We start from the raw sequence: 57,412 nt of genomic DNA on the forward strand, positions 1-57,412 counted from the left end.
TCTCATTAACATAAGAAAATAGTAACGTGCTTTTAACTTCAAAAATAGTCTAAATCCTTAAGTTGATGGATGTGTGGCGGTACCCCATCACCATCAAGCTAAGAAAAGCAAATACCCGAAAATGAGAAAATTGACGTCTCCAGATTAAAACGTACAATTTTCTCGTTTTGGGGGTATTTTAAAATTTCAACTTGATGATGGGGTATGCCCTACTAAACATAAAGTTCGATTCTCTTTTTATCACTTTTTTTAAAAGTACTCGCTGCAATTGTTTTTCCTATTTTTAATTTTTACTAAACAAAGATAACATTATAGCTTTAACTCTTTAAACACTTTGTTACCTGTATACTAATTTTAGTAAGATATTCCTCCTTATTATTAGTTCTTAATGGATTGTAGAAGTAATCTTCATAGGCATTTCCTTCAATAACATAGCCCTCTGATTTGATAAATTCCGTGATATTGTGGTATGCGGATTCAATATCTTTATAAGATCCTTGGTGATAATATATGACATAAATTCCTCCTGGTTTTGATTGACCTGTTTCTAAATCACTATAACAAAATAAGTGATCTACCTCCTCATATCTTTCTTGAATCAGGCTCTCTCTTGTTATCACAGATCCAATAGGAGCAGGAACAAACAAGCCTATTTGCTTGCTAAAATGTTTTACCCAATCGAAATCGGTCATGCTATTTTTCGAATTTACATCGCTTAAGAAAATAGATTTTTTCTGTGTCTTTTGGATATAAACCTTCCCAACTTCAACGTTTTTTCTTTCTTCTTCCATTGAAATAATACCCTTAAAGAAACGACGAATTTGAATTAATTTCTCAATTTCTTCTTCCACCAGAACTGTCTGCTGTTTTGCCATTTCAACAAGTTTGTAAGTGTTGGGAGAATTAAGATATTCTTTTAGTTCCTCAATCGAAACTCCCACTTTCCGAAGAGATTGGAGTGTTGAGAATGTATTAATTTGATCGTAGGTATAATATCGATAACCATTGGGAAGTTTACCGGCAGGTTTAAAAAGATTGATTCTATCATAATAAAACAAGGTGTCTTTTTTCACCCCAAAATAACTAGCAAATTCTCCTGTACTTAAGGTTTTAAGGTTTTTTCTCTCCAAGTTAAAAACTCCTCTTGACTATAGACTAACTCCACACTTCATACTAGCATAAGCAAACGCATGTTAATACAGGAGGTTTTTATTATGGATTATTTTCACCCCCTCGTCTGGCAGCTGCTCGGTGGTACGACCTTCGCCCGCACAGCTAGCTTTATGACGATACCATTTTTAGCACTTTATTTACAAAATGATTTACATGCCTCACCAATTATGATTGGTTTAGCAGTCGGTATTTCACAATTGACTGCGACATTTGGTGGCTTCTTCGGTGGTTTCTTTACTGACCGGTTTGGCCGAAAAAAAATTATCATCATATCGATGTTCTGTTGGAGTATAGTCTTTTATGGCTTTGCATTCGCAAACTCTGTTTGGATATTCGTTCTATGCAATGCTCTCAACGGTATCTGTCGTGCATTTTTTGAACCAGCTTCACAAGCTTTGATGATTGACTATACTGACGAAGATAGGCGTCGTCGCCTATTTTCAATTCGATATACTGCCATCAATTTATCAGCTGTGATCGGCCTTTTGCTCGGTATTGTCATTTCAAAAGCATCATCAATAAGTTTTCCATTCCTTATTACTGCAACGATGTACTTATTGTATGCGATTTTCTTAGTCATCACTTTACGACGTATAGAGGAGCAGAATACGGTCAATGTTACGCAAGATATTGGCGACTTGATGCGTGTTCTTTTACAAGATAGCACACTTATGTTGCTCATTATTGCGAGTGTTATTTGCAATTTCGTATATATGCAAACAGAGGCAACAATGCCACAATTGCTTAATTTAACTATGGCAGACGGAGTAGCATTATATTCAGTTCTAATTGTGATTAATGCTGCAACAATCGTAATTCTTCAATTGCCACTCGGCATTTTAAGCGAAAAAGTAGCAATCAAAACAAGTCTTATTTTCGGGGGCGGACTATTAGCACTTGGTATGTTAATCTTCCACTTCGCTGATAATTGGACACTTTTTATTGTCGGTATGGTTGTGTTCTCACTTGGTGAAATTTTTGTTTTCCCAATGACGAGTGCTATAGTCGAAATGATTGCACCCGCGCATCAAAAAGCAACATATCTTGGTTTTATGCAATTTCAAAACTTAGGTGGCTTCTTAGGCCCAGTGCTTGGTGGCTGGTTGATTATCCATTTTGCACCACAATTGTATTTGGTGATGGTTAGCCTATGCTTAGTAGTTATTATTTGCTACATAGCAGCTTTACGTGGCAAATCATTTCGAATGTCTTAATACAAATAAAAACTGTGACTACATGAGGTACGGTCACATTACCATAAAGCTAAGGTTTCACACTATTCATTAAGCAAAAAAGACGTTATTCTTACTGTAGAATTATAGGAAAGGATGGCGTTTTTTGTATGTCTAATTCTGTATCTGACGACTTACAATTATTTGCACAGGAGATAAAGAGTCTTTTATCCCCAAATACCTTACAGAATCTAGCTAGAGATGTTGGATTTGTACAGCGAACAAGTAAGTATCAAGCACAAGAGTTAGTAGCTTTATGCGTATGGCTAAGCCAAAGTGTAGCAAAAACTTCCTTAACCCAGTTATGTAGTTGTTTAGAAGTATCAACAGAAGTACTCATCAGTCCTGAAGGACTAAATCAAAGATTTAACGCCGCAGCCGTCCAGTTTCTACAACAAGTTTTAGCCAAACTTCTAAACCAAAAGTTATCTTCAGCTAAGCTAATTTCTTCTCCATATACTTCTATTTTCAAGCGTATTCGTATCTTAGATTCAACTGCATTTCAACTCCCGGATGTATTTTCATCGGTTTATCCAGGTGCAGGAGGATGCAGCCATACAGCTGGGATAAAAATTCAGCTTGAGTATGATTTGTTAAGCGGACAGTTCCTACATATTCATACAGGTCCAGGTAAACAACATGATCGCACTTACGGCTCTCTGTGTGCCCCAACTGTGGCAGCGAATGATTTATGTATCCGAGATTTAGGTTATTTTCATTTAAAAGACCTTCAATATATACAAGATCAAGAGGCCTACTATATTTCTCGTATCAAGTCGAATACACGTATTTATCAAAAAAATCCTAACCCTGATTATTTTCAAGATGGAAGAATTAAGAAAGGTACAGAGTATATACAGTTAGATATGGAGACGGTAATGAACTCCCTTCAGCCAGGACAAACATGGGAAATAGCTAATGCTTATGTAGGAATGATTGATAAAGTGTCAGCTCGTGTAATTGTCCATCGATTAACAAAACAACAGCAACAAAAACGATTACAAGATCAAGCTGTAAGAGAAAAAAAGAAAGGAATGAAGTATTCTCCTCGTAGTAAACGACTCAGTGGTATCAATGTATATATGACAAACACTTCTACAGATATTGTCCCGATGGGACAGGTACATGACTGGTATTCTTTGCGTTGGCAAATCGAAATTTTATTTAAAACGTGGAAGTCATTCTTTCAAATCCATCATTGTAAAAAGATAAAATCAGAACGATTGGAGTGCCATTTATATGGCCAATTGATTGCCATTCTACTCTGTTCTTCTATCATGTTTCAAATGCGCCAATTGCTCCTCATGAAGAAAAAACGAGAGCTTAGTGAGTATAAAGCCATATATATGATTAAAGACTATTTTCTTCTTCTATTCCAAACTATACAAAAAAACACCCAAGAGCTATCAAAGGTGTTACTCCGCCTGTTCAATCTCCTACAGCAAAACGGGCGGAAATCTCATCGATATGAGAAAAAAACGGTCTTTGATATATTAGGTGTCGTTTACAATTGTACCATGTCTGATAATCAAGCCGCTTAATTCAAAAAAGTGAAACCCGTTAGGGTTTATTTCGTATGCAAATCTTTCAATCACCTACACTTGCCCTTTAGAAAAAGAAACAATCTCGCCTAAAATTGACTTTGCATAAGCTTAGCTTGATAGCGATGGGGTGCTACCCCTATAATAACTTTTTTCTTAAGAATATATTAAGAAATTTGGTCAGTATTTATTAAGAAATGCTATTTATAATTCAAAATGTCTCTTAAAGAACAAATAAAATTATATGCAAACGATATAATTTTATTATTTTTAGAATTTACATTTTCACCTCAAACATGTGAAATCAAAAAATAATAAAAAAATGGAGGAATATTGATTAATGAAAAAGATGGTGTTTTTTTGTAGTATTTTATTAATAATAGGAGCAGGATATTGTTTCTATCAGGCGTTGCCAAATATATTAATTGTATCTGGGGATCAACAACAAGTTGAAAAAGTAACGGAAGAATACAAATCCAAATTAGTTTCTTCTACACATTATAAAGAAAAAATTTTATGTCAAGGTAATGAAAAGCGATTATGTAATAACTCTACAAATTTAAGAGTATTGAATAAAACTACGGCAGAGAAATTAATAAAAGAAGAGATGTTACAAAAATTAACAGGTCCACGTGTTACAGAATCAATTCATTCTTTACCAACAGTAACAAAAGAAAAAGGTCTAGTGTATGGGCAAGATATTTCTGATGAGGCTATTAAAATTGGAAATCATGTAATTCCAGTAACAAAAGTAGAAGGTGAATTAGGCATTGGTGTAGGACAAGGACAAAAAATACAGTCTAAATTAATAATTGTTGATGATTCTATTTATAAAGATCTATTATTGCAAGAAAATACTTTTAGTGTATTGCGTTTTGATATTAAAAATATTTTGATGGGTAATATTCCTGATATAGGAGCTGTAGAAAAAACATATCCAGAGGTAGAGACAATCAGAGTAAAAGCTAATAAAAAGATTAACTATTAGGGGGGGAATATAAAGTTTTCAGCTCTTTCCAACACCACGCTGTTTACATCCAATAAAAAAGAAAATTGAAGGATTTCAATCTTCTTAAAAATAAAAGAACAGATGACAGATTACTATTCTAAGTCTTAATCAATTATAAGTAATTGTATATCAATATTTAATTTGTTTAAAATTTTCTCGATCTTTTTGTTTTATTTTTAAATTGTAATATAAATAATTCTTTTTAATATTATATATTTGTTTTTTCCTGTTGCAGAATCCTTATTATAAGGATTCCTTTTTTGTATCTAAAATTTACAAATAAAAAAAGATAAGATTGGAGAGGATGATCTTATCTTAAGCATAAGGGAAAAACAAGTGACACAAACCATCTTAATTTTTATGATATTATATTTTTTGTTAATTTTCGATATAAAATCCATATTTAACATCTATATCAATATCGAGAAATTTATTATAAAATTATCTATAAATGATTCAAAATCCAAAAGTTTACTTTCATTTCCCCATAAACATTAACTTTATACCGATCCCCCTGATATCCTCAAAAATAGAAACAAAGGTATACATTGGAAATACTAATAATAAAGAGGTTGTAATACCTGTAAACAAAAAACAAGCTAGAGTTAATCTAACTTGTTTGAATAAATTACATCAGCGTAAGCAGTACTCTCTTAGATACAAAAAAATAATTACAAATCCCTTATATGCTTTCTAATATCCGAAGCTACTTTAGTAGGGTCATTGATTTCAAAATAAACATATTTATATTTTTCATGTCCTTCTAATTCAATCATTACGAGTGGTACTCTATTTTCATAAGAAAGAAAATACCATTCATCAGCATATTTAAAACTACCTTCAAAAATGTTAAGTCCAGAAATTGAGGTTCCAGGCATACGGAGCATCCATTGTGGAGCATCAAAATGATCAACATATACATTCTTAATAGTATTATAAGGAATTTTTAATTTTAATTTTAAAGCAAAAAATCCTGTTACCCCACTTAACTTTAAAATTACACTTTCATTATCAAATAATACTTCTCTTCCCATGAACTCCCTCCTAACTTTGATTAATATATATTTTCTAAATTATACAATACCTACTTAATTACCATAACACCACTTATCAGTAGTCCATGTAATTAAAAGTAGTAAAGACACTAGCAAATAATAGACCTAATAAAAATTAGGTCTATTATTTTTATTTAATTCAAACTCTTCTTCATGTATTACTATACTTGTAATTCTCACTTTTTTTTAGTATGTGACTTAATTTAAGAATTCAAATTATAAATGGGGTGTACAGTGCGAAATTTCTACCCCTGAAAAAACGTTAATTTTCTTGTTTACAAACAAGAGGGCATAGGAGTAATATATTGTACATAAATTCATATCACTATTCGCTGAATCCATATGGAGCGGGGGAACCAAATTTTGTGCGATTGCACTCGGGGTGAATCCTTCTTAAATGAAGGTAGGGCTACTCTCAAGGCCCGAATCCGACAGCTAACCTCGTAAGCGTTTCGAGAGGGGATACTATGGTGACTTTTAAAAACACTGGGTGAACTTTGGTGTCTTTTTTTATACTCTTTTTCTGGAAAATAATTCAAAAAAGGATGAGGCACTTGAAAGAGACACCCATAAAAACGAAAAATCCACTTTTTTCTTTCCCTTCTAATTCCCAACCTTCTAAATTAAGAAGAGAATTAGGGATGAGACATTTAACAATGATTTCTATAGGCGGAAGCATTGGGACTGGGTTATTTATAGCAAGCGGGAATACGATTCATACAGCAGGACCTGGTGGATCAATTATAGCTTATTTGTTGATGGGGTGTATTGTTTACCTGTTGATGACTAGCTTGGGAGAGATGGCAGCGTATATGCCTACATCGGGTTCTTTTAGTACGTATGCTTCTAAATTTGTAGATCCTGCATTTGGTTTTGCAATTGGTTGGAATTACTGGTTTAGCTGGACTATTACTCTTGCAGTTGAAATTTCATCAGGAGCTATTCTTATGAAATATTGGTTTCCATACAGTCCATCTATTCTTTGGAGTGCGTTATTCATACTGTTTATGTTTGGAATTAATATTCTTTCAGTGAAACATTATGGAGAAATGGAGTTTTGGCTTTCACTTGTAAAAGTTATTACTATAGTCGTGTTTATTATGTTAGGAATAGCCACGATATTTGGAATTTTCAAAGGGGATCCTATTGGATTTCACAATCTAACAATTGGAGACGCACCGTTTCATGGAGGTTTTCTTTCTATTCTTAGTGTGTTTATGATTGCTGGATTTTCCTTTCAAGGTACAGAAATGGTCGGAATTGTAGCTGGAGAAAGTAAAGATCCTGAAAAGCATATTCCAAAAGCTGTGCGGCAAATCTTTTGGAGAATTCTTTTATTTTACATACTTACCATTTGCGTAATTGGAGTCATAGTTCCCTACACAGATCCGAATCTAGTTAACAATGACATTAGTAATATTACAATGAGTCCCTTCACACTAGTATTTGAAAAAATTGGCTTCGCATTTGCAGCTTCTATTATGAATGCAGTTATCTTGGTATCTGTTCTATCAGCTGGTAATTCTGGAATGTATGTTGCAACCCGAATGTTATGGATAATGGCAAAAGAAGGGAAAGCTCCAAATTTCTTGAAAAAAGTAAATAAACAAGGTGTTCCTATTAATGCTTTACTTATGACAACGACTGTGGCAATCGTAGCGTTTGCAGCTTCTTTATTTGGAGAAGGGCAAGCATTTATATGGCTTTTGAATGCTTCGGGACTTTGTGGATTTATTGCATGGTTAGGGATTGCTATAAGCCATTATCGTTTTCGTCAGGCTTTTTTACATCAACAAAAGAATTTAAATAAGCTCCCGTATCAAGCAAAGTGGTATCCTATCGGTCCTATTTTGGCATTTGTAATATGTACTATTATTATTTTAGGACAGAATTATTCAGTGTTTATAGGATCACATGTCGATTGGTATGAAGTACTTGCTACTTATATTGGATTACTGCTTTTTCTTGTATTTTGGTTCGGCTATAAAATTATAAAAAAAACAAAGGTGATTCCATTACAACAAGTCAATTTAGAGCATGATGATCATTAAGAATGGAAATTAAGGAGACAGAAATATGGAACTAGACATTCTACTCAGGTTACTTGTAGCAATACTTGTTGGAGCAATAATTGGATTAGAGCGTCAATGGCATAATTGCATTGCTGGATTACGTACAAATGTACTTGTTTCCGTTGGTGCTGCACTTTTTGTACTATTAAGTGTACTCACTCCAACTGATAATACCCCTACAAGAATAGCTTCTCAAATTGTAAGCGGGATTGGTTTTTTAGGTGCTGGAGTTATTATGAAAGATGGATTGACAGTTCGAGGACTGGATACAGCAGCAACCTTATGGTGTTCTGCTGCTGTAGGAACATTAGCAGGTAGTGGCTACTTACTTATAGCTATAACGGGAACCATTCTTATTGTCAGCATAAATAGTTTACTAAGACCTGTTTCAAAATGGGTTTCCGAAAAATCCGAAAAAGGTTTTAAATATTCCCAACAAGTTACCGCTCTCTCTTATAGAGTAAAACATAAACCGTCAGAGAAAAAAGATTGCTAAAGAGAAGCTAATTTTAAGAACGTTATCAATAATAATAAAAGAGACCTATTCTAGATGGCCAAATAGAGAAATAATTAGTGTGCAATTTATTCAATATTTGAACTGATGAAAAATAGTTTCTCCAAAGTAATAAAAGAATACGGAAGTACATTAAAAACAGCCCGGAGCTGTTTTGGTAGTCCAACCTTACAGTAGCTGTTTTATCTTTCTTCCAATATATAAAATAATTACTTAAGGCGTTTAGAAAGGTGGGAGCTTCATATCAAACAAATAGAATGTTTTACAGAACCATATTTTAAAACTGTTGGTGGACGAAAAAAGGCATATAGAGTGTTTGGTTACAAAGATGGGGAAAAAAATTTTTTTCCGATTACATTTAAAACATTGAAACAGGTAAGAACGTTTACCTACAAACATGCTCTCGAAAATCCTGGATGGTTAAATGCCAATGGTGATATTAGTGGAATATAATGTTAAAGTGGATAGAGATGAATATAAAAATGTCTGGCAAGATAATGTTATAGAAAATGTATATAAAAATTACACTGATTTTAATAATTGGTAGCAGTAATTCTTAAACTGCTATGATTCCAAATTAATTTTTTACAAAAAGCTATGAATAAATATAAAAGTATGAGGCAAGGAAATTCACTCATGTAGAGCAACAAGAAATCAAAACTGGAATTGATAAATAGATGACTTAAAATGTTTCAGAAATGAAACTAATTGAGTCATCTATTTTTTATTATGTAGGGAATGTTGTTGTTCGAAGTAACGAATATACGACTACAGATTGGTGACCCCATATCCATCAACTTAAGAATTTTATAACACCCTAGAATGAAAATTTTGTTTATTTTTTCGTTTTGGAGGTAGTTGCTTTTCTTAGCTTGCTGGCGATGGGGTACCGCCAGCATTTTTGAAAAACCCCACGCTAAGCAAAAAATATAATAAGCTGTCCATATGGACAGCTTATTTACATAATTATCGTTATCAAAAGTAAAATTTAACTCGAAAATAGCTAATTTTATCAATTGTTGAATGTCTGAAAAAAATCAAATCAATGATATTGTCGAGATCTTTTGGCAACTTCTTGCTGCGATGACTATCATAGTGACTTTTTCTCCAGCAACCACTATTAGTGGTTAATTACCATAAGGACTTATTTTTGAAATTTGCTATTTTTTAGAAAGTATGTTAATTTAAGAAAGACCTATTTTTGTTCAGTTTGAGATTAAGAATAAATTTTGTTTTTCGTCTAAGGTATTTGAGCAAGGGTAGTAACATATGTGTGGGTATCCACACTAGGAGGCAACAATTATGGAACAAGGTAAAGTAAAATGGTTTAATGCAGACAAAGGTTTTGGATTCATCGAGCGTGAAGGTGGAGAAGACGTATTCGTACATTTCTCAGCTATCCAAATCGACGGTTACAAATCTTTAGACGAAGGACAAAGTGTAACGTTTGAAGTAGAACAAGGACAACGTGGCCTACAAGCTACTAATGTTCAAAAAGCTTAATATTAGCTGATGAAAGACCCTCTTGTAGGGTCTTTTTTTGATTTTGTTACAATATTCTGAATGCAACTTTTTTAAGGGGATTTGGGGTGCTTAACTTTTAAAAAAAGAAGATGTTAGAAATCATAATTTTAGCATTGTGGGCTTTTTTTTAGTTATCTTGCAATTATATTAGGAATACCAAAAAACGGATTATATATAGTCGTAGAATTTCTAATCTTATTTGTTGGTGGACTTTTGATTGTGCATCTATTTCAAAATAAGAATGAAAATGGAAAATAATTTTGTTTGATTGTATATCTTATACAAGTCTAGTTAACATAACGTATCAGTCAAGCTACGCTTTACCGATACATACGAAAAAATAAACTGAAAAAGATGAATTTGCTTATATAAAGAATTACATTATAAAATAGTAAGAAGAATAGAAAGACAGGGAGAGGAAACCCATGTCCACAAAATTAGTAAATTTACGGATTGATTTCGCTTTTAAACAGTTATTCGGAACGAAGAGATTTTAACTGGATTTCTAAACGCGATTCTAGAAGAATCTTTAGATGTACCTATTGCATTTCTACAACTAGAAGATCCACCTCTTCATAAATCTTATGAAGATGATAAGTTATCCATATTAGACTTATTAGCAACGCTAGATAACGGAACACAAGTTAATATCGAAATTCAATTACGTAACACACATGATATGGTGAAGCGATCTTTATATTACTGGAGTAAACTCTATACATCCCAAATGCAAGAAGAGATGCCGTATCGTTCACTTCGAAAAACAATTACCATTAACTTATTAGATTTTATATTATTCCCCCGGGATGATTCATTTCACACCATAGGACAATTATGGAATCCCAAAAAGCAACAGATACTAAATGATGATATTGAAATTCATTTTGTAGAAATTCCAAAATTGGTCAGACAATGGCGTGAAGAAAAAGTAAATCCATGGGAAAATGCATTTGTTCGCTGGATGTTATTACTACCAGCACATGAAGATGAGCATTTAACTCAAACATTGGAGGAGATTGCAATGAATCAAGATCCAATTTTACAAAAGACCATGAATAAGTGGGAAAATATGAGCCATGACTCTTCTTTCCGAACAGCTTATGAAGCTCGTGAAAAGTTACTTCTAGATGAGCAAGCTAAGTTAGCACATGCTCGAGAAGAGGGCTTAGAGGAAGGTATTGAGAAAGGTAAAATTCAATTGATTCGTGGTATGCATAAGAATGGTATGCTATTAGAAGACATTTCAAAATTCATAGGTCTTAGTACAGAAGAGATGCGAAAACTACTACTATAATACGTACGATTACAAAGACTTTAATATAGTTTGTTTTACCTTTTTATAGTATCTAAAAAAGATCTTGTAGGGATTGCTACAAGTTCTTTTGGTTTTATTACTGCTTTATACCCTCGATAACTTAAGAGAGGGTTGAAGTTCTATGTGTACTTTATATCCCACAGGGTTCAGATAAAACGTTTATCAATGTTATTAAAGAGTTAGTAGGTGAATACTGTATATCTCACTACGTCTAGATAAAACCTAAAAATTCATAAAATTAAGCAAGTTGATCTCCGTGATTTAAAACCCATATAGCTCAGATGAAATCTCGAAATCTGTTGATGTGAGTGATGAAACGTTTGCCTTTAAATTTGGTTACATCCTAGCTAACTAAACCAGTACAACACTTTACCATATACCCAAACATATTTTTTATTTAAGAGATTGAAGAGCATGCGGCTGAACCCAAATGATTGTGAGAGTATCAAAATGTCCAAGTTTTATAGATTTCTTGTACTAGAACCACAAAAAGGTCCAATGCTAAGAGCATCGGACCCAAGGTTGCTTTTTCATCGGATATCTTCCAACTTCTTAATAATCATATTTGGTGTTGCCCACTCATCGCGATCGAAATCAGAAATAGATACTTCAATATTTAGACGTTCTTGGAATTCTACTAGTAAAGATACTGTACCAAAAGAATCAAGGATACCTTCTTCAAATAGTTGAACATCAGGATTTTCTTTTACAATATCATTTTCACATACTTCTTCTAAAATATCTAATACTTGATTTTTGAATTCTGTCATTAAAAAATCTCCTTTATATCCGAAATGTACTATTAGTAACTTCTTAGTTACAAGAATAGAAATTACTTATTAAAAATAATGATTTAGGTGACCAGAGAAAATTAGGAAACCGAAACATACGAAATGGAATGTAATCACAATTGCAAGGACATGCATGAACGTATTGTTGGGCCAAAATTTATGCTTCTTGTTTTTTCGTTCGAAAATATCAAATAAAATAAACAGAGCAATATGATATAGAGCATAAATAATATATTGAGCAATATCATGACCAGTAATGTGCCAAATTCCCATGACAAAAAAGTTTAAAAAGACGCCAATATATGAAATCATATAGCGATTTTTAATGAGCTTTTTCTTTGTTGCAAAAAAGACAAAGCGCATGTAAATAAAATCACGGAGCCAAAATGATAAGCTCATGTGCCAACGATTCCAGAAGTCTTTAATATTCCGACTGATAAACGGTTTATTAAAGTTTTCTGGTGTTTTAATACCCATCATATAACTGACACCAATTACGAATGAGCTATAACCTGCGAAGTCAAAGAATAGATATAAACTATAGCTATACATGTAAATCATATTTGACAAAATGGTGTTTTGATGAGCTAATGTTGCATCCATAATATTTTCTTTTATTAGGTAAGCAAGTATAAATTTATACAGAAAACCTTGAAAAATACGGTTAATACCCATGTATAGTAGATTTTGATATTCTTCAGCACTTGGTGGTTTTTGAATATCTTTTTGGAACCTGCGATACCGATCGATAGGTCCGGTTGAAATAGCAGGGAAGAACAAAATGAATTCCCAGAAATTAAAAAATGAACATTCTTTAATTAAGCCATCGCGAATTTCAAATACCATTTGTACCGCCCTGAATGTTACATAAGATATACCAGTAAAAACAATGAATTTTAATTCAGGTACAAATGGTGCAATTTTTGCCAAAATCAGTGGCAAAATCGACAAAATTACAGCCATGTAAAACATGAACGTATTATTATTTTGTTTTCTTAGTAGTAAATAGCCTTTAATAAGGACATATTGCCAAATAATAAATACTGCTAACAGCATTGCTTGATTTGGTTTATCCGAGAAGATAATAGCAAGCATAATTAGCGTTAGGACAGCATTATATTTGCGCAATATTTTACCCCTTAATCCAGCTACGATAGTAGGTATCAATAAAATACCAACTATAGCGAAAAAATAAAATGATCCATATGCGGTCATGCTGTAGCCTCACTTTATAATGTTTTGCAATCCTGTATTCCATATGGTGTTATGAATAATGGATTGGCACATGAATTTTCTTAGAATTATATAGCTTAGTAATCGCTCATTGCATTTTGGGGGGGCAGATGCTAATAAATACTTTTTCTATAATCGCATATGCCGGAGCAATTTGTTCCTCTGAAGCCCCATGCATAACTTGTAACGCTAATCCATTAATCGAAGCCAATAAAGCCCTTGAAAATGCTTCTAAATCTGTGATTTCTACATTGGAAGTTTGAGCATATTCTTGAATTAGATCTATCAATTGGTTCTGTAGAACCCGAATTTCTTCCATAATTTTCGGTGACCAAGCTGCTGCTGCCAATAAACTAAAATACACTTTTCTCCATTCAGAACTTTTGAATTGGTGATGTACTACAAATATAAGTTTTTTCAATTTCTCTGAAAAATCTTGTATATTTGAGAGTTCCTTCTGAATTTCTTTAATTTGTTTTTGCATGACATAAGAGGTAGCGTTAACTAATAACCCCTCCTTTGTTGGAAAATAATAATGAATTAAACTTAAAGTAATTCCCGCTTTTGTAGCAATATCTCGTAATGTAATAGCTGTTGTACCTTTTTCAGCTAAGCATTCAAACGTAGCCATTAGTATTTGATCCCGAGTAGCTGTTTTTTTAGAATTAGACATTGTATTTCACCTTCTTATTTTTTGTTTGGTCAACCGACCAATAAATATAAAATTATACTACCCCATTAGAGCGTTTTTTACAATACTGAGTACCACTCCCATGTCCACCAAGCTAAGGTTTTGAAGTACACCCTAAATAAAAATTCTCTTTCTCTACAGTTAGTTTTTTGAGAATTCAGCTCATTTTTTCTTTTTGGGGTGTTTATTTTTCTAAAGTTGATGGATATAGTGAGACCTCATAGATAAAGATAAGTGATAGCATATATTCTTGTAGTTGTATTTGGCTTATAAAAATTTTCATTTAAATAAACGATGGCATAAAAGCGTCCAAATAGGATGCTTTTTTCTTTGTTGTGTAAAAAATATACAATAAGTATAGGTTTGGACATAGTTATATTGATTGTGTAATTGATTATGAATGTTCAAATAAATGTTTGGTTAGATATTTATAAAAGATCTCAATATGGAGGCAGTACGCCATCGCCATGTGAAGCGCCGGTCTGCTAGATCCTCTAGATTTCAAACACTTTTCCATGCTTTACGTACGATAAGAGGAATCGAAACCATTCATACCCTATACAAACAAAGGCGGAGTCTTCAAATAGATTCCGCCTTTTCAGCCTAAAATGAACTAAAACAATTACTAACCACGGCCTAGATGGTTTGTCGGATTTATATACATAAAATAAAAGTAATAGATGTATGAAAGAATTTTTATACTTACGAAAGACTTTTGTAACACTTTTGAGAGAGAAATGAAAGAGGTATTAGATATGATGAAGTTGTTCTTAATAGTAGGTGTTCTAACTCACCTGAAAATCAAGGAGGAAAAATAACAATGAAGAAATTGAAGCCAGCACTTAGTGTATTAGGTAGTGTATCGATGGCACTGACTTTAGCATCCCCTGCTTTAGCAGATATAAAACAGCCGAATGCAGGAAGCACAATTGAAATGTTTAAAGAGGATGCAAATGCAAAAGAAGGAAAAGATCTTATCTATGGAACTGATGGAAAAAAGGGAAAGATGTCTACTGAAAAAATTGAAATACAAAATGACGATTGGGATCAAGATGGTATTTCTAACGACTTAGAAATAAAAGGTTATAAAATTGAGTTCAATCGACAAACCGGGAAAAATGAAGCACAGGCATGGGATCCAGAGCGAGACAAAGATAAATTAAAATTTATTACAAATCCTATGAGCGCGAATTCGGATGGAGATCCTTTTACAGATGCATATGAAGTTCAGTATTATGGCAGTAACTCTGATACTGAATTTAATCCAATGGTCGCAAATATACCGAATTTGCAAGTTGGTATAAAACGTATTGGGGTTACTCCTCTTGCGGCTATTACGGATTCAAACGGTGGGTCCATTGATAAAGGTTGGGAAAAAAGTGTATCGACACAACATTCGTTTGGTGTAGGAGCAGGTGTAGAAGGTGGTGTCGAAGGTTCCGCAGCCGGTCCTGTTCCTTCTGGGAAGGCCTCATTAAATGTAAGCTATGGATACTCGAAAACATCAACAGATACCGAAAGATATTCTTCTAATATAGATTGGTCTACCGCAAAAACTGTCGATTCAGCAAAAGCAGCAAAAGTGAGCTTACAGTTAGAATATAAAAATACAGGGACGGCATCTGCTCAAAATGTTTCTCCTCATTTTAACATTCGTTTAGGAGACAAGATTATCAGTACAGTAAAGGCAACACAAGATCGTTATAAAGCAAATCAGTTAAGTACAGAAAAAGGTGGAAGAAATACAACAGAAGTATTGATAGATAGTGTAGATAATCAAGCAGATGTAAATATTTACTTATCGTTAGATGAATTGAAAGCTGTTGAACAAGGTGCAATTCTTTCTGTTGAAGTACTACCTACGAGTACAATGGAATTGTATATTGAGAAAGATGGAGAATTTATGAATTTAGGAGATTCAGGAAAATTTGAATCTCGTGTAAATGCTTCGACTACAATACTAGAGACTGATATCGGGAACAAACCGAAGTTTAGAATGTATGCACCAGAAGGTGTTGGTAGTGATACAAATTTAACGTTTAACGAGGTTCTGAAGCATGTTAAAGTAGATTCTAAAAAGATAAATGAATTTATAGATAATAGCAGAGGAGATCAAGTTATCATTGCGAAAGAAAATCTAGAAAATGCTAAAAAATCTTATGTTTCGAAAGGCGCAAAAGTCGGTGTTTTCACAAAAATTCAGCAACCGGAATTGTCATATAGTGCTTATGATCCATTTACGAAAAAGTTTTATGCAGCAGTCGTACCTGGCTTATTCGGAGCGAGTAATGAAATCTCTGTTTCTTTTGAAAATAAAAATTCTAAACAAACACAACAAGTAACATTAGTGAGAAAAGGAAACGTATATGAGTCTAAAGAAGCTGTAAGCTTGAATGATTTCAATCCATCACAAAAAGTTACATTTGAAATCAATGATGCACAAAAGAAACTTCCGACACAAAAAATCTCTACAGTTGTTACGTATAATAAAGAATATGAAAATTATTTGACCCATCGATTCAGCGACGAACTTATTGTAGAAGGAACTCCTTATACTCTGCAGCTTAGTGGAAATCCTGTGCTCAGTTATAAAGGAAATGATAAGTGGCAATACCTTGCGTCTGGTGGGAATTACACTCAACCAGTTAATGTAATTATTGAAAGAAAAGGGCAGCCTAAACCTGGACAACCAATCAAAGCAGGTGAAGAGTTACACATTAAAGTTCAAAATAGTGCTTATTCAGGCTATGAATATTTAAAACTTCAAGATAAGTATATCCATTTTGACCAAAAACAAAATGCAAGTACTTTTAAATTTAATCATGCACATAGCCCTGGCTACCTTGATTACCAGAGAGAATGGCACCTACAATCTGATGGTAACAAGTTAGGGTTTTCTACTTATGACGCTGGTTATATCTCATATGGTAATGATAGACAGACATATGGTGGTAAGTTTGAAGATAAATGGAGTCTCGTCAAAGCTAAGTAAAAAGCAACGATTTTGTTGCAAAGTTTAAAAAAACATCGGTAATGGACTGAACCCAAAAAGTTAGAAACAAGAATGTAGGCTGCTAATAGGGAATGAGTTCGATATTGAACTCATTCCTTTTAATGTATCCTTCATTTGTTTGTACTTGAAATCATGTACGTAAAAAACCATAGCTAAAGCAGTGGTTTTTTACTATAAAGATCTTGGAAAATAGATACACAATAAAATCGATACACAATAAAATCGATTCTGACAAGATAAATAAGTAATCTCTGTAATAAAAAATCTGATTTGAATTTTCGAGTTATATGATTGGGATACTACTATTTTAAGTGTTTATCTAGCCATATAAGTAATTAAATACTAAAATTATCATCTAGATTATATTGGCACTTTTAATCGTTTTTAGTGACCATAAGACCAAAGTGTAGGATTCTGATTTAGATCTAGGATTAGTCGTTACATCTTTATATCTGAATTTTATATCTGTATTAGATGAAAGCAGATAAGAGCACCTTTTGTATTATTGGTAAAAAGAAGAGAGGATTACAGATGAAAAGAAGAGTTTTAATCGTAGAAGATGAAGAAAATATTCGAGAAGTATGCAAACGGTATTTAGAAAGAGAAGAATATGAAGTATATACCGCTGTAAATGGCACAGAAGGTTGGGATTTATTTCTTACTCATCAACCAGATTTAATTATTTTAGATTTGATGATGCCGAAAAAAGATGGATGGGAATTATGCGAGGAAATTCGTCAACAATCAAATGTACCAATTATTATGTTAACTGCTAAGGGAGAGGAAAGGGATCGAATTTTAGGCTTAACAATGGGAGCAGATGATTATGTAACAAAGCCGTTTTCCCCTCGTGAATTAGTATTAAGGGTTCAAATTATACTAAGAAGAGGCAGCCAGGTACCGATACAAGCAAAAGAATCTCTATCGGAAGTGATAGAATTTCCAGATTTAAAAATTTATCCAAAGACGAGATGTGTATTGGTTTGTGAAAATAAAGTGGAATTAACAGCGAAAGAGTTTGAGGTACTTTATCTCATGGCAAAGCATCCAAAACAAGTTTTTTCTCGTTCGCAACTTCTTGAACTCATTTGGGATACTGAACATGAAGTGGCTACAAACATAGTAACTGTTTTAGTCAGTCGTTTACGTGACAAACTGGAGAAGCATACGATAAAGAGTCGTTGGATTCACACGGTTTGGGGGATAGGATATCGTTTTGAGCCAAATGGAGGAAGTGAAACATGAGATTACGTATTCAATTATTACTGATGAATGTATTAAGTACGAGTATCATGGTACTTGCTATATGGTATAGTGAGACGAAAATGTTACTTGAACCAGAACAAACAAAGCTATTAACAATAATTGCGGTTGTGGCATTTATAATTTCTACGTTTATTTACTGGTTAATGACACGCCCTATCATGAGATCTATCAAAAATTTAATGGCATTAACGAAACAATTTAGTGATAGACAATTTGAAACAATGTATATAATTGGAAAAGAACCACAGGAGTTTAAAGAATTAGCAACAGCCTTTCAACAGATGGCAAAAAAATTAGAAGAAGGGTTTACTAGGTTAGAAGAAGGAGAAAATGCACGTAAGGAGCTGATCACGAATATTTCACATGACTTACGAACGCCTATGGCTAGCATACAATTGATGATAGAAGCGTTACAAGATAACCTGATCGAAGATCCTGAAATGAGAAAGCAATACTTAGCGACGATCTTAAAAGAAATAGAAAGATTAAGTGGATTAATCAATGACTTATTTGAACTTTCAAAGCTAGAGTTTGAACAAGTAGATTTTTATCCAAGTTTCACACATATAGATAAAGTTCTATTAGATGTATTAGAGTCACATTCTGTCTTATTAGAAGACAAACAGATTGATTTACAATTGCAGGTTCCTGATAGATTACCCCGACTATTAATTATGCCGTGTAAAATAGCAAGGGTCATAGGTAATTTGTTAGATAATGCTATTCGATATTCCCCTGTCTCTGGAACAATTGAGTTGATTGTAGAGGAGAATAAGCAAAATCAACAAGTCCAGTTCATTTTGCGTGATGAAGGAGAAGGAATTTCTCCAAATGACCAACTACGCGTATTTGAACGCTTTTTTAGGACAGATCAATCAAGAAGTTCACAATCTGGAGGATCTGGTCTTGGACTAGCCATTGCAAAATCATTGATTGAAAGGCACAAAGGAGAAATTGGTGTGAGAGATCGCGCAGATGGAAAACAGGGCAGTGAATTTTGGTTTATTCTTCCCATCACATCAGAAAAAAATAAGAACGCGGAAAGAATTTTGTAATATTTATGAAAGAGAAATGAAAGACCTCCTTGTTAACATACTACTAAACAGTATATTAACGGAGGTCTTTTACTTTATGAAAAGAAAATATATATGGTTTGCAGTTGGATTATTAGAAGAAGGATCCATTGTCTTCCAAGAACAACCTTCGTAGTTAAATTCTGTGCACCCCTTTCAATCCACTGGAATGCGTATGATTTCAGTTTTACGAGACGCACATTTGACAGGCAATTTACGGGCACTCAAAAGAAAAAGACAATCTTTATTTTATTGTGTGCCAACATTACACAATCCGACAGGATATAATTGGTCGGTGAAAGAAAAGAAAAATCTATACAATACATGCAAAAAGCTACAAATCCCGATTATTGAAGATGATGTGTATCACGAACTGTTATTTGAATCATCTTTTCCTGCTATAAAGTCATTTGATACATCAGGGCAAGTTCTTTATATCGGTAGTGTATCCAAAAAGCTAAGTCCTGGATTACGGATTGGTTGGGTTGTTGCACCTTCACCTGTAATTGGGCGACTAGCTGATATTAAAATACAAACAGATTATGGTTCAAGTGCCTTTTCTCAAGAAATCGTCGCACACTGGATATCATCCGGTTTATACGAAAAGCATCTGATTACACTTCGTAAACAATTGAAAAGAAGGGCTACATTTGTAGAATAAATATTAGAACAGCAATTTCAAAAAAACGCTACTTGGAAAAAATCTGAGGATGGTTTATATATATGGATCAGATTTCATGAACCTATTGTAAATATGGCGCTATTTCTAAATTTACTTAAACAAAATGTTTTGATCAATCCAGGTTATATATATGAAACAAGCGATTTACATCATATTCGTCTTTCTTACTCCTATGCATCATTGGAAGAATTAAAAAAAGGATTAAATATTTTACTAGAACTAAGCCGGCAGTAATTCTTATCTTAAATGCATCGAATACTCTATTTGTGTATATCCCTAAAATATATATTACTGTATAAAATCCATGAAAAGACGTTAGTACCCCTTTATCAGACTGTATGGTTATTTCTATGTGTCCAGAAAATTGTATGTTTATGAACAGAGCATAGAATTCAATAATATCAAGGTTTTCTAGCTATAATCACGTTTATATAGTGTGCATATAATTCAATGTCCAATTAATCTCGCGATTGTATCTTTCTAAACATGTACTTATATTTTAAAGATGCTGATAGGATAAGATTTTGTAGTCCTTAGCGTACAATTTCCCCAGAATGATATAGTGACCCCATATAGCTATTTAAGGGGATTCAGCTCATTTTTTCATTTTGGGGGCATTTATTTTTTTTAAGTTGATGGATATGCAGGGTGCCCTATATATACGTAATGCAATTGAGAGCTTATCCTTTTTTAACTTTGGTTCACTTAAAATTTTCTCTTTTTTTCACCTTCTTCTAAACCTTCAACATACCCCTTGTACAATAAAAAGGCATTAGAACTATTCATAATCTTTACAACAGAACCACTCATCCTATTTAAAGTTGATAAAACTTATCAATTATCTTTTTGATTTTACAATACGATTCCAGGCAGGGGAGGGAGACATTCACTTTTCATCCCCTTATATGAACACCGCAACTAAAATCCCTCACTTCTTTATTTTGTCTGCACCTCATCTGCATTTGTGTCCACTAAACTACATAATTGTAAGATGTATTTATGAAAATAGACTCATAAAAAAGAGGGATCTACGAATGAAAATAAACAAAAGTCAATCATATATGTGGAATGTTTTTTCTAATCGCAGCCATCGATCATTGAATAAACTTCAAGATAAAAAAAAATCCCCAATAAAATTTCGGGATTTTATGCAAAAGGATACAAGTATAGCATTATTTTTTCTTCTACCAAGTGCAATTGGTTTTTCGATTTTTTATCTAATTCCATTTGTAATGGGAATGATTTATTCGTTAATGGATGGCACTACTGATGGTTCTTTTGTCGGTTTAGCCAATTATAAAGAACTGTTGGGTAGTGCTTCTTTTCTCAAAGCAGCAACGAATACGTTTTGGTTTACCGCAGTGAGTGTACCGCTCTTAATCATTATCTCTTTATTACTGGCACTTTGTTTGAATCAAAATATATATATTCAAAATTGGTTAAGAAGCGCGTTTGTGGTACCCCTTGTCGTTCCTGTGGCTTCCATTGTCATGCTGTGGCAAATTTTATTCGATTGGAACGGGACATTTAACGTATGGATGCACAATATGGGGTTTGAACGAATTGATTGGATGAAATCAAATTGGGCAATTTTTGTCTTGTCAATCGTATATCTATGGAAAAATATCGGATACAACATTATTTTATTTTTAGCAGCTTTACAGAATATCCCCAAAGAATATTACGAAACTGCAAAAATTGAAGGTGCAGGTCGTATGCATACATTTTTAAATATTACACTCATTTATTTAACACCAACAATGTTTTTTGTCATATTAATGTCGATTATCAATTCGTTTAAAGTGTTTCGGGAAACATACCTGATTGCAGGAAGTTATCCACACGACAGTTTGTACATGATGCAGCATTATATGAACAATATGTTCGTGTCGCTCGATATTCAAAAGTTGACAGCGGCTGCCACGTTGATGGTGGGGGTTATTTCTATCATTGTATTCGTATTGTTTGCAATAGAACGTCGTTTCCGAAAGTTTATGAATTAGGTGGGGAAAGCAGATGAAGAAAGAAAATGTGTTTCGTAAATGGATGTTAACCCTATTTTTGACGATATTAGCGATCATGATACTGTTTCCAATCGTATTTACGTTGACCAATTCATTTATGACTGAGCATGAGATTGGATACAATTATGATTCTATTGGAAAAGTGGAAAAGGATACATCGTTTATTAACTTAAAATTAATCCCAGATTTAGTGTCGTTTGAACAGTATGGAACAGTATTAATGAAAAATCCGACATTTTTAAAAATGTTTTGGAACTCAGCATTCATGGTTGGGCCAATAATAGTAGGTCAAGTAATCGTTGCAGCATTTGCAGCCTATGTCTTTGCTAAGATTCAATTTCGAGGAAGGGACAAGTTGTTTATCGTTTATCTGTTGACAATGCTCATGCCATTTCAGGTTACGTTAGTACCGAATTATATCATGGCGGATAAACTGGGAATCTTGAATAGTATAGCGTCTATTATTCTTCCAGGAATCTTTGGAGCATTCGGTGTATTTATGCTTCGGCAGTTCATGTTGCATATTCCTGATGCGTATATAGAGGCAGCTAAGATGGATGGAGCTGGCCATATTACAATCTTTTTTAAGATTATTCTTCCTCTTATTCGTCCTGGAATTGCAGCTCTTATTGTCTTATTATTTGCAGATTATTGGAATATGGTCGAACAGCCACTTATTTTTCTAAATGATGAAGCCAAACATCCATTATCGCTCTATTTATCAAAAATTAACACAGAGGCACGAGGGGTTGGATTTTCTGCTTCTATCCTGTATATGACCCCAATGGTACTTTTATTTTTATATGCGCAGTCCTATTTTATTAAGGGAATTCAGTTATCAGGTGTGAAGGAATAATGAGGACTTACAATGTAAACTTTCCTTCGGAAAAATTTTAGGAGGGAACACAATGGATCATAGAATTGAACAAGACGTTACAAGAAAAAAACGAAATATTAAAATTATTTCTAGTGTATTTATAGGGCTTTTAATTATTCTTACACTCTTTAGCAATACGCTAGCGAATTGGGATTTGCCAAAGGTCACTACAGAAAAGCCAAGAAATGACCAGCTTACACAAACATTTACAGGTAACGGCGAGTTACAGCCACAGGAAGAAGCAAAGTTAAGTGCTAGTAGCAGCTTAGAGGCAAAAGTGAAGGAAGTGCATGTAAAGGAGGGAGACTTCGTTAAAAAAAATCACTTATTAGTGACATACGATAGTAAACAAAAGGAACAAGATATTCTTGATGCAGAAGCAACTTTTCAAATTAGTAAGTTAGCACTGAATGACGCTCAAGCGAATTATAATGAAGTGAAAAAAAGTCAACAAGAAAACAAAGCAAATAGCCAACCAAGTAATCAACAAGAAAACAAAGCAAATGATCAACCAAATAATCAACAAGAAAACAAAGTAAATGATCAACCAAATAATCAACAAGAAAACAAAGTAAATAATCAACCAAATGTTGGGATAAGTGAGACAAGTAGTATACAGGCTCTCAAAACCATTGTGGAGAGCAAGAAAATTGAGATTAGTACGCAAGAAAGAAAAATTAAAAATTTAAAAGAAGAATTAGAAATGAATAAGAAACTGATTGCTCCCTTTGATGGAGTTGTTACAAAAATAAATGCAAAGAAAGACCAACCTTCTGTGAAAGATGAAGGAGATGTGATTCTTTCTAATGAGAGTAAAGGCTTTAAAGTTGAGTTACAAGTACCATCTGATTTAGCCATGCACTTAAAGGTTGGAGACAAGATAGAGATGAAAAGAAATGCTAAATTTTTAGAAGGTGAACTTATAGAGATTCAAAACATAGCAGGTAATGAAAGTGAGAGACCGAAGGAACAGGGGGAACAAAAAAATGAACAAACACCAGTAACTCCACAACAACAGAAACGCCTTCTTGTAAATGTACATGGAGAAGAACTTAAAAAAGGGGATCTGGTGGAGGTTAAACTGACTAAAAAATTAGCTAAAGGCGTGCTTATACCAAGTAGGGTCATTGAGAAGGGGCCAACGGGGCCATTTGTCTATACAATAGAAGAAAAAAAAGGACCTTTAGGTAATGCCTTTTATATAAAGGAGTCTCGTATTACTGTTGGGGAATCTAATGGGCAAGAAACATTGGTGCTGGAAGGAGTAGTTGAGAAAGATCAAATTGTTTCAAAAAGCAGTGAACCTTTGCAAGAAGGAGAACGAGTAAAAGTAAAATAATCAAAAATAAGGAGAGAATTTAAAATGAAAAAGGTTTGTATGATGTTAGCAGCAAGTTTATCACTTATCTCTGTGGCAGGCTGCGGAGACAGTGATAGCAAAGGTGAAAGAAAAACAAAAGATGGAAAAACGATAATCGAAGTGTCGACTTTAGGTGACACAAAGTCTCTAAAACAGGCTGAGAAACTATATGAACAAAAGAATCCTAAAATAGACATCCAGATAAAAGGGGCTTTTCCGGAAAATGATTCAAAGACAGGAGAATCAAAGACAGAAGGATCACAGAAAGACGAGACCTCTGCTGAGAAAATCATTAGTAAGGTTAATACAGAATTTTTAGCTGGTAGAGGATCTGATGTACTTGTACTAGACGGTTTGCCTGCGGACAAGTATGGGAAAAAAGGCTTGCTTACAGACTTAAGTAAACTGATGGAAGAGGATAAATCTTTTGATAAAAATCAATATTTTAATAAAGTTTTAGATAATTCGAAAACCAACGAAAAACTTTATGGTATTCCATTATATTTTTGGTTGAGTGGACTGCTTGGGGATGATAAAGCGATACAACAATCCGGAGTAAAAGTGAATGACAAAGAGTGGACTTGGAGCGAGTTCACAAGCATTGGAAAAGAATTAGCAAGCAAAGGAACACATACACATGTTATTGGAAATACTCCTCCGGAACAAATGCTGCAATTTCTGGTGCAAGATCATTACAGTGAGCTAGTAGATAAAGCAAGTGGACAAGCAAAGTTCCATTCTGATTTATTTGTACAGATGTTGGAAGACGTAAAGAAGATGTATGAACAGAAAATAGTCACTGCAGATTCTGTGGCTTTAGGAGAAGCATATTTTGTCCCAGCACCAATCATGTCGGTAGAAGAATATTTCAGTTTTGGATATAGCTTGGGTATAACTGAGTCAAAAATGTATCAAAAACCACATATAGCTGGACAGAAAAAAGGAGTTGCTTTTACACCGTATACAACAGTAGGTATAAATGCGAAATCTCCGGTTAAAAAGGAAGCATGGAATTTTCTTAAGTTTTTAATGTCTGATGAGGTTCAAAGTAAAGGGAATGGATTTCCAATTAATAAAGCTGTATATGAACAACAAATCAAAACACTGAAAGAAAAAGGCGGAATTGAGGGTCCAGATGGCTCTATGATTAACGTTACTAATGATAATATACAAGGATTAGAGAAAATGGCTGCTGAAATAAGTGTCCAGAGCCCACAAAGTACTAAAATTGAATCCATTATTGCTGAGGAGTCCAAGTCTTACTTTAGTGATCAAAAATCAGCTAAGGATGTGGCAGCGCTAATTCAAAATCGAGTGACGACATATATAAATGAATAAGCTACATATAATTCACGACAGGTAGTAGCAATTAAAGCAAAAATAACTAGTAAAGTGGGGAGTAGAATTGAAGAGGAATAAAATGATTGTGATGTTATGTAGCGGCATGTTACTAACTGGTATGGTTGCATGTAGCAACAAAGGTGATGAGGATCTTGTAAAATCTGTTGCTCAAAATACGAATGCAGAAAAAGTGGAATCACCTTCCAAAGAATCAACTGTTAAGGAAACCAAACTCTCTGTAGAAGATACACTTTCAAAAGAAGATCAAGAAATTGTCGACGTATTGTTTAACTCCGTCCCTGAGATAAAAAAATATTATCAAAAAGACAAAGAATACACGGTTTCATTAACAGCAGAAGTTACAAAACCAAATCTAAATTCAACGAATAATAAGGAGAAAGAATATTATAAAGTACATTTTGAAGGAAAGGTATTAGGCGGTTGGGAGTTTTATGTGAAACCAGATAATAAAGAGGTTTTATTTAAAGGAATATTTGTAGGAAATAAAGGCTTTTATACTCTTGAAGAGTTCAAAAAAGAAGCAAATGAAATAGATGATCACTATGAAAAACTGAAAGAGAAAGTTCCCGAGTTTAGAAAAAATGTAAAAACAACTGTAGCAAAAAAACTTCAAAATAAAGTAGCAAAAAAGCAAGAAATTAGTGATGAAGAAATCCTAGCGTATCTAGATGAGGTTGCGGAACCGGAGTTTACAGTATGGAACCAAGCTATGGGGCAAAAAGGACTAGACATTAAAAAAGATAGAAAAGTAATCAAACCAGATCCAAGTGCAAAAAATCCACTGAAGAAGGACTTTTATCAAGTTGAAATGTTAAAAGAAACTATTCATATTAAACCAACTTTTGAAGAAAAAGACATATATTTGGCTCTAGATCAACCTATTGAGAAGTCGGGGAAAGAAGTGAATTCAGTACAAGTTTCTCGTTTTATAGCATTTTCTATGGAAGCGATTAGCCAGAATGAAGCTAACAAAAAATAAATGTAACTATTCAGTTACTCAATAAGACGACATATTCAACAAATCATACCATATATGGTTACAATAGGACCATTGTTTCATATAAATCCACGATGAATAAGAGAAACTGCAGAAAATTAGACGGCGGTTTCTCTTATTCTACTTCTGGAGCTTAAGGAACCTTTGCGGTTTCCTATACTTGTCTCATGTCTTGGAATATAGACAGGTCCTCTAAATCTATCCAATAGAGTTTTCAAAGTGTCATTGTTCGTTCGAATAGATAAGCAAAAGCGTTTGAGGTTCAACATGAATACTTGAAAATTTAGGGGAAACAAAAATGATAAAAACATATATAACTTTTTATTGCAGGAGGTAAAAACATGACAGAGGTAGTATTAAAAAATATTTATAAAATATATGACAATAATGTGCCAGCGGTGGAGGATTTTAATCTTCATATTCAAGATAAAGAATTTATAGTGTTTGTTGGTCCTTCTGGATGTGGTAAGTCGACTACTTTACGTATGATTGCTGGATTAGAGGATATTTCACAAGGAGATTTATACATTGATGAAAAATATGTGAATGACATGCCACCAAAGGATCGGGACATCGCAATGGTATTCCAAAATTATGCCCTCTATCCTCATATGACCGTGTATGATAATATGGCATTTGGTTTAAAAATTCGTAAGTTACCAAAAGATGAAATCGAACGTCGTGTTCAAGGCGCAGCAAAAATTCTTGGATTAGAAAAACTTTTAAAACGGAAACCAAACGCGTTATCTGGCGGTCAAAGACAGCGTGTTGCTTTAGGGCGCGCGATTGTACGTGATGCAAAGGTATTTTTAATGGATGAGCCATTATCAAATCTAGATGCAAAACTACGTGTTACCATGCGCTCTGAAATCTCTAAACTACATCATCGCTTACAAACAACAACCATTTATGTTACACATGACCAAACAGAGGCAATGACAATGGCAACGCGCCTTGTGGTTATGAAAGATGGACGGATACAACAAGTTGGTACACCAAAAGAAGTCTATGAATATCCAGAAAACATATTTGTTGGTGGCTTTATTGGTTCACCAGCCATGAATTTCTTTACGGGGAAAGTGGAAAATGGAAAATTTGTTTTAGGTCATATCAAACTAAGCATTCCAGAAAAAAATTTAGCAGTACTACGTGAAAGAGGCTATGAAAATAAAAACATAATTCTTGGCATTCGTCCGGAACATATCTATGATGAGCCAAGTATGTTAGAAACATCGCCTGATAATATGATAAATATAAAAATTGAAGTGGCAGAGTTACTCGGAGCCGAATCGATGATTTATGCTACGTTACACAATCAATCCTTCATTGCACGTTTAGATACACGTAATGATTATCAAACAGGCGAAGCTATGCGACTGGTATTTAACATGGACCAAGTACATTTCTTTGATGCTGAAACACAACTACGCATTAAATAAAATAGTATCTTTTTGCACCAGAACTCACGACAATATTTTGGGGATTTTGTACGTTTAGACACAAATGAACCTATTTTCTTTATGTTAAGGAAAAGGTAAAGATACCATCAAGATAAATGAAAAAAGTGTAGAATCTCCGTTCTACACTTTTTTCTGTAAATAGAAATAAAACAACACGCCATTAACTGTATTATGCACCCCATACTCAGCTCCATGAAGTTCTAAAATATTTTTTGAAATCGCTAGTCCAAGACCTGTTCCACCTTGTGAACGTTGACGTGCTGTATCAACTCGGTAAAAACGATCCCAAATTTTATCTAATTGATCTTCTTCAATATGGGCACCTTTATTTTCAATACAAACTTTTATGCGACTTGGCTCATCTATTGTAGAAATAATAATATTTTCTTTTTCTGGCGTGTAACGAATAGCATTTGTGATAAAGTTTGTGAGTACTTGTTCCATACGATGGTGATTGGCAATGACCTCAATTGCAGCAAGATGTGTATGAACATGTAATTGCTTTTTTGTTATCTCCAAATATAATTGTTCACATATATGCTGAATGGCTTTGTCAATATAAAAAACATCCATCTGCATTTTATACGTACCAGATTCAAATTTTGCTAACTCAAGCATATCTACAATTAACATATCCATCTTATCCACTTCTTTTTCCATTGCCTTAAAGTAATACTCTTTCTTATGATTTGCAACACCATCTTTTAAGATAGAAATACAACTTTTCATAATACTTAGAGGTGTCTTTAATTCATGTGATACTCCTGAAATAAATTCTTTTCTTGTATGTTCTAATTGCTTTTCTTTTTCTATATCTTGCTGTAGCTGCTCAATATGTGAATGTAATGTATTTGAGAGTACATTAATATTTTGAGATAAATCACCAATTTCATCTTTTGACATGACTGGAACCCTTTCTGAGAAATCTAAGTTTGCAATTTTCTTGGTTGTCTTGTTTATTTGTAACAAGGGTCTTGCAATCTTTTTCGAATAGTAAAAAGAAACTAGAAAAATAAGAAGTAACACAAACATAATAATATAGACATAATACTCTTGTATCATTTGTACAGCTTCATCAACTGGCTGCAACGAAGTCATTGAGAAAATGTATGTTATTATACCGCTTTTATCCTTTATCGGTTTTATTATGAGCTTATATTTAATATCATTCTGCTCATAATCGATTTCTTGTAATGAATCATAGTTAGTATTCTTTTCATTTAGCAATAAGTCTGCCTGAAACTCTTGTATCCTTTCCATAAACAAGTTATTTGTATAAATAAAGTTCGATTGTTCCTTCTCACCTACAAGTTGAACCTTTGTAATTTTCCCTTCTAGATATTTTCCAGGTATTTCTTTGTCATATGCTATTTTATATTCAGAATAATCTTCTTTTTTAGAGGGATCTTTAGGTTTATATTTATTTTTAAGTTTTTCTCCAAGTTCATTTATTTTTTTTTCTATTGTTGTATTTATCAAATTTGGAGTTGCTGTTTTGAAGAATACAGAATAAGGAATGAAAGTAGCATTTTTTTCTATACCCGTCAAAGTAACTGTTTCTCCTAAAGGGAATATTTCATTTGAAATATTCCTCGAATGATCGTCCGCAACCTTAAAATTATACAGTGGTATGGTAATTGTAGCATTTGCGAATTGAGTTTCTTTATTTTTAGACTGATCTAGTTTTACTTCTATATAAAAATCATTTACATTCTTTAAAATTCCATTACTATCTAATGTTGTAATCCATGTATTGTGTTCTCGATAAAAATCTTGTTCTAATTTTTGAATGGCTTGTGAATTTCCGTTACTATTTAAATAATCTGTCTCAAAAGATCTCATGTTTGTTTTGATATCATCCACTTTTTTATTCGCATAAAATTGTTTAAAGAATATTGTTTGTCCAACAAAAATGGTCGCCAAGATAAACATACATAGCAGTGTTGTTAACATAAATAATTTTAATACAATACCTGTTTTCATACTTTATCCTCCAATTTACAACTTGCTCGAACGTTGGTTTTAATACTCTCAGATTAATTGCTCGATCTATTTCGCCAATTACTATACAATCATCACTAAAAAATTTATAGACCCATTTTTTTGTAATTAATTGCATTCTCATAATGCATATACTTTAATTTGGTATTAATTATGTATTACTTTTAATTTAGTATGAGTCAAGTTAATGTCTTTTCCTTCTATTATGGCTATAGATAATAGGAGGTGTACATGAATACCAGTACTAGATAATATATAATTGAATAATTCTTTTTTAACAATACGACTATGGAACAGTTGATTTGTTCTTACTAGTAAGAATGGAGGAATATAAGGTTTTGCTGTGTTAGCAATTGCTCATAACTCAAATCCAAGTAACGTATCAGCTTGATCAATGCGGGCCTTCAGCGTTATGATAGGGACATTTGGCATCTTACGAATTCGACGATAAACATACTAACCAAATGTTTTGGGTAACACTGTATCAAAAATAAATAAAGTTTGATTTCTTCATATAAGGACAATGTTTCTTTCCCATCTATCGCTTCTAATACTTCATATCCTGAATTTAATTAAAATGACTATCGAGCACAAAAGCCAAATCGTTCTTGATTAAAAAGAGCGATTTGGCTTTTGTGTTTAAATTATAAAAAGTTCTTAAAGAAATATACTTTGTTTTTTACAATCGGTTTATTTTTTAACTTCTTTAATTTTAATATTTGCTTGCTTATAAAAGGCTAATTTCTTCTGGTTATACTCATTCGTGTATTTGTTAAATCTATCCTTATTTGAAAGAATTTGTTCGTAAGACTGATTGAGCATTTTTACTTTCTCATTAATTGATTTTAGTTTTTCATCTTTCGCTTGTAGCATTTTATACAGTTCTTGTTCTAATTGTAATGATTTTTTATAGTCATCATGCAATTTATTGAAAGATTCAGCACGATTTTTATACATATCCTGAACTTTTTCAGCCTGTTCTTGTAATTTCTTATCTTCTAATTTCTTTATATATTTATCAACAGACTTCACTTCATTTTGTGCATTTTCTAAGGTAGCTTTCTCTTTCTCTAATACTTTTTTACGATCATTTATGTTTGCTATAGCTTGATCTAACTTTTCTTTCACTACTTGATTGTTCTCTTTTCCTTCAATTGTAATTTGCGTATATAACTCTTGTCCTTGCTTTTCTAATTCTGCTAACTTTTTCGTATCTTCAAACATTGTCTTTTCTTGTTTTGTAGCACTTTCAAATGCTACATATAATTTTTCTTCGGGTATTTGTCCTAAACAACCTGACAACAAGGTTACTGATAAGACTGTTATAAATGCCAGCTTTCTATATAACATCTGCAATTCCTCCTACTTAGATGCGATTATCTTTCCAAAAATTTAATGGGAAATGAGATGCTTCATCATACACTTCAAATTCATAACCTTTATTACGAAGGTCATCAATAATTCTTTGTAATGCCTGCACTGTCTGTGATTTTTCATGCATTAAAATGACTTCGCGATTTTCACGAACCTGAGAAATCGTTTTTTGAACAACAGCATCTGGATTTCCCGGGAACGTATAATCCAATGAATCTACTGTCCAGTCCCATTCCTTCATTCCGACATTTACCATTTTATCTCGTAACTCCTGTTTAAGTCCGGGCATACTCCCATATGGACAACGAACAAGATTTGGATGAATTCCAGTTACTTCTTTCATGATATTCTGGGCTTGTTGCATTTCCTCAACAAATTTTCCTTGCGTATACAGTTTCCCAAAATTGTGTGTCATACTATGAACACCGGGATAGTGCCCTTCATTTACTAAGCGTTTTACGCTTTCTTTATGAGCTGGAATATTTCCACCAATCATAAAGAAAGTTCCTTTTATATTATTGCTCTTTAAAATATCTAAAATTTCTTTTTGAAATTGACTTGGTCCATCATCAAATGTTAAATATGCTACTTTCCGAACCTGACCATTATATTTATCGGGTGCTGTTTTTTTCATTTCTCCTTTTGTTTGCTCACTTGCCAGTTGAACAGTATATTCTTGGTTCATTACCCCTTTGGCAGGTGATGTGAAGAATTGAAACATAAAAATTCCTAGTGTGATACAAGCAACTATTGATATAATCATCGTTGTTTTTAGTCCTTTTGCAAACATTCTAGTATGTCCTTTCTAGTAACCTTTAGTTATATATTTGTTACTGTATAAATTTATTCAGTAACATTAAAATCTTTAATTATATAAATTATATTTTGGGTTTAGTAGTCTGATTTCATTAGACTACTATTTTTTAAAATATTCTATAACACCACTAACAACTCCAGAGGCTACATCTGCTTGGAATTTTTGTGAATTCATTCGTTCCTCATCTTCTGGGTTTGTAATATAACCTAGCTCAAGTAAAATTGATGGTTTTTGATTTTCTCGTAATACATGGTAATCCCCAGATTTTACACCTCTATTTTTTGCCTGTATATGTTTGAATAAATGTTCATGTATCGTTTTTGCCAATGCTTTTTCTTTTAATCCCTTATAGTAGTAGGTTGTTACTCCTTTTACATCATTTGTTGTGAAACCATCATAATGAATACTAAGAAAGAGGTCAGCTGATTTATTTTGAGAAATAGCTACGCGTTTTTTTAATGGAACAAACGTATCATCTTCACGCGTTAAAATTACAGTCATTCCTTTTTCCTCGAGTTTGTTTTGAATGTTTTTAGCTGTTTTGAGAGTTATATCTTTTTCTCTCGTTCCATTTGGTCCAATAGATCCAGGATCATTTCCTCCGTGTCCTGGATCTATGATTATAACTTTTTCTGAATTTCGATCTTCATTAATGGTTCCTTTCGCCTTTGAACTTAATAAAAAATAAACTGATACAAAACCTATAAATATCAGTATAGGATATATAATTTTTTTTTTTTCATAAAAAAAACCTTCCTTGGTCAATTTATTTTTGGTTAATATTTTTACAATTAATAGACTGGGTTAAAGTAAAAATAATACCGTGAGTGTTATAAAACCCCTACAAATATAAAAATGCATACGGTATATTGATAAAATTCTCTTTGGTTAACCGTCTGAAATTCTGTCATACCTTTTGGGTATGCTTATATGATAAAAGTTTTATGTAAAGATAAAGTGCAGATAACATGCATTTTTTTTAAAAGATTGTTATCTGAAAAAGAGGGCATCAGACATACACATCAACTTAAAGTATATGTGTATAGAAAGGTAGGTTTTTCTATGTGATTTTTTATAGGGGGATCGACAGAGAAACGGGTTATGTTGCAAGGAATCTATAAGACTGGGAGGTTCTGCTGCAAAGTTTCTTTACACACAAAACGATTGAGATGGTTGCTGCTAAATGTTATGTAGTTCTTTTTAATTTTTGTGTTTATAAATGGCATGAATGGTATTTTTATAAAATCCGTTCTTCTTTAGCTTTTTCCATGCAAAAAGAAAAGAGGGACCTTTATCGATTGTCAGAACTGTTGGTTCTTCAAAATTCTTTATAAATGGCATGGTACAGATAACACTACATTATTTTAACTTTTAGATACGTTATATCCATCTTTAAGATAATCATACGTTTTTATTTTAGACTTTTTATATTCTAGTATATAACTCAACTACAAATTCATCTTTTCTTTGCCATTTTCTTTTTTTCAAATATGTTACCTTTTCAAGTACTGACTTGAGAAGGTGATTTTTCTTTTCTATATCTTCAGCCGCATAGTATACCAATTAATTGAATATTATTTATAGGTATTTTTTCTTAGAGTGTTTAGAAAGAATAACGTTTTTTGTACTTAGGGGTATTGAAAATTCGTAAGTTAATAGATATAGATTATTAACTTAAAACATCATAATTTCAATTGTTTAGAGACAACAGTCTTTCATTAATATAATAAATGGGAGGTTATTTGATTCCCTATTTTTGGATATGTAAAATTACATAAAAAAACATGTTTAAATAAGACGCGCTTTTATATATAACTAGAGGTAGAGAAGGAAAATTATTGTTTAGGGTTAATTTAAAATTTTTAATTTAATCGATGTGTGGTTGTATTCCTTTAAGAGAGAAATTAATCAGTTAGCCTTTGCTAATCGCTCTTTTATTAGAGCTATTTAAATGTCGTTATTAAGATGGATATCCGCATAAGGATCTTTATATTTAGAAAGGAATAAAAAATGAAAAAAATCGTATCAACACTATGTATAGCTGGAGTGACTTTAACTATTTTAGGAGTATGTCCTCAAAGTAGTTATGCTCATCTCGATCAAATTGATTTAACTGAGAATGATCCTATTACTGCAAGATGGTCTGCAGAAGCACCATATCATTCTGATAAAAGTACACATTTATGGATTGCAAAACAAGCTATTGAAATTATGAAAACAGAATCTAATATTAAAGCAAATAAGCAGGCTGTGGACTTTTTAAATTATCCACAATATAAAGATCTATTTTCTAAAGGATTATATGATGCAGATTATAATGCAGAGTTTAACGATGGTGGAACAGGAATAGGCGGCGTTTTTAAAGGCGGATGGAAATCTCATTTTTATGATCCTGATACTAAAGAAAATTATAGAGGAGAAACAAATCCAACAGCTCTTACACAAGGTAAGAAATACTTTTATGAATCTGGAGAACACTTACGAAATAAGGACTATGAAAAAGCTTTCTATTACTTAGGAGTAGCTACGCACTACTTTACAGATGCTACTCAACCTATGCATGCAGCGAATTTTACCGCAATTGACACAAGAGCTATAAAATATCATAGCTACTTTGAAAATTATGTTACAACCATTCAAAATCAATTTGCAGTCAATACTGGAGGGAACTATAACAATTCTCTATCCACACCTGAAGAATGGATTGATTATGCAGCTCGAGTAGCTAAACCTGAAATCCAAAATATTACTAATGATAAAACATTTAAGTATTATAATAGTGGTAAGGCACAATTGTGGCAAGAAATGGTTACCCCAGCTGTGCAGCGGAGCTTAGGAGAAGCTCAGCGTAATACAGCAGGTTTCTTAAATCTGTGGTTTAAAACTTTTACTGAAAATGTGAAAGCTCCAAGTATAGAGACTGCATTAATCTATGATATAGAAGGAAACGTCATAGAAGCAGGGAAAAACTATTATATCGTACCAAGTGAATCTCCTTATCAAGGTCTAACATTTGAATGGTATTTAGCAAATCGTTACGATTATGTCACTCTTGCAAATAAAGAAAACAATGGTTTATCTGGTACACCTATGGAATTTGAATTCTACAAAGAAAATGATGCAAAGCTACACCACGGGGAGAGTATATATCTTCGCATGAAGCACTCAAATTACGACCAATTCCAATATTTAAATTGGTCTAATTATTCTAGCTGGATTCACCTTGCTCAAAAATCCGATAGTTTAGCTGATTTTAAAATTAAAATTAACCTGGATAATCCTACAGAATATAATATTTTTACAGATGACTATCCATTAAATTATGAAAATATAAATGCAAAGAAAAATTGGATTGTACTAGGTGAAAAAAAACAAAAACCTAGCTCATGGAAGTTTATCCCTGTTAGATAACCTAAAAAGAAAAGCACTCGTCCTTAATCAGAACGAGTGTTTTTTATCATTAATAACTAAAGGATTTAAAACTTTAGAGGCAATTCTTCTAATGATCTCATTAGGTAGTTTTCTTTCCATTTTATTTGCTCTCTTTCACCTTGTATCTGTATATCTGGAAAACGGTGTAACAGTGTAGAAATTGCAATTTTTGCTTCTAAACGAGCGAGTGGTGCACCAAGACAAAAATGACTTCCATGACCAAATGCAATATGACGATTGTTTTTTCTTGTAATATCAAATACATCAGCGTCTGGAAAGATCTTTTCATCACGATTAGAAGATGCTACGGATATAATAATTCTATCTTTTGATTGAATATCTTGTCCATGCATTGTAAATGGTTCTGCTGTCCAACGTAAAGTCGTTAGTTCAACAGGGCTATAAAACCGTAATGCCTCTTCAATTGCTGAATCAATTAAATCGGGATTTTGACGAAGTTTTTGTAACTGAGCTGGGTGCTCCAGCAAGGCCAAGGTCATATTTGTAATTAAATTTACTGTTGTTTCATGTCCAGCAACAATAAGTAACGTAATTGTCGAATATAATTCAGATGCATTTAATTTCGTTCCTTCACTTTCAGCCTTTATTAGTGCACTAATTAAATCGTCAGCAGGTTGTTCTCTCTTTTTACTAACTAAATGCTGTATATATTCAGCAAATTCTCCTAATTTTTGATTGTTTTTCTGCATGTCTTCTAACGTATGTGGGGTACTAATAATTGCCTGTGACCAAACTCTAAATTTGTGCTGATCTTCAAGCGGAACACCCAACATTTCACTAATTACCATAATAGGTAAAGGGAAAGCATAATCACTTACAAGGTTTATAGAATTATTATGTTCTATTTTATTTAATAAAGTATCAGCAATATATTGAATTTGGTCTTCAAGTTGTATAATCATTTTAGGAGTAAATGCCTTTTGAGCAAGTGATCGTAGACGATTGTGATCAGGGGGATCTGAGTTGAGCATATGATTTCTTAAAAGGTCCCTATTCTCTAAGGAAATAGGGACGTCCACGTCTTCTTCGTTATTGAATACGTTTTCAATATTTTTCATCAGTTTAGCATCTTTCAATAAAGAAATTGCGTCCTCATATCTTGTAATCAACCAACTTTGACTATTTTCTCCTGAAGATAAAGGATAAACAGGGTGACATTCGCGCAATTCTTTATAGATATCATATGCGTCCTGTTTAAATACAGGAGAAGATAACTGTGATTCGAATAATAGCTTAAAATTTAGTTCATTTTTCGAAGACATTTATATAACCTCCATCTTTATAAAGATCTAGGTCGCTGCAGCACCTAATTTGCATTATAAACCATCCAACTTCAAGAAAGGTAAGAATATTCCGATAAAATATTACTTTACTTGGTGAAATAAACAATTTAATCCTTTGATATATACCTACTTTAATATAATTTATATGTACCAAAGTTTTAAAATTACAATTATTTATAATTAGCATAAAACATTCTTTAATGCAAATCCCTCTCTTAATATCATAAAAGTATCGAGAAGAATATTGGATTTAGTTGGTTTGACTTGCGACATGTCAAAAAACTATGAATTCTTTCCTTACTTGCATGGAGAAAAAGGGCACTGGTGCAAAAGCTTTAGGACAATTACAATAAATCTACAAACCTTGGATATACTGATACTACTAATCTAAAGAGGATGCGTGATGGGTATAGAAAAGGAAAATGTATTCAAATGGAAGTATTATCAGCCTAATTGTTTTGTTAACGGTAAGATGGTATCTACGGTACAACCTCAGTTTTCGTGATGTAGTTGAAATGATGGAGGAACGGGGCTTATCCATTTCTCATACAACGATTATGCGTTGGGTTCATCAGTACGGTCCTGAATTTGACAAATGAATCTGACGTCACCTTAAACAAACAAGTGACTCCTGAAGGGAAGATGAAACATTTATGAAAATAAAAGTTCAATGGATGTACCTGTATCGTGCTGTTGATTCGAAAGGAAATACAATCGATTTTACCTGAGCAAAACACGAGACCTGAAGGTTGCAAAACGCTTTTTCAAGAAGGTCTTGCAGTCTTTTCATGTTTCAAAACCTCGTGTTATAACAGTCGATAAAAATCCAGCTTATCTTATAGCAATTGAACAATTGAAAAAAGAAAAAAAGCATACCTGGTGGTATGCGACTTAGACAACAAAAGTACCTAAATAACATAGTAGAACAAGATCATTGCTTTATAAAGAAGCGAATTCGATCTATGCTAGGATTCCGATGTTTTGACACAGTTACATCTATTCTTTTTGGAGTAGAAGCCATACATATGATTAAAAAAGAACAGGTCGATTTACGGGACCAATCCGTCCAAAACGAGAAAGAATTATCCATCAATTGTTTGGACTTACAGCATAAGATACGATTCCGTTAGAAATCTATGCGCTTTATTATCTGCTATTCTATCTTTACACCAGAACTCTTTGCAATGTTCGGTACAGTTGCTCTTTCTAGTGCTCATTAAAAAAAGTAAAACCTACCGCACCAAAGGGTCCTTTAGTCATAAGCTTCACTAATTGTTGTGCAGTATATTTCGGTGAATATTTCATGTCATTTTGAAGCCACCAAATTGCCATCCCAACAACACAGGAAGTGAAGAAACGTAATACCATATCCTTTGGAATATCTGATTCATGTTCCCCAATTTTAAGCTCGATGTAATTTCGTTCAAGGTTATCCATAATAGTCTGCTGCATTTGTAGATTAAAATCATGAATGCCATGGGGCCCAAACATGGTTTTATAAAAGTCTGCATGTTTTACCATACACTCAAATATTGACTGCAAAACTTCCTCGAGTTTCGAAAAATCTATTTGATGTCCCTGCACATGGGTATATAGGACCATCTTACTTGTCAACTCTTCTAGTACACCCTCGCTAAGCTTTGTTAACAAATCTTGTTTATCCCTGTAATGCGAGTAAAATGTTGCCCGATTGATGAGTGCCTCATCTGCGATGTCTTGTATGGTAATAGCATCGTATCCCTTTTCCGCTATCAGTTTGATAAAAGCATCATATATAAATTTTTTGGTTCGTATAATCCGCAAATCCGCTTTTTTCAACATTTTATATCTCCCCGTTCGTTATTGTCATTATAGACAACAGATTTCATCCTTTTGTTTTTTATCTTACATTTATGCCTTAAATATAAATTGAATTTTATGGAAAAAGCGATATAATTCCATTATAAACAACATGAATTTATTATCAACTACACATTGTTTGTTATCTAACTATCTGTTTGTTAAACAAATGCTAGGATCAATAATTTAAAAGATATATAGTAAAGCAATTTTTTAAACAAAAGATGGTTCTAGGTATCCTTTTAGGCATTGTGGCTGCTGTTATCATCACTAGTTTTGCTTTTATGAAATATTAGATAATCCGCTAATTTTGCTTGTAGAAGTGTAGTAAATACAGTTCGAAAGAAAGATACAAACAAATAAAACCAAAAATAAGAGTTAAAGCTATGGTACCTATGTGCCTGAAAAAAACATACTAACGATTATCTAGATGAAAATAGAATAAAAGTAAAAACTTATATATCGACTGTATTTCTTATACATTAATATATATATGTAGTTAATGTGATTAAGGGGATGAGAATAATTAAAAAAAATATTATTTTTGCACCAGAAACTTTTAACTTGGCCGAAACTACCAGATCAATAGAAGTAGCAAAGAAATGTTCCGAATACTTTCATTGCATATTTATAGGCTACTCTAGAAAATATGCTTATCTTATTGAAAAAGCTAATTTTAAATTTATCCACCTTGAACCAATTTTAAGTGAAGAAGATATCACTCAGCTCATGAAAGTCGATCAGATGAAGGGCATAAAACATCCCTTTACATACAAACATCTCAAAAAAAGAATTGAGAATGAGAAAAGAATTATAAATACTTACTGCCCGGCAGTTGTTGTTATCGGAACTACATTAAGTATGTTTATTTCAGCGAGAGCTTGTCAAACACCACTTGTATATATTAAACCACTAGCATATACAAGAACTTTTTTATTAAAAGGACACCTAGAATTACCTTCTATAATTAATAAGCTTTTCTTACCTGAAAAATTTGCTATGAATCTCTATAAAAAGGTTGCTTTAGGTATTACTTATAAACCAAAATCTTTCTCTAAATTGGCAAAAGAAGAAGGAATAGAACTTCCAAAATACACCATAGATGCACTAGATGCCGATTATAATTTAATTACAACCATTCCTGAAATTAGTGGTGTGGACGATCTTCCTGCTAACTATAAATATATTGGCCCGGTTTATGCAAAACTGGATACGCCCATACCTTCATTTTTAGATAGTCTTCCCACTAATCAACCAGTTATTTACTTTGCAATGGGAAGCTCTGGAAGTAAAGAAATTGTCATGAAAATCTTACATGTTTTAAAGAAGCTACCTGTAATAGTTATATGTCCTATGAAGAAAATACTTGCGTCTAGTGGTAATGTTTTTTCTAGTAATAAGAATATAATTCTTTGTAATTTGCTACCTGCCCATAAATTGGGAAACATAATAGATTTATCTATTATTCATGGCGGGGAAGGGACAGTTCAAACAGCTTGTTTGTCTGGAAAACCATTTCTTGGGCTTGGACTGCAAGCAGAACAAAAGGTCAATATAAATGAATGCGTTCTATTTGGTAATGCATTAGCTCTTAAAAGAAAAGATATAACAACTAAAAAGCTGGGTGAACTAATACAATTTTCTTTAACAAATAAAGAGATGCATGATAGAGCAGAAAAAATGCAGGAGCTTTTAGAAGATATTGATGGTCCAGTAAATGCTGCTAACTTCTTAATAAATCATTTTGCTATAACATAAAAGAATAATGGAGGCTTACCATGAATAAAGTATACGATAAAATCATTAGCCATTTGGCTGAAATAACAGGTTATGATCAAAGTGATATTGCTGTAACTGATTCGTTAGTTAATAATCTTGGCCTTGATTCAATGATGATTATGGATTTTCATAGATTAGTAGTACATGACTTTCCTGAGATGAAAGAAGTAGACTTGGAAGAAGTTTTTCAACAAGAGGATACAACCGTAGATGACATTTTATTTTTAGTATATAAAGAAATAGGGATGGAGGTGAAACAAGAGACAGCTTCATTACTGGATGATTTCACTGAAGTTAAAGAGTTTCATAAATATCTTAAAAGCAGAGAATACATTCCTTATTTCAGAAAAAACCATGGAATAGCATCAAATAGAATTATTATAGGTGGAGAAGAGAAGATAAATTATTCCACTTACAACTACCTCGGTATTAATGGTTCAAAAATAATTAACCAGGGCGTCATTGAAGCGATAAATCGTTATGGAACGAGTGTTTCTGGTAGTAGGTTACTTAGTGGAGAAATTGAAATCCATCAAAATCTTGAAAGTAAAATTGCTGAATTTTTAGGTGTAGAAGATGCTCTAATTCAGGTTGGAGGACATAGTACTAACGTTAATACTATAGGGAATATTGTCAATCAAGAGGACTTAATTCTACATGATGCATTGGCTCATAATAGTATTATACAAGGTGCAATTCTTTCTAATGCCAAGCGAAAACCGTTTAAACATAATGATATGGATCATCTAGAAGATGAGCTGAAAAAGCTAAGATCGAAATTCCGTAGGGTTTTAATTGTGGTAGAAGGTGTTTACAGTATGGATGGAGATATCTGTAAATTACCAGAACTAATTAGAATAAAAGAAAAGTATAATGCTATTCTCATGGTGGATGAGGCGCATTCAATTGGTACTATTGGTAGGAATGGTAGAGGTGTTACAAGTTATTATGATGTTAATCCTAAATCAGTAGATATTCTAATGGGAACATTAAGTAAGTCCCTTAATAGTTGTGGGGGATATATTGCTGGTAGCAAATCCTTTATTAAATATTTAAGATTCAATTCACCTGGATTTATTTTCAGTGTAGGAATGACACCAGCTAATGCAGCTGCGGCATTGGGGTCGTTAACAATCTGTGAAAAGGAAGAAAATTTATTTGTAAGATTAAAAGAAAACCATACTTATTTCTTAAATGAATTAAAGAAACTAGGAGTTGATACAGGTAAAAGCTATGACACTCCAGTAGTACCTCTAATCATTGGAAACTCTGATGATGCTCTTAAATTCTCGGAAATATTATTTAAAAATGGAATAAATGCGATGCCAATAATTTATCCTGCAGTAAAAGAGAGTGAAGCTAGAATAAGATTCTTTATTTCAGCTGCTCATTCAAGAGAAGACCTGGATATGACTTTAAAAGTAATTAAAGAAAACATTCAAAGTTTATCCACGTACAATGAGTCCGTGTTAATACCTTTATAAATTACGTGGAAATTTATATAGATAGGGAGCCTTTTGCTTCCTATCACTTAATTTTAAGAGAAGAGGAGGTCACTAAATGCAATACAGTTTGTTAATGAGCAAATATCAATCATATTCTCCAAACAAAGGTTATAAGTTACCAGAGAAGTCCATTCGTATAAACAGTTTAGTTCAATTATCTAAGATTGTAGGGATAAGAGATACTCCTTTGTTCCAATTACTTTTGTTTTCAAAAGTTAAAAACTATATAAGATTTATTGTATTAAGGAAGATATATCAAAATTTTGATAATGTTCAAGAAATGACAATAGGAAATATGCATCATAATATATTTTATTCATTTATGGATTTAGGTATCCAGTTAGGGATGATTTCACAAAAAGAGAATGTATACACATTAAATCAACAATACCTTTTAGCAGTAAAGGATAGAAACAGCTTAGTTGAATTTGAAGATAAAGATTATTGTAAGACTGTAAGTAAAATACAAAGTGATTACAAGTTCATTGAGTGTGTAATTAATACAGAACATAATACAACATTAGGGAAAATAATGGAGAAACTAGATTTTGTATATATTAAAGAGGTTCTTACCTATTTACAAGAAATTAATGAATTGAACTTTTTTAAACAAATAGCTCCTAGGTTTTCAGAAGATTTCTATACAGATCTTGGAGAATTAGCGTTTAATATTTACACAAAAGAAAACTATGCAGCTTTTATTTCTCAAAAGCAATTCAAGTCACTTCTAGACATTGGTTGCGGAAATGGAAATTTTATCGATGTTCATTTGAGGTCTGACGATAAACAAATTGTTGGTGTAGAAAGACAAAAAAAAGTATTTGAGAAACTACAAATTAAATATAAAGATAAGTCAAATGTTGTTATACATAACGAAGACATTATAGATCTTTCTTTTGATTGCAAATTTGAAATGATTAATATGAGCTATATGCTATTTTATCTTACTCAAGACGAAAAAGAAAAGCTTTTCAAGAAACTAAAAGAAATTTTGCATAGGGATGGTTCTATAATAATTTGTCAGTATTATCCGGATTTTGAGGTTTATCAAGAACTAATTGCTAAGCATAATAAGGATTGGAATCTTATATCTCGCTTTAAATATGATATTTGTAATAGTATTCTCCAAGCTGAGGTTGTATTAAATAATATGCTCATTGATTTTGCTCAAGCGGAGCAGTGGAATCTGTTCCTTCCTCTATTAGATACATGTGGATTTGAAGTGAGTGAAATTGCACCAGCAGATGATACATATTATTCATATTTTATTACAATTAAACATAAAAGTGGAGGTACAAATGATTAAAGCTACTAATGTTATAAAAGTCTTTAATGCAAATAAGCAAAATGAATTAAAAGTGTTAAGAGGAATTGATTTAGGTATAAATAAGGGTGAACTATGTACAATTATTGGGACATCAGGATCGGGTAAAACTACGCTTCTCAAATGCTTATCTGGGCTAGAAAGTGTTACTTCAGGCGATATTCAGGTAAACAAAAGAAGTATAGGAAATCTCACTAAAAAAGAAGTAAATATTTTTAGAAAAAATGATATTGCTTTTGTTTTTCAAGAATATAACTTAATTGATGATCTAACTTTACATGAGAATATCTATTTAGAACATGATGTCACTGAAGAAATTGAAAATCTTATCGATGAGTGGGATATTCGTAAAGCAATTAATTTATTCCCTAATCAATGTTCAGGAGGTCAACAGCAAAAAGCTGCCATATTAAGAGCTTTAGTGAAAAAAGCAAAAATACTGTTTTGTGATGAACCTACCGGAGCGCTTGATGGTAATTCATCTAAGGAGGTTCTAACAGTGTTGCAAAAGCTACAAAAAAGTCATCAAACTACAATTGTTCTTATAACCCATAATGAACAAATTATAAAAATTTCTAATCGCACAATCACTATTCGTGACGGGAAAAAGGTTAGTGATGTAGTAAATGAAGATATTGAATTAGCGGAGAATTTACAATGGTAAATCAATATGTTAAGGGGAAATTTAGAAAACGTACAATAAGGAGATTAAACACTTATAAATTAAAGCTTCTAGTTATATTTCTTGTTACTTTTGCAACAACTGGTATCTTTATAAGCTTTTTTGTTGGCACTAGTAGCGTTCTACAATCGGTTGAAAAATTCAACAGCGAATATAACGTAGAGGACGGTATATTTATAACTAATGACGATATAGACGAGAAATTTAAGGATATTTCCTTCGAACAAATTAAAAATGGAGAAGTGAGAGAAGATGGCAGTACCGTCCGAATATTCCAGTCAAGAAAAAAAATTAATAAATATCAAGTGACCAGTGGTCGTGATATTCAAAACAATAAAGAGATTTTAATTGACAATAACTATTTAAAAGCAAATAAATTAGCGCTCAATGATGAATTGACCTTTAATGGAGAAAAATTAAAAATAGTTGGAACTGCAATATCACCTGATTATATTACAACCAAAAATAGTAATCTAGTGTTGCAAGCTAATTCTGAAGTTTTTGGTATAGCATTTGTAAACGAAGAAACGTTTCAAAGGCTATTCGGTAATGAATTCTCTTCATATTATGCTTATACTAGCAATCTAGATGTTCAAGAGGTTTCGAAAATCGTTAAACCAGTTTATATAAATGATTCTCAAAACAACACGAGGATACAACAAGTAATAGGTGATGCAAAAGCGCCAAGGGATCTTGCGTTGCTTTTAACATGCTTACTATATCTAATAGTGGGGGTTCTTTTAAGTGTTTACCATTTTGAAGTATCCAAGAAAGAATCAAATAACCTAGCAACATTTAATAAGTTAGGCTTTAACAAATGGATCCTTTTTAAACATTATATAACTGAAACAAGTTTAACAATCTTAATTGCATGGTTAATTGGTGGTACAATCGGTATATTTTTGATTGAAATCATTATGCAAATGAATAGCCAAATATATAATTATCCCATTTTGCAAATTGATTATAAATTATTGACAGAATGTTTGGTTTTCTCTTTGGCTATTGTTTTATTGATTAACTTTTTGTTAGTTTATCAGTTTTATATAAAATATAAAAAGAAGAAAAATAAAATTAAAGCTATAAGAAAAAGAAGCAACAAAATTATGAATTTCATTCCTTTTACTTACCGGTATCGTTTAAAGCGGATAAATAGAAATAAAAAGGAAATGGCTTTGTTTATAGTATTGATTTTCTTTGTAGGTTTACTAATTAATTTTTCGTTTTTATTGAAAGACTCTGTAACTAAATATGTCGATGACTTAGCATCAGAGAATATTTTTGAAGAAATCTTGTTCTTAAATCCACCTAATCAACACGATATCAAAGGTGAAGAGTTTAAACTATATAACTTATATGATGAAGGAGGTATTACACAAAATGTTTATGTAATGGGTTCTGATTCTAAGTTCTATAATTATAATCTCAAATTGGAAGATGGAGATGTAATAATTACTCAAGCATTCTCTGATAAATATGGAAAAAAGGTAGGAGATAAATTACTACTAAAAGATGTAACTAATCAAAAAGATTACTCATTTAAAATTAATAAAGTCAACAATGTTACTACAGTGAGTAATATATATTTAGTTTCTGATAACGAAGAGATTTTTAACCATAAAACATATTCAGTACCTGCAGTAGCTCTATCAAAACCATATGATAATGCTAACAATAGTGGGATAGAAGCTACACTGACTAGGGACGAGATAATAACTTCCGGAAAAAATATCTTAGATGTTATAAACAAACAGATCACACTTATTTTAGGACTTGCAATAGTTCTACAAGTTGCATTACTTTACTCACTTCTTGAGTTTAGTTATCAAAATAGTATCAAATCAATTAAGACATTAAAATTAGAAGGTTATTCATTAAAAGAACTAATGAGAATGCATTTTGCTTTTAGTTTTCCTATTTTGGTCTTAACTATTATTGGATCATACCTTCTATCAAGAATAGGTGTAAGAGTATTTTTGGATCAGATTATGTTTGACTTTGTCAACTTTGTTAGAGTTACTGATAATCGAAACATTATATTTGCAAGTAACGGAATGATTATTGCCGTATTTACCTTCTTCTTAATAAGAATAAGGTCAAAAATGAAATACATTTGAAATGAAAATGGAGGTAAACGAGTTTATGAATAGAGTCGTGGTAACAGGAATAGGTATTGTTTCACCAAATGGTATTACTAGAGAAAGTTCCTGGGAAAGTATTGTTAACCTTGAAAATGGTATTATTCCTTCCAAATATGAAAATACAAAATTTGTTGGAGAAGTAGATGACATTTTTAATGAACCACTTACTACAAAGGATAAGCGGTATATGGATCGTTGTACTCAAATGGCTGTAATTGCTTCAAGAGAAGCTGTTAAAGATGCAGATTTATTAATTAATGATGAAAATAATGAAAACATTTCTGTGTTTGTTGGAAGTTCTGTTGGGGGCATTCGTGCCCTCGCAGATGAGTTTGGAACTGCAGCTGTAAAAGGTGTAGATCAAATGACAATGCTTGTAATACCTAGAAATCTAATTAATATGATAGCAGCAAATATTAGTATTGATTTAGGTTTAAAAGGTGAATCTCTTGCTTACTCAATCGCCTGTGCTTCAGGAACAGTAGCGATAGGAGAAGCATTTAAAAAAGTTCAAAATGGTAGCAAAAAAGTAATATTAGCAGGTGGAGCAGAAGCATGTGTTATTCCACAAGTTATAGAAGCTTTCAGAAAGTTAAGAACCTTGACAAACTCTAAAACTTTAGATAAAGCTAGTGTCCCTTTTTCAAAAGATAGATCTGGATTTGTAATGAGTGAAGGGGCGGCCTTTCTTATTCTTGAAGAACTTAATCATGCAAAGGAGCGTGGGGCTCATATCTATTGTGAAATAGAAGGTTATGGAAGCTCATCAGATGCTACTTCATTATTGGCGCCTGACTTCAATGGTGTTACAAGATGTATGGAAAATGCATTAAATGATGCTAAATGCAGTTCCAATGAGATAGAGTACATAAATGCGCATGGTACATCTACCAAACTAAATGACTTAACTGAATCAAAGGCTGTAAAGAAGCTATTTAATCAAAATCCTTTAGTATCCTCAACTAAATCTATACATGGGCATGCTTTAGGAGCAGCTGGAGCAATTGAAACAGCATTATGCTGTATGATGATTAAAAAAGGAAAATTAATTCCCACTATTAATGTATCAAGGGATAGTGTGGGAGAGGATATAGAAGTTAACCTTCTTTTAGAAGAAGTATCTAATTATAATGGTGGTAAGATCCTAAATAATTCATTTGCGTTTGGTGGACATAATGCCTCAATTTTATTATCAAAATTTCAGGATTAATTATGGATATTTTCTTTTGTAAGATAAATAAAAACCAAAGTAATCTTATATCAAAAAGAATTCTTACCAAACGAGCTATACAGAGATTAAAAAGAACTACACATCCTAAAAGAAAGCTTCATATTATGTACAGCGATCTACTTATACAGTATGTACTGTTCACAAAACAACGAATGAAATATCCGTTAAGTATAACCTATAATATGCGAGGAAAACCTCTATTATCGAAAGGCTTTTTTAATATTTCAAATTGTAATGAATGGGTTATGTGTACTTACAGTGATAATGCTGCCGTAGGGGCTGATATTGAGGAATATAAGCGGTGCAATCATGAGTTAGCTCAATTCTTCTTTACTAAAGAAGAACTAAAATACTTATTAACTCTATCACAAAGAGAACAAATCAATTTTTTTACAGATGCATGGACTTTTAAAGAAAGTTATGTGAAATGTAAAGGGATTAGTTTATTTGATATTAAAAACAATATTAATTCACCGTTAGTAAGGAATTATTCTATTAAGGATGACACAGAAATTGAAGGTGAATTATTTCATTATGTACGTGGGGTTATTGAAAATTATAGTTGGTGTTTGTTAAGCGAAAAGAACTTTACTAACTATAATATTAAGTTAGTGTGCTATTCGCAAATTATAGAAACTTTAACTAACATACATAGGGGGAATTATGCAGAGCATTTACATGACTAACCACTTTAATAAAATTTATCAACAAAGAGAAGAATTTGCTAATGAAATACAGCATTTCAAAAACAAAGAATGGGAAAGGCCTTATAAAGATAAGTGGTCTTTTGGAGAAACATATTATCATTTATACTTAATGGTCAGGCGTTTTCGACAATTAAATAAGTTATATTTACCACTGTTTAGACCAATTGCTGCTGCAAGAAAAAAATCACCTTACAAAACGCATAGTACGGACATATATACTGAATATAAAGAGAAACACAACAAACCAATGAAAGCACCTTTTATTTTACTACCACCTAAAGGAATAGAAGGTGAAATTTCATTTGAAAGATTAATTCAAGAGCTAGATAATGAAACGAAGAATTTAGAAAAAATACTTTCTAAAATCGAAGATGACATTGCTGGCCACATACGTTTCCCTGATCCAATCGCTCATAACCCAAACTTAATACAAAGTATTCATTTAATAGGTATACATGAAAAACAACATTTCTATTTATGCAAAAAATATTATAACTTAAATTAATGTGTCTCTATTAGAGATATATTAATTTAGGTCCTGGTGCAAATAATCCACAAACTAAAAATAGCAATATAAATTCCTAACGGAATCGCTTGTTAAGCAATTAATTCAAACAACTGTTTGTTAACTACTTATCATGCTTCCTACTTTAGCTTGTTTTTCGAAGAGCAATCTGTACAAGTAAATGCTAGCAAACATGTTGGCCTATGCGAACTTACATTCAGCTCCCACCTAAAAGTGTTGTTTCACACCTTCATATTTTTGAGGGGGAGTCTTCTGGAAGAAAATGATAAATGAAATAGTTTATATTGCAATTGCTGAAAATAAGCAAGTATGCATTTTATATCAAATACAAAATATGTTCCGAATGGGAGAATTATGATTAAATGCTGAAAAGGTAACAACTTTGTTACTTTTTGTTGATATATGTCGATTTTAATGTTATATTCATAACAACAAAGAAAGAGTAAACAAAAACCCTTATCTAGTGATATTTCAGAATTTTTAGTTTTCTCTACCTATGTACTTCTTGTGTCGAAGAAGTTTGTGCATTTTTTTCCACTCTTTCTTTGTTCACCCTACATAAGAAAACAATCTGTTTTTATACAGGTTGTTTTCTTTTGTAAAAATATAATTTATTTTATTATTTTAAGGTATTTGTTTAAGTAAGACATGTACTATGAATTATAATGTTCATTGCTTATTTATCCTATAATTATTATGTAATAATTATAGGATTTTATTTTTAAAAAAGATTTTTGCTAATGATTTATCATTTTAGCCAGAAGACTCCTTCCTCAAGGAACGCGAAGTGAGTAGGTGGGAGATGAATTGGCTTCGAACAAGGGATGGCAGGAAGCCATCTTAATTGTTCGAAATACATAAACTGTTGCTTTACTACCTATCGAATGTACGTTTGTTGTATGATAGACACATATCGAAATGGGGGTGAAACGAATGATGATTAATAAAGCATATAAATTTCGTATCTATCCAAATAAAGTACAAGCGACCCTAATCAATAAAACGATTGGCTGTTCTCGTTTTGTATTCAATCATTTCCTATCTCTATGGGATAATGCATACAAAGAAACAGGAAAAGGTTTGACATATGGTACATGCTCTGCCAAACTTCCTGCCATGAAGAAAGAGTTTGTTTGGCTAAAAGAAGTGGATAGTATTGCGATTCAGTCGTCTGTTCGCAACCTTGCGGATGCTTATACACGCCTTTTCAAAAAACAAAACAATGCCCCGCGTTTCAAATCTAAGAAAAACAACGTGCAATCTTATACCACAAAACAAACAAATGAAAACATTGCCGTTGTAGGAGAAAAAATAAAATTGCCAAAACTAGGTCTTGTTCGCTTTGCCAAAAGTCGTGAAGTAAAGGGACGCATTTTAAATGCTACAGTTAGACGGAACCCTTCTGGCAAATACTTTGTGTCATTGTTAGTTGAAACAGAAGTGCAAGAACTTCCGAAAACACATTCTTACATTGGAATGGATGTGGGACTAAAAGATTTCGCCATTTTGTCAGATGGAACAACCTATAAAAATCCGAAGTTTTTTCGATTATTAGAAGAGCAGTTGGCAAAAGCACAGCGTATTCTTTCTAGAAGAATGAAAGGATCTTCTCGATGGAATAAACAACGAGTAAAAGTAGCTAGAATTCATGAATACATGACGAATGCTAGAAAAGATTACTTGGACAAAATCTCGACTGAAATCATCAAAAACCACGATGTTATTGGTATAGAGGATTTGCAAGTATCAAATATGTTAAAGAATCATAAGTTAGCAAAAGCAATTAGTGAGGTATCATGGTCACAGTTTCGAATCATGTTGGAATATAAGGCAAAATGGTACGGCAAACAAATCATTGTCGTATCGAAGACATTTGCTTCAAGCCAATTATGTTCTTGTTGTGGATATCAAAATAAAGACGTTAAAAATCTAAACCTACGTAAATGGGACTGCCCTTCTTGCCTTACACACCATGATAGGGATATTAACGCAAGTATCAATCTAAAGAATGAAGCGATAAGGCTTCTAACCGCAAGGACTGTGGAGATAGCCTAATAAATTAGAGTTCGATAGAACTTTTTACTTAGGAATCCCCCTCTTCTAAACGAAGTGAAAGTAGGGGTAGTTCAAATATCTAGTATGTTATCTTTTTCTTTTTTAAGGAACAAAAAGATGATGTAGCATAATGAAAAAGTTGCTGTCCTAAAGGACAACAACTTTTTTCTATACTGGTGCAAAAAAATTAATAATTTCATTGAGCAAGACAATCGTTATTTAAATTGTCTGGGTTTTAAAAACTTCGCTATGATTCTCGCGCGATAAACATAAAAAATCAGTAGTGTAGATCAAGGGATTGGTTCAAACTACTGACTTTTATGATATTTCTCGTCCATTAATTGGCTGAACTGGTCGGTTATTCGTTGGGAATAATTTATGGAACACTTTAATTTGTTTTTTGGACATCTCTAATGTCTGTTTCATCACAATCCATTGGACATTTTCAGTACAAGGAGGTGTGGTCAAAGACCCCATGTAATGGAATGATGAATGATCTGAAGGAAGAATCTGTTTTACATCAATGGTATGTTGCACATCGGCCTTTATATTTTTTCTGTGCGGGAGATTTTGCCACATAGCTGCAAAACCTTCGTTTTTTTGTCCTTCTTTTATCATAATACCTACGACTGCTAACTGACCTTGATCATTTTGATGGACTAGATGTAATTCCATATCTGCATGTTTTCCTTCAAGTTGGTGCTCACTTGGTGTATGAAAATGGAATTGTTTTAATGTGTAACGACTTCCTCCTAGCGTGAGATAATCATCAGAACTATTTGCTTTTCCCTCAATACTATGCCCATTATTTTTAATAGAAAATGATATTGGTTGATAGTTTATTTGCAAAGGATTATTATCAACTGTTGATTTTATTTGTTCTGTTTTGATATCTATTGGAGATTGTTCTTGCCCATTTAAACACATTTTGTATTCTGAGTTCAATTCCCCCCAGTGCTCTGGACCAGTAGCCCCTTCATATGACCACTGTGTATTTTTCTTCGTAGATTGTTTTTGCGGAGCCTCTTGTTTTGCTGTGTTACATCCCATCAACACTACACTCATTGTTAATATAAGGGGAGTTTTATAAACAAACTTTAAGCCTTTCATACTGTTTCCTCCTTAGATGATAAAATATTGTATTTAAAGAATATTGCTTGTAACTAAAGGTTCTGTTATAAATTCGCCAAAAATATTAAGAATTTAGAGAAGCATCCCTCAATAGTTATGCAATTTAAGTTATTAAATAGAAAAATGGAATACGGAAGCTATGCAGTTAATTTATGAGAAAAGGAATAACTACGCTTCTTACCCAAGTTAGAAAATCTTTATACAAATTCAGGTTGCAAGCAATAATTTTTAAATACTATGAGAAATGGAAGTAAGAGCGTATTACATTTCTATCGTTCTATTTGTCTTCATGTATTACTAAATAGAATAACTTTAACCATACCCACAATCGATTATGTAATCTAATTATGATTCAAATTAATTAACCTGGTCATATTTAGTTGGCATTACTGTATTCATTCCGAAGCATGGATGTTTTGTCATTCCTATATTTATCATCCTCGTTTCTAATTGATATTGACTTTCAATTTATATTTATTATAATTATATATAAATTATTAAAAAAAAATCAATATAGATTTATATTCCTTGATGTGATACTATGTATTTCTGGTTATGTTGAAGAGTTTTCAACAAGAAGTTATTTTCCTAAAGCTACGAAATAGAGAAATCAGTTTAATTGGATCCACCTTCCATCAACATCAAGTTAAAGAACGGCCCAAATATAAAAAGATTGAACACTCAAGATGAAAATGTACAATTTTGTTTTAAGCGCGTCATAAAATTTATAAGTTGGTGGAGAGATATGATGAACTCTACTAGTTAGTGGCAATATTAGTCTGTGAAAAAAAATGTCGAATTTGTGTGAATTTTGTGATTTTTTGTCTTGTGATACTTTATATTTAGTGCTAAACTCATAATACAAAGAAAGAGTAGCCGAAAATATCTCCATCCGAGCAAAAAAGACTGAAGATTCAGTCTGATTGTCAAATGAATAATATTCATGTTTACTACTCTTTCTTTGTTTTATTTTATATATAATATTGAACATTATGAATAGATAGCGGGGTGAATGGAATGTAATTATTCGGTAAAATTAGAGGATAAGTATTCTGTTGTTTGTCTGACATCTTAATGAATAACATACTTATTACAAATATTTGTAGAGAGAATTGAGATGTTTTTTTCAATCTAGCAATGAAAAATTTGAGTTCATACAAATAATTATGAATCTAGTCAACAAAATGAGAATTTCATTGAAGATTCGGTATAACGAGATTTAGCCATGGAGTTTATTATTCATGCAGATTTTAATTAAGATTCTAAATGCATAAGTAGACCAAAATTGATAAACGTTTTTGGTGATCTTTTTGAAAATTATAAGACTATCTAATTAAAAATCTGAGAAATGATTTCCAAGTGACATTTGAATAAACAAAATTATTTGTGATTTATATTTTTACTAAATGAATCAAGAATTAGGTAGTGGTTTAGAACAATTACTTAAGGACAATATTTTGTTGTATATAGGAGGGAGTATAAAATAAGAATCTTATCTCAAGAGGGGTATTAATTTACGTTTGGTTTCTTTAATTACAAAATCAATTACAAAAACTACAAAAACTATCTTTGGCATTTAAAAAGCCCTATATTACGGATGGGAGCATGAAAGAATGCCTATAGGAGGGGGAAAAAGATTCTGGTGAATAATGTTATAAATCATTTAAAAACGAGATTAAAAAACTTAATATATTGATATTATGAATATAAAAACAATAAAAAGTAATATCAATAAACTAATAGGGTTGAAATAAAAACATTATTAATCAGAAATGTATGCTCAAAATAAGACGGTAGATATGATATAAAATCTCGGGATTTTATAGGAATGATGAAAAACGTAACTTCGCCAGTTACAATTATATCGAAAATTGTTTAACTTGTAAATATTAAACTTAGTGAAAGTAATGTTACATTTAAAAAATGAAGTTTAGTAGAGTACAAGAGAATTATCTATAGAAATTTGTTTTCAAGCTTTATGTGTATAACGATTAAAAGAAATGGAATACCATCAGCCTATAAAGTCATTGTCATTGCATATTCATATTAGAGCCATCTAATTATAACTGATAGGAGAATGACATGATCAAGAGAGTGACTTCGATTTTTTCGATTCTAATGCTTTTTATATTTACTATAGGTCAGAGTTTCACATCGATAATAGCAAATGCACAGGAGTTAAATACAACAGGATTTGTTGATAGTTTTACAATCGATAAGACGACGCTTAACTCCGGAGAAACGACAAGAATGGCAGTACAGTTTAGTGATAAATCTGGGAATCAAATGAAAGCTGGAGATACATTAACATTAACATTACCTTCAGAATTGAAAGGATATAGTGGAACTATTCCATTAAATAATGATGCAGGTATTAATTTTGGTACTTGTCAAATAAAGACAACTAATGTTGTATGTACATTTAGTGATACAGTTGAGAAACTTAAAAATATTAGAGGGAATTTTTATTTCCAAGTTAAAGCAATTGATGTTGCACAAGGACAAACGGTAACAACTGAAACGAATTTAGGTACACAATTAGAAAAGAAAACGGTAACGATTATCGGCCCGACTGGTGGTGGAGGTGGCGGATCTTCACCATTTTCATATAAAACGGGTAGCATTCAACCAGAAAACACAAATGAAGTACAATGGGTTTTAAATGCAAATACTTCAAAACAAAATGTAGATAGTGATATTGTTTTGGTTGATACTTTACAAGAAGGGCAAACGCTTAATCAAGATAGTCTCCGTATTGGAGGATTTGCCGCTCCAATGACACCACAAGAATTCCAAGCTCAAGGTTATGGAACGGTTACATTTATTGGTGATAATGGATTTAAAGCTATTATCAATAAAGATAAAGCCAATGGTCTTACTTTTGTTTTTCAATATAAAGCAAATATAACTGATAGTGGAAAGAAATTAGAAGCATTTTATAATAATTATACCGTAGACTACAAGGTTACAGGTGAAGAGCAAGTATCTAAATCAGATAGTGTTAGTGTTAAAAATATAGATCAGGGCGGCGGTGCGCAAGGCGATTTACCTCCTAAGGGAACGTTAAGAATTGTGAAGCACATTGCCGGTGATGAAACGAAACTTATACCAAATGTTTCATTTAACTTGTATACGGAGTCAGGTCAGCAAATTGGTAGTAAGTATACAACCGATCAACAAGGTATGGTCGAGGTTCCAAATTTAGACCCAGGTAATTACTATGTACAGGAGATTGCAGGTCCAAACTATTTGGATTTTGATCCTCAAGTAAAAGTACCTTTTACCATTGATGCAAGTGCTGATAAAGGTGTAAAGCTTGCTATTCCGAATAAAGTAAAAATGACATCTGTTTCAGGAACGAAAACATGGAATGACAACAATGCAACAGATCGTCCAAGCTCAATCAAAATAGATTTACTGCAAAATGGAAATTCAATCAAAACACAAGACGTAACAGCAGCGAATAACTGGAATTATACGTTTGCAGATTTACCTGCATATGATAATGATGGTAATGCTTATACGTATACAATAAAAGAACAACCAGTAGCGGGATACAAATCAGAAGTGAATGGCTACAACATTACAAATACAAAAGATGCAAAGACATCTGTTTCAGGGACGAAAACATGGAATGACAACAATGCAACAGATCGTCCGAGCTCAATCCAAGTAGATTTACTGCAAAACGGAAATGTAATCCAAACACAAGAAGTAACAGCAGCAAATAGTTGGAATTATACATTTGCAGACTTAGCACAATACGATATGAACGGTGTTGCTTATACGTATACAGTAAAAGAGCAACCGGTAGTGGGATACAAATCAGAAGTAAATGGCTACAACATCACAAATACAAAAGTAGCGAAAATGACAGTAGAAGGAACGAAGAAGTGGAAAGACGGAAATGCAACAGATCGTCCAAGCTCAATCCAAGTAGATTTACTACAAAACGGAAATGTAATCCAAACAAAAGAAGTAACAGCGGCAAATGATTGGAAATATTCATTTACAAATGTAGAATCATATGATGTGAATGGTAGTGCCTATACGTATACAGTAAAAGAACGACCAGTAGCGGGGTACAAATCAGAAATAAACGGTTATGACATTACAAATACAAAAGTAGGTCAAACAACGGTAGAAGGAACAAAAACTTGGAAGGACGGAAACGCAACAAATCGTCCGACAACAATCAAAGTAGACTTACTACAAAATGGTCAAGTAGTTGCGACGCAGGAAGTAAGTGAAGCAACAGGTTGGAAATATGGATTCAAAGACTTAGCAGCATATGATGTCGAAGGAAATGCATATAAGTATGAAGTAAAAGAACAACCGGTGGATGGATATAAAGCAGAAGTAAACGGTTATGACATTACCAATACAAAAGATGCAAAAACATCTGTTTCAGGAACGAAAACATGGAATGACAACAATGCAACAGATCGTCCGAGCTCAATCCAAGTAGATTTACTGCAAAACGGAAATGTAATCCAAACACAAGAAGTAACAGCAGCGAACGGTTGGAATTATACATTTGTAGACCTAGCGCAATATGATGCAAATGGTGTTGCTTATACGTATACAGTGAAAGAAAAACCGGTAGCGGGATACAAAACAGAAGTAAATGGCTACAACATTACAAATACAAAAGTAGCGAAAATGACAGTAGAAGGAACAAAAACGTGGAAAGACGGAAATGCAACAGATCGTCCGACAATGATCAAAGTAGACTTACTACAAAATGGAAATGTGATCAAAACACAAGACGTACTAGCAGTAATAGGTTGGAAATATATATTTGCAGATTTAGAAGCATACGATGCGAATGGAGTAGCTTATCAATATGAAGTGAAAGAACACCTAGTAGCGGGATACAAATCAGAGATAAGCGGTTATGATATTACGAATACAAAAGTAGGACAAACAACGGTAGAAGGAACAAAGACATGGAAAGACGGAAACGCAACAAATCGTCCAGAAATGATCAAAGTAGACCTACTACAAAATGGTAAAGTAATTGATACAAAAGAAGTGAGCGCAGCGGGCGAATGGAAATATGCGTTTACAGACTTAGCGGCATATGATGCCGAAGGAAATGCGTACAAGTATGAAGTAAAAGAACAACCAGTAGATGGATATAAATCAGAGGTTCATGGTTATGACATTACAAATACAAAAGTAGCGCAAACAACAGTAGAAGGAACGAAGACGTGGAAGGATGGAAACGCAACAAATCGTCCAGAAATGATCAAAGTAGACCTACTACAAAATGGTAAAGTAATTGATACAAAAGAAGT

General features: G+C 32.6%; 37 protein-coding genes, 5 pseudogenes and 1 riboswitch. Of the genes and pseudogenes, 30 read left to right on the forward strand and 12 right to left on the reverse strand.

Annotated features, from left to right (window positions below; translation table 11 throughout):
• Window positions 1–317: 317 nt before the first annotated feature.
• Window positions 318–1,130: a MerR family transcriptional regulator gene (locus JDS81_RS26360; RefSeq protein ID WP_000440177.1), complete on the reverse strand. Its 813-nt coding sequence runs from the start codon at window positions 1,128–1,130 to the stop codon at window positions 318–320.
• Window positions 1,131–1,214: 84 nt separating this feature from the next.
• Between JDS81_RS26360 and JDS81_RS26365 the strand changes: the two genes are divergently transcribed.
• The 3 genes from JDS81_RS26365 to JDS81_RS26375 all read left to right on the forward strand — a co-directional run bounded on the left by JDS81_RS26365 (window position 1,215) and on the right by JDS81_RS26375 (window position 4,934).
• Window positions 1,215–2,387: an MDR family MFS transporter gene (locus JDS81_RS26365; protein WP_000384374.1), complete on the forward strand. Its 1,173-nt coding sequence runs from the start codon at window positions 1,215–1,217 to the stop codon at window positions 2,385–2,387.
• A 128-nt stretch (window positions 2,388–2,515) separates the two neighbouring features.
• The gene (locus tag JDS81_RS26370) at window positions 2,516–3,946 is read left to right on the forward strand and encodes an IS4 family transposase (protein ID WP_000072035.1); all 1,431 of its coding nucleotides are present in this window, start codon (window positions 2,516–2,518) and stop codon (window positions 3,944–3,946) included.
• A 340-nt stretch (window positions 3,947–4,286) separates the two neighbouring features.
• Entirely contained in the window at window positions 4,287–4,934 is a 648-nt protein-coding gene (locus tag JDS81_RS26375) for a lipoprotein BA_5634 family protein (RefSeq protein ID WP_098134575.1), read from the forward strand.
• 692 nt (window positions 4,935–5,626) lie between these two features.
• Here JDS81_RS26375 and JDS81_RS26380 read toward each other — a convergent pair.
• Window positions 5,627–5,989, reverse strand: coding sequence for a hypothetical protein (locus JDS81_RS26380; RefSeq protein WP_097954798.1), 363 nt, complete (start codon window positions 5,987–5,989; stop codon window positions 5,627–5,629).
• A 341-nt stretch (window positions 5,990–6,330) separates the two neighbouring features.
• Window positions 6,331–6,476: riboswitch (cyclic di-AMP (ydaO/yuaA leader) on the forward strand.
• An 88-nt stretch (window positions 6,477–6,564) separates the two neighbouring features.
• Between JDS81_RS26380 and JDS81_RS26385 the strand changes: the two genes are divergently transcribed.
• The 4 genes and pseudogenes from JDS81_RS26385 (at window position 6,565) to JDS81_RS26400 (ending at window position 11,414) form a co-directional block, all read left to right on the forward strand.
• Complete coding sequence (locus JDS81_RS26385) at window positions 6,565–8,061, forward strand: amino acid permease (protein WP_097954799.1); 1,497 nt, start codon at window positions 6,565–6,567, stop codon at window positions 8,059–8,061.
• Window positions 8,062–8,086: 25 nt separating this feature from the next.
• Window positions 8,087–8,578, forward strand: coding sequence for an MgtC/SapB family protein (locus JDS81_RS26390; protein WP_000417877.1), 492 nt, complete (start codon window positions 8,087–8,089; stop codon window positions 8,576–8,578).
• 1,320 nt (window positions 8,579–9,898) lie between these two features.
• Window positions 9,899–10,099 (forward strand): cold-shock protein, encoded by a 201-nt coding sequence (locus JDS81_RS26395; protein WP_000434817.1) that lies wholly within the window; start codon window positions 9,899–9,901, stop codon window positions 10,097–10,099.
• Between the two features lie 446 nt (window positions 10,100–10,545).
• Window positions 10,546–11,414: pseudogene (locus tag JDS81_RS26400) on the forward strand (Rpn family recombination-promoting nuclease/putative transposase).
• A 551-nt stretch (window positions 11,415–11,965) separates the two neighbouring features.
• Here the strand turns inward: JDS81_RS26400 and dltC are convergent.
• From dltC to JDS81_RS26415, 3 genes and pseudogenes are all read right to left on the reverse strand, one after another.
• On the reverse strand, window positions 11,966–12,205 hold the full coding sequence (gene dltC, locus JDS81_RS26405) for a D-alanine--poly(phosphoribitol) ligase subunit DltC (protein ID WP_000134285.1): 240 nt from the start codon (window positions 12,203–12,205) through the stop codon (window positions 11,966–11,968).
• 69 nt (window positions 12,206–12,274) lie between these two features.
• Window positions 12,275–13,441, reverse strand: a complete 1,167-nt coding sequence (gene dltB / locus JDS81_RS26410; RefSeq protein WP_097954802.1) for a D-alanyl-lipoteichoic acid biosynthesis protein DltB — start codon at window positions 13,439–13,441, stop codon at window positions 12,275–12,277.
• Between the two features lie 95 nt (window positions 13,442–13,536).
• Window positions 13,537–14,132: pseudogene (locus tag JDS81_RS26415) on the reverse strand (TetR/AcrR family transcriptional regulator).
• 478 nt (window positions 14,133–14,610) lie between these two features.
• Between JDS81_RS26415 and JDS81_RS30600 the strand changes: the two are divergent.
• The 11 genes and pseudogenes from JDS81_RS30600 to JDS81_RS26465 form a co-directional block, all read left to right on the forward strand.
• Window positions 14,611–14,757: pseudogene (locus JDS81_RS30600) on the forward strand (IS6 family transposase); the annotation flags it as partial.
• 213 nt (window positions 14,758–14,970) lie between these two features.
• A complete protein-coding gene (locus tag JDS81_RS26420; protein WP_097954804.1) occupies window positions 14,971–17,142 on the forward strand; it encodes a binary toxin-like calcium binding domain-containing protein in 2,172 nt (723 codons plus the stop codon).
• A gap of 552 nt (window positions 17,143–17,694) precedes the next feature.
• Window positions 17,695–18,408 (forward strand): response regulator transcription factor, encoded by a 714-nt coding sequence (locus JDS81_RS26425; RefSeq protein ID WP_097954805.1) that lies wholly within the window; start codon window positions 17,695–17,697, stop codon window positions 18,406–18,408.
• Window positions 18,405–19,484: a sensor histidine kinase gene (locus JDS81_RS26430; protein ID WP_097954806.1), complete on the forward strand. Its 1,080-nt coding sequence runs from the start codon at window positions 18,405–18,407 to the stop codon at window positions 19,482–19,484. The genes JDS81_RS26425 and JDS81_RS26430 overlap by 4 nt, the downstream gene beginning before the upstream one ends.
• Window positions 19,485–19,584: 100 nt before the next feature.
• A pseudogene (locus JDS81_RS26435) lies at window positions 19,585–20,418 on the forward strand (aminotransferase-like domain-containing protein); the annotation flags it as partial.
• 800 nt (window positions 20,419–21,218) lie between these two features.
• Window positions 21,219–22,187 carry a carbohydrate ABC transporter permease gene (locus JDS81_RS26440; protein ID WP_179863277.1) on the forward strand — a complete coding sequence of 323 codons (969 nt, stop codon included), beginning with the start codon at window positions 21,219–21,221 and terminating at the stop codon, window positions 22,185–22,187.
• A 13-nt stretch (window positions 22,188–22,200) separates the two neighbouring features.
• On the forward strand, window positions 22,201–23,064 hold the full coding sequence (locus tag JDS81_RS26445) for a carbohydrate ABC transporter permease (protein WP_098056118.1): 864 nt from the start codon (window positions 22,201–22,203) through the stop codon (window positions 23,062–23,064).
• A gap of 52 nt (window positions 23,065–23,116) precedes the next feature.
• Entirely contained in the window at window positions 23,117–24,424 is a 1,308-nt protein-coding gene (locus JDS81_RS26450; RefSeq protein ID WP_199688635.1) for an efflux RND transporter periplasmic adaptor subunit, read from the forward strand.
• Between the two features lie 24 nt (window positions 24,425–24,448).
• Window positions 24,449–25,783, forward strand: coding sequence for an ABC transporter substrate-binding protein (locus JDS81_RS26455; RefSeq protein ID WP_098145258.1), 1,335 nt, complete (start codon window positions 24,449–24,451; stop codon window positions 25,781–25,783).
• A gap of 82 nt (window positions 25,784–25,865) precedes the next feature.
• Window positions 25,866–26,786 carry a hypothetical protein gene (locus JDS81_RS26460; protein ID WP_097954810.1) on the forward strand — a complete coding sequence of 307 codons (921 nt, stop codon included), beginning with the start codon at window positions 25,866–25,868 and terminating at the stop codon, window positions 26,784–26,786.
• Between the two features lie 359 nt (window positions 26,787–27,145).
• Window positions 27,146–28,243 carry an ABC transporter ATP-binding protein gene (locus tag JDS81_RS26465; protein ID WP_098648621.1) on the forward strand — a complete coding sequence of 366 codons (1,098 nt, stop codon included), beginning with the start codon at window positions 27,146–27,148 and terminating at the stop codon, window positions 28,241–28,243.
• Between the two features lie 141 nt (window positions 28,244–28,384).
• On the opposite strand, the gene JDS81_RS26470 is transcribed toward JDS81_RS26465, so the two are convergent.
• The 4 genes from JDS81_RS26470 to JDS81_RS26485 form a co-directional block, all read right to left on the reverse strand.
• Window positions 28,385–30,247: a sensor histidine kinase gene (locus tag JDS81_RS26470; RefSeq protein ID WP_098056124.1), complete on the reverse strand. Its 1,863-nt coding sequence runs from the start codon at window positions 30,245–30,247 to the stop codon at window positions 28,385–28,387.
• Window positions 30,248–30,955: 708 nt separating this feature from the next.
• Window positions 30,956–31,615 (reverse strand): YkyA family protein, encoded by a 660-nt coding sequence (locus JDS81_RS26475; protein WP_000966879.1) that lies wholly within the window; start codon window positions 31,613–31,615, stop codon window positions 30,956–30,958.
• 16 nt (window positions 31,616–31,631) lie between these two features.
• The gene (locus JDS81_RS26480) at window positions 31,632–32,429 is read right to left on the reverse strand and encodes a peptidoglycan-N-acetylglucosamine deacetylase (protein WP_199688636.1); all 798 of its coding nucleotides are present in this window, start codon (window positions 32,427–32,429) and stop codon (window positions 31,632–31,634) included.
• Window positions 32,430–32,555: 126 nt separating this feature from the next.
• Window positions 32,556–33,221, reverse strand: a complete 666-nt coding sequence (locus JDS81_RS26485) for an N-acetylmuramoyl-L-alanine amidase family protein (RefSeq protein WP_242481404.1) — start codon at window positions 33,219–33,221, stop codon at window positions 32,556–32,558.
• Window positions 33,222–34,466: 1,245 nt separating this feature from the next.
• On the opposite strand from JDS81_RS26485, the gene JDS81_RS26490 reads away from it, so the two are divergent.
• Window positions 34,467–35,867 (forward strand): zinc dependent phospholipase C family protein, encoded by a 1,401-nt coding sequence (locus tag JDS81_RS26490; protein WP_098648623.1) that lies wholly within the window; start codon window positions 34,467–34,469, stop codon window positions 35,865–35,867.
• A 65-nt stretch (window positions 35,868–35,932) separates the two neighbouring features.
• Here JDS81_RS26490 and JDS81_RS26495 read toward each other — a convergent pair whose 3' ends face one another.
• Entirely contained in the window at window positions 35,933–37,171 is a 1,239-nt protein-coding gene (locus JDS81_RS26495) for a cytochrome P450 family protein (RefSeq protein ID WP_097954823.1), read from the reverse strand.
• Window positions 37,172–37,601: 430 nt separating this feature from the next.
• Here JDS81_RS26495 and JDS81_RS26500 point away from each other — a divergent pair.
• Window positions 37,602–38,306 (forward strand): annotated as a pseudogene (locus JDS81_RS26500) (IS6 family transposase).
• Window positions 38,307–38,398: 92 nt separating this feature from the next.
• Here JDS81_RS26500 and JDS81_RS26505 read toward each other — a convergent pair.
• Window positions 38,399–39,013, reverse strand: a complete 615-nt coding sequence (locus JDS81_RS26505) for a TetR/AcrR family transcriptional regulator (protein WP_097954825.1) — start codon at window positions 39,011–39,013, stop codon at window positions 38,399–38,401.
• A 534-nt stretch (window positions 39,014–39,547) separates the two neighbouring features.
• On the opposite strand from JDS81_RS26505, the gene JDS81_RS26510 reads away from it, so the two are divergent.
• The 9 genes from JDS81_RS26510 (at window position 39,548) to tnpB (ending at window position 50,981) form a co-directional block, all read left to right on the forward strand.
• The gene (locus JDS81_RS26510) at window positions 39,548–40,789 is read left to right on the forward strand and encodes a glycosyltransferase (protein WP_199688637.1); all 1,242 of its coding nucleotides are present in this window, start codon (window positions 39,548–39,550) and stop codon (window positions 40,787–40,789) included.
• 20 nt (window positions 40,790–40,809) lie between these two features.
• Window positions 40,810–42,294, forward strand: coding sequence for an aminotransferase class I/II-fold pyridoxal phosphate-dependent enzyme (locus tag JDS81_RS26515; protein WP_097954827.1), 1,485 nt, complete (start codon window positions 40,810–40,812; stop codon window positions 42,292–42,294).
• Between the two features lie 76 nt (window positions 42,295–42,370).
• On the forward strand, window positions 42,371–43,621 hold the full coding sequence (locus JDS81_RS26520; RefSeq protein ID WP_098158545.1) for a methyltransferase domain-containing protein: 1,251 nt from the start codon (window positions 42,371–42,373) through the stop codon (window positions 43,619–43,621).
• The gene (locus JDS81_RS26525; protein ID WP_097954829.1) at window positions 43,614–44,303 is read left to right on the forward strand and encodes an ABC transporter ATP-binding protein; all 690 of its coding nucleotides are present in this window, start codon (window positions 43,614–43,616) and stop codon (window positions 44,301–44,303) included. Before JDS81_RS26520 ends, JDS81_RS26525 begins: the two co-directional genes overlap by 8 nt.
• Window positions 44,297–46,438, forward strand: a complete 2,142-nt coding sequence (locus tag JDS81_RS26530) for an ABC transporter permease (RefSeq protein WP_097954830.1) — start codon at window positions 44,297–44,299, stop codon at window positions 46,436–46,438. Before JDS81_RS26525 ends, JDS81_RS26530 begins: the two co-directional genes overlap by 7 nt.
• 25 nt (window positions 46,439–46,463) lie before the next feature.
• Entirely contained in the window at window positions 46,464–47,672 is a 1,209-nt protein-coding gene (locus JDS81_RS26535; protein WP_199688638.1) for a beta-ketoacyl-[acyl-carrier-protein] synthase family protein, read from the forward strand.
• Between the two features lie 2 nt (window positions 47,673–47,674).
• Complete coding sequence (locus JDS81_RS26540; RefSeq protein WP_199688639.1) at window positions 47,675–48,379, forward strand: 4'-phosphopantetheinyl transferase family protein; 705 nt, start codon at window positions 47,675–47,677, stop codon at window positions 48,377–48,379.
• A complete protein-coding gene (locus JDS81_RS26545) occupies window positions 48,357–48,905 on the forward strand; it encodes a DinB family protein (protein WP_242481405.1) in 549 nt (182 codons plus the stop codon). Before JDS81_RS26540 ends, JDS81_RS26545 begins: the two co-directional genes overlap by 23 nt.
• A 954-nt stretch (window positions 48,906–49,859) precedes the next feature.
• The gene (gene tnpB / locus JDS81_RS26550) at window positions 49,860–50,981 is read left to right on the forward strand and encodes an IS200/IS605 family element RNA-guided endonuclease TnpB (protein ID WP_199688643.1); all 1,122 of its coding nucleotides are present in this window, start codon (window positions 49,860–49,862) and stop codon (window positions 50,979–50,981) included.
• A gap of 318 nt (window positions 50,982–51,299) precedes the next feature.
• Here tnpB and JDS81_RS26555 read toward each other — a convergent pair whose 3' ends face one another.
• The gene (locus JDS81_RS26555; RefSeq protein ID WP_199688640.1) at window positions 51,300–52,091 is read right to left on the reverse strand and encodes a carbonic anhydrase; all 792 of its coding nucleotides are present in this window, start codon (window positions 52,089–52,091) and stop codon (window positions 51,300–51,302) included.
• Window positions 52,092–54,194: 2,103 nt separating this feature from the next.
• On the opposite strand from JDS81_RS26555, the gene JDS81_RS26560 reads away from it, so the two are divergent.
• On the forward strand, window positions 54,195–57,412 hold a 3,218-nt coding region (locus JDS81_RS26560), incomplete at its 3' end, for a Cna B-type domain-containing protein (protein WP_199688641.1).

This window comes from Bacillus cereus group sp. N31 (genome assembly GCF_016483245.1).
GTDB lineage: Bacteria > Bacillota > Bacilli > Bacillales > Bacillaceae_G > Bacillus_A > Bacillus_A toyonensis.

What these genes read in the sequence shown, in the direction of transcription:
- JDS81_RS26365 (WP_000384374.1), top strand. Translation starts at nt 1,215, where the DNA reads ATGGATTATTTTCACCCCCTCGTCTGGCAGCTGCTCGGTGGTACGACC.
- JDS81_RS26370 (WP_000072035.1), top strand. Translation starts at nt 2,516, where the DNA reads ATGTCTAATTCTGTATCTGACGACTTACAATTATTTGCACAGGAGATA.
- JDS81_RS26375 (WP_098134575.1), top strand. Translation starts at nt 4,287, where the DNA reads ATGAAAAAGATGGTGTTTTTTTGTAGTATTTTATTAATAATAGGAGCA.
- JDS81_RS26380 (WP_097954798.1), bottom strand. Translation starts at nt 5,989, where the DNA reads ATGGGAAGAGAAGTATTATTTGATAATGAAAGTGTAATTTTAAAGTTA.
- JDS81_RS26390 (WP_000417877.1), top strand. Translation starts at nt 8,087, where the DNA reads ATGGAACTAGACATTCTACTCAGGTTACTTGTAGCAATACTTGTTGGA.
- JDS81_RS26395 (WP_000434817.1), top strand. Translation starts at nt 9,899, where the DNA reads ATGGAACAAGGTAAAGTAAAATGGTTTAATGCAGACAAAGGTTTTGGA.
- dltC (WP_000134285.1), bottom strand. Translation starts at nt 12,205, where the DNA reads ATGACAGAATTCAAAAATCAAGTATTAGATATTTTAGAAGAAGTATGT.
- dltB (WP_097954802.1), bottom strand. Translation starts at nt 13,441, where the DNA reads ATGACCGCATATGGATCATTTTATTTTTTCGCTATAGTTGGTATTTTA.
- JDS81_RS26420 (WP_097954804.1), top strand. Translation starts at nt 14,971, where the DNA reads ATGAAGAAATTGAAGCCAGCACTTAGTGTATTAGGTAGTGTATCGATG.
- JDS81_RS26425 (WP_097954805.1), top strand. Translation starts at nt 17,695, where the DNA reads ATGAAAAGAAGAGTTTTAATCGTAGAAGATGAAGAAAATATTCGAGAA.
- JDS81_RS26430 (WP_097954806.1), top strand. Translation starts at nt 18,405, where the DNA reads ATGAGATTACGTATTCAATTATTACTGATGAATGTATTAAGTACGAGT.
- JDS81_RS26440 (WP_179863277.1), top strand. Translation starts at nt 21,219, where the DNA reads ATGAAAATAAACAAAAGTCAATCATATATGTGGAATGTTTTTTCTAAT.
- JDS81_RS26445 (WP_098056118.1), top strand. Translation starts at nt 22,201, where the DNA reads ATGAAGAAAGAAAATGTGTTTCGTAAATGGATGTTAACCCTATTTTTG.
- JDS81_RS26450 (WP_199688635.1), top strand. Translation starts at nt 23,117, where the DNA reads ATGGATCATAGAATTGAACAAGACGTTACAAGAAAAAAACGAAATATT.
- JDS81_RS26455 (WP_098145258.1), top strand. Translation starts at nt 24,449, where the DNA reads ATGAAAAAGGTTTGTATGATGTTAGCAGCAAGTTTATCACTTATCTCT.
- JDS81_RS26460 (WP_097954810.1), top strand. Translation starts at nt 25,866, where the DNA reads ATGATTGTGATGTTATGTAGCGGCATGTTACTAACTGGTATGGTTGCA.
- JDS81_RS26465 (WP_098648621.1), top strand. Translation starts at nt 27,146, where the DNA reads ATGACAGAGGTAGTATTAAAAAATATTTATAAAATATATGACAATAAT.
- JDS81_RS26470 (WP_098056124.1), bottom strand. Translation starts at nt 30,247, where the DNA reads ATGAAAACAGGTATTGTATTAAAATTATTTATGTTAACAACACTGCTA.
- JDS81_RS26475 (WP_000966879.1), bottom strand. Translation starts at nt 31,615, where the DNA reads ATGTTATATAGAAAGCTGGCATTTATAACAGTCTTATCAGTAACCTTG.
- JDS81_RS26480 (WP_199688636.1), bottom strand. Translation starts at nt 32,429, where the DNA reads ATGTTTGCAAAAGGACTAAAAACAACGATGATTATATCAATAGTTGCT.
- JDS81_RS26490 (WP_098648623.1), top strand. Translation starts at nt 34,467, where the DNA reads ATGAAAAAAATCGTATCAACACTATGTATAGCTGGAGTGACTTTAACT.
- JDS81_RS26495 (WP_097954823.1), bottom strand. Translation starts at nt 37,171, where the DNA reads ATGTCTTCGAAAAATGAACTAAATTTTAAGCTATTATTCGAATCACAG.
- JDS81_RS26505 (WP_097954825.1), bottom strand. Translation starts at nt 39,013, where the DNA reads ATGTTGAAAAAAGCGGATTTGCGGATTATACGAACCAAAAAATTTATA.
- JDS81_RS26510 (WP_199688637.1), top strand. Translation starts at nt 39,548, where the DNA reads ATGAGAATAATTAAAAAAAATATTATTTTTGCACCAGAAACTTTTAAC.
- JDS81_RS26515 (WP_097954827.1), top strand. Translation starts at nt 40,810, where the DNA reads ATGAATAAAGTATACGATAAAATCATTAGCCATTTGGCTGAAATAACA.
- JDS81_RS26520 (WP_098158545.1), top strand. Translation starts at nt 42,371, where the DNA reads ATGCAATACAGTTTGTTAATGAGCAAATATCAATCATATTCTCCAAAC.
- JDS81_RS26525 (WP_097954829.1), top strand. Translation starts at nt 43,614, where the DNA reads ATGATTAAAGCTACTAATGTTATAAAAGTCTTTAATGCAAATAAGCAA.
- JDS81_RS26530 (WP_097954830.1), top strand. Translation starts at nt 44,297, where the DNA reads ATGGTAAATCAATATGTTAAGGGGAAATTTAGAAAACGTACAATAAGG.
- JDS81_RS26535 (WP_199688638.1), top strand. Translation starts at nt 46,464, where the DNA reads ATGAATAGAGTCGTGGTAACAGGAATAGGTATTGTTTCACCAAATGGT.
- JDS81_RS26540 (WP_199688639.1), top strand. Translation starts at nt 47,675, where the DNA reads ATGGATATTTTCTTTTGTAAGATAAATAAAAACCAAAGTAATCTTATA.
- JDS81_RS26545 (WP_242481405.1), top strand. Translation starts at nt 48,357, where the DNA reads ATGCAGAGCATTTACATGACTAACCACTTTAATAAAATTTATCAACAA.
- tnpB (WP_199688643.1), top strand. Translation starts at nt 49,860, where the DNA reads ATGATGATTAATAAAGCATATAAATTTCGTATCTATCCAAATAAAGTA.
- JDS81_RS26555 (WP_199688640.1), bottom strand. Translation starts at nt 52,091, where the DNA reads ATGAAAGGCTTAAAGTTTGTTTATAAAACTCCCCTTATATTAACAATG.